Annotated in this window: 55 protein-coding genes, 1 tRNA gene, 1 pseudogene and 1 riboswitch (1 of these 58 only partly in view); of the genes and pseudogenes, 27 read left to right on the top strand and 30 right to left on the bottom strand. The window is 60.5% G+C overall.

Translation table 11 applies throughout. The annotated features are described in order from the left end of the window. Positions 1-1,084, top strand: the 3' portion of a protein-coding gene (locus K9B32_RS11540; protein ID WP_224562029.1) for a glycoside hydrolase family 2 protein. It extends 1,391 nt beyond the left edge of the window; 1,084 of the gene's 2,475 nt are visible here — the last part of the coding sequence; its start codon lies off the left edge, out of view; its stop codon occupies positions 1,082-1,084. Positions 1,085-1,127: 43 nt separating this feature from the next. Here K9B32_RS11540 and K9B32_RS11535 read toward each other — a convergent pair whose 3' ends face one another. Together K9B32_RS11535 and K9B32_RS11530 are read right to left on the bottom strand one after the other, a co-directional pair. Further along, on the bottom strand, positions 1,128-1,364 hold the full coding sequence (locus K9B32_RS11535; protein WP_007794587.1) for an Lrp/AsnC ligand binding domain-containing protein: 237 nt from the start codon (positions 1,362-1,364) through the stop codon (positions 1,128-1,130). Between the two features lie 72 nt (positions 1,365-1,436). Then, entirely contained in the window at positions 1,437-2,327 is an 891-nt protein-coding gene (locus K9B32_RS11530) for a LysR family transcriptional regulator (protein WP_224562027.1), read from the bottom strand. Between the two features lie 218 nt (positions 2,328-2,545). Here K9B32_RS11530 and K9B32_RS11525 point away from each other — a divergent pair, with 218 nt between their 5' ends. The 6 genes from K9B32_RS11525 (at position 2,546) to K9B32_RS11500 (ending at position 10,384) form a co-directional block, all read left to right on the top strand. After that, the gene (locus tag K9B32_RS11525; protein ID WP_224562025.1) at positions 2,546-3,829 is read left to right on the top strand and encodes an NAD(P)/FAD-dependent oxidoreductase; all 1,284 of its coding nucleotides are present in this window, start codon (positions 2,546-2,548) and stop codon (positions 3,827-3,829) included. A 17-nt stretch (positions 3,830-3,846) separates the two neighbouring features. Then, positions 3,847-5,385 (top strand): aldehyde dehydrogenase family protein, encoded by a 1,539-nt coding sequence (locus K9B32_RS11520; protein ID WP_224562024.1) that lies wholly within the window; start codon positions 3,847-3,849, stop codon positions 5,383-5,385. Positions 5,386-5,456: 71 nt separating this feature from the next. Next, positions 5,457-6,446 carry an Ldh family oxidoreductase gene (locus K9B32_RS11515; protein WP_224562022.1) on the top strand — a complete coding sequence of 330 codons (990 nt, stop codon included), beginning with the start codon at positions 5,457-5,459 and terminating at the stop codon, positions 6,444-6,446. 142 nt (positions 6,447-6,588) lie between these two features. Then, entirely contained in the window at positions 6,589-7,617 is a 1,029-nt protein-coding gene (locus K9B32_RS11510) for an iron ABC transporter substrate-binding protein (protein WP_224562019.1), read from the top strand. Positions 7,618-7,730: 113 nt separating this feature from the next. Further along, positions 7,731-9,347, top strand: coding sequence for an ABC transporter permease (locus tag K9B32_RS11505; RefSeq protein ID WP_224562017.1), 1,617 nt, complete (start codon positions 7,731-7,733; stop codon positions 9,345-9,347). Then, complete coding sequence (locus tag K9B32_RS11500) at positions 9,344-10,384, top strand: ABC transporter ATP-binding protein (RefSeq protein ID WP_224562015.1); 1,041 nt, start codon at positions 9,344-9,346, stop codon at positions 10,382-10,384. The genes K9B32_RS11505 and K9B32_RS11500 overlap by 4 nt, the downstream gene beginning before the upstream one ends. Here the strand turns inward: K9B32_RS11500 and K9B32_RS11495 are convergent, their stop codons facing one another. The 13 genes from K9B32_RS11495 to K9B32_RS11435 all read right to left on the bottom strand — a co-directional run bounded on the left by K9B32_RS11495 (position 10,385) and on the right by K9B32_RS11435 (position 24,025). Then, positions 10,385-11,710 carry a glucoamylase family protein gene (locus K9B32_RS11495; RefSeq protein WP_224562013.1) on the bottom strand — a complete coding sequence of 442 codons (1,326 nt, stop codon included), beginning with the start codon at positions 11,708-11,710 and terminating at the stop codon, positions 10,385-10,387. A 120-nt stretch (positions 11,711-11,830) separates the two neighbouring features. Then, the gene (locus K9B32_RS11490; RefSeq protein WP_224562007.1) at positions 11,831-12,454 is read right to left on the bottom strand and encodes a thiamine phosphate synthase; all 624 of its coding nucleotides are present in this window, start codon (positions 12,452-12,454) and stop codon (positions 11,831-11,833) included. Further along, positions 12,451-13,224 carry a thiazole synthase gene (locus tag K9B32_RS11485; protein WP_224562005.1) on the bottom strand — a complete coding sequence of 258 codons (774 nt, stop codon included), beginning with the start codon at positions 13,222-13,224 and terminating at the stop codon, positions 12,451-12,453. The genes K9B32_RS11490 and K9B32_RS11485 overlap by 4 nt, the downstream gene beginning before the upstream one ends. A 2-nt stretch (positions 13,225-13,226) precedes the next feature. Beyond that, on the bottom strand, positions 13,227-13,424 hold the full coding sequence (thiS, locus tag K9B32_RS11480; RefSeq protein ID WP_224562003.1) for a sulfur carrier protein ThiS: 198 nt from the start codon (positions 13,422-13,424) through the stop codon (positions 13,227-13,229). Beyond that, positions 13,421-14,389 carry a glycine oxidase ThiO gene (gene thiO / locus K9B32_RS11475; RefSeq protein WP_224562266.1) on the bottom strand — a complete coding sequence of 323 codons (969 nt, stop codon included), beginning with the start codon at positions 14,387-14,389 and terminating at the stop codon, positions 13,421-13,423. The genes thiS and thiO overlap by 4 nt, the downstream gene beginning before the upstream one ends. A gap of 1 nt (position 14,390) precedes the next feature. Further along, a complete protein-coding gene (gene thiC / locus K9B32_RS11470; protein ID WP_224562001.1) occupies positions 14,391-16,217 on the bottom strand; it encodes a phosphomethylpyrimidine synthase ThiC in 1,827 nt (608 codons plus the stop codon). A gap of 92 nt (positions 16,218-16,309) precedes the next feature. After that, positions 16,310-16,421: riboswitch (TPP riboswitch) on the bottom strand. Positions 16,422-16,469: 48 nt separating this feature from the next. Next, positions 16,470-17,234, bottom strand: coding sequence for a FadR/GntR family transcriptional regulator (locus K9B32_RS11465; RefSeq protein WP_224562000.1), 765 nt, complete (start codon positions 17,232-17,234; stop codon positions 16,470-16,472). 25 nt (positions 17,235-17,259) lie between these two features. Next, the gene (locus K9B32_RS11460; protein ID WP_224561997.1) at positions 17,260-18,321 is read right to left on the bottom strand and encodes a four-carbon acid sugar kinase family protein; all 1,062 of its coding nucleotides are present in this window, start codon (positions 18,319-18,321) and stop codon (positions 17,260-17,262) included. Beyond that, positions 18,318-19,310, bottom strand: a complete 993-nt coding sequence (locus tag K9B32_RS11455) for an ABC transporter ATP-binding protein (RefSeq protein ID WP_224561995.1) — start codon at positions 19,308-19,310, stop codon at positions 18,318-18,320. The genes K9B32_RS11460 and K9B32_RS11455 overlap by 4 nt, the downstream gene beginning before the upstream one ends. Further along, positions 19,310-20,317 carry an ABC transporter ATP-binding protein gene (locus K9B32_RS11450; RefSeq protein ID WP_224561993.1) on the bottom strand — a complete coding sequence of 336 codons (1,008 nt, stop codon included), beginning with the start codon at positions 20,315-20,317 and terminating at the stop codon, positions 19,310-19,312. The genes K9B32_RS11455 and K9B32_RS11450 overlap by 1 nt, the downstream gene beginning before the upstream one ends. Beyond that, on the bottom strand, positions 20,317-21,276 hold the full coding sequence (locus K9B32_RS11445) for an ABC transporter permease (RefSeq protein WP_224561992.1): 960 nt from the start codon (positions 21,274-21,276) through the stop codon (positions 20,317-20,319). The genes K9B32_RS11450 and K9B32_RS11445 overlap by 1 nt, the downstream gene beginning before the upstream one ends. 2 nt (positions 21,277-21,278) lie before the next feature. Continuing rightward, positions 21,279-22,235 (bottom strand): ABC transporter permease, encoded by a 957-nt coding sequence (locus tag K9B32_RS11440; RefSeq protein WP_224561991.1) that lies wholly within the window; start codon positions 22,233-22,235, stop codon positions 21,279-21,281. Positions 22,236-22,375: 140 nt separating this feature from the next. Then, the gene (locus K9B32_RS11435) at positions 22,376-24,025 is read right to left on the bottom strand and encodes an ABC transporter substrate-binding protein (protein ID WP_224561990.1); all 1,650 of its coding nucleotides are present in this window, start codon (positions 24,023-24,025) and stop codon (positions 22,376-22,378) included. Positions 24,026-24,331: 306 nt separating this feature from the next. Between K9B32_RS11435 and K9B32_RS11430 the strand changes: the two genes are divergently transcribed. From K9B32_RS11430 to K9B32_RS11395, 8 genes and pseudogenes are all read left to right on the top strand, one after another. After that, positions 24,332-25,237, top strand: a complete 906-nt coding sequence (locus K9B32_RS11430) for a dihydrodipicolinate synthase family protein (RefSeq protein WP_224561989.1) — start codon at positions 24,332-24,334, stop codon at positions 25,235-25,237. Positions 25,238-25,248: 11 nt separating this feature from the next. Beyond that, positions 25,249-26,436, top strand: a complete 1,188-nt coding sequence (locus K9B32_RS11425; protein ID WP_224561988.1) for a sialidase family protein — start codon at positions 25,249-25,251, stop codon at positions 26,434-26,436. Between the two features lie 348 nt (positions 26,437-26,784). Further along, entirely contained in the window at positions 26,785-27,918 is a 1,134-nt protein-coding gene (locus K9B32_RS11420; protein ID WP_224561987.1) for an iron-containing alcohol dehydrogenase, read from the top strand. Positions 27,919-27,951: 33 nt separating this feature from the next. Beyond that, a complete protein-coding gene (gene pdxA / locus K9B32_RS11415) occupies positions 27,952-28,941 on the top strand; it encodes a 4-hydroxythreonine-4-phosphate dehydrogenase PdxA (protein ID WP_224562264.1) in 990 nt (329 codons plus the stop codon). Between the two features lie 77 nt (positions 28,942-29,018). Then, entirely contained in the window at positions 29,019-29,984 is a 966-nt protein-coding gene (locus tag K9B32_RS11410) for a hydroxyacid dehydrogenase (protein ID WP_224561986.1), read from the top strand. A gap of 33 nt (positions 29,985-30,017) precedes the next feature. Then, positions 30,018-31,067 (top strand): Ldh family oxidoreductase, encoded by a 1,050-nt coding sequence (locus tag K9B32_RS11405; protein ID WP_224561984.1) that lies wholly within the window; start codon positions 30,018-30,020, stop codon positions 31,065-31,067. A gap of 118 nt (positions 31,068-31,185) precedes the next feature. Then, positions 31,186-31,368: a hypothetical protein gene (locus K9B32_RS11400; protein WP_224561983.1), complete on the top strand. Its 183-nt coding sequence runs from the start codon at positions 31,186-31,188 to the stop codon at positions 31,366-31,368. A 69-nt stretch (positions 31,369-31,437) separates the two neighbouring features. Continuing rightward, positions 31,438-31,973: pseudogene (locus K9B32_RS11395) on the top strand (integrase core domain-containing protein); the annotation flags it as partial. Positions 31,974-32,017: 44 nt separating this feature from the next. Here K9B32_RS11395 and K9B32_RS11390 read toward each other — a convergent pair. Continuing rightward, positions 32,018-32,092 (bottom strand) — tRNA-Gly (locus K9B32_RS11390). 254 nt (positions 32,093-32,346) lie between these two features. Here K9B32_RS11390 and K9B32_RS11385 point away from each other — a divergent pair. The 4 genes from K9B32_RS11385 to K9B32_RS11370 all read left to right on the top strand — a co-directional run bounded on the left by K9B32_RS11385 (position 32,347) and on the right by K9B32_RS11370 (position 34,851). Next, complete coding sequence (locus K9B32_RS11385) at positions 32,347-32,856, top strand: prolyl-tRNA synthetase associated domain-containing protein (RefSeq protein WP_224561981.1); 510 nt, start codon at positions 32,347-32,349, stop codon at positions 32,854-32,856. Positions 32,857-32,909: 53 nt separating this feature from the next. Then, positions 32,910-33,875, top strand: coding sequence for a thioredoxin (gene trxA, locus K9B32_RS11380; protein ID WP_224561979.1), 966 nt, complete (start codon positions 32,910-32,912; stop codon positions 33,873-33,875). A 112-nt stretch (positions 33,876-33,987) separates the two neighbouring features. After that, entirely contained in the window at positions 33,988-34,653 is a 666-nt protein-coding gene (locus K9B32_RS11375) for an LON peptidase substrate-binding domain-containing protein (protein WP_224561977.1), read from the top strand. Positions 34,654-34,662: 9 nt separating this feature from the next. Beyond that, positions 34,663-34,851 carry a Trm112 family protein gene (locus K9B32_RS11370; protein WP_007794429.1) on the top strand — a complete coding sequence of 63 codons (189 nt, stop codon included), beginning with the start codon at positions 34,663-34,665 and terminating at the stop codon, positions 34,849-34,851. Here K9B32_RS11370 and K9B32_RS11365 read toward each other — a convergent pair whose 3' ends face one another. Further along, positions 34,852-36,183, bottom strand: a complete 1,332-nt coding sequence (locus K9B32_RS11365; RefSeq protein ID WP_411969702.1) for a ubiquinone biosynthesis hydroxylase — start codon at positions 36,181-36,183, stop codon at positions 34,852-34,854. Here K9B32_RS11365 and tesB point away from each other — a divergent pair. From tesB to K9B32_RS11335, 6 genes are all read left to right on the top strand, one after another. Next, a complete protein-coding gene (gene tesB / locus K9B32_RS11360) occupies positions 36,152-37,036 on the top strand; it encodes an acyl-CoA thioesterase II (protein ID WP_224561973.1) in 885 nt (294 codons plus the stop codon). The genes K9B32_RS11365 and tesB overlap by 32 nt on opposite strands. Positions 37,037-37,247: 211 nt before the next feature. After that, positions 37,248-37,598, top strand: coding sequence for a P-II family nitrogen regulator (locus tag K9B32_RS11355; protein WP_007794422.1), 351 nt, complete (start codon positions 37,248-37,250; stop codon positions 37,596-37,598). Positions 37,599-37,626: 28 nt separating this feature from the next. Then, positions 37,627-39,066, top strand: coding sequence for an ammonium transporter (locus K9B32_RS11350; protein ID WP_224561972.1), 1,440 nt, complete (start codon positions 37,627-37,629; stop codon positions 39,064-39,066). 241 nt (positions 39,067-39,307) lie between these two features. Then, a complete protein-coding gene (locus K9B32_RS11345) occupies positions 39,308-41,971 on the top strand; it encodes an FtsK/SpoIIIE family DNA translocase (RefSeq protein WP_224561971.1) in 2,664 nt (887 codons plus the stop codon). Positions 41,972-42,106: 135 nt separating this feature from the next. Further along, positions 42,107-42,778, top strand: coding sequence for an outer membrane lipoprotein carrier protein LolA (locus tag K9B32_RS11340; RefSeq protein ID WP_007794412.1), 672 nt, complete (start codon positions 42,107-42,109; stop codon positions 42,776-42,778). Between the two features lie 119 nt (positions 42,779-42,897). Further along, the gene (locus K9B32_RS11335) at positions 42,898-43,701 is read left to right on the top strand and encodes an exodeoxyribonuclease III (RefSeq protein WP_224562263.1); all 804 of its coding nucleotides are present in this window, start codon (positions 42,898-42,900) and stop codon (positions 43,699-43,701) included. Positions 43,702-43,705: 4 nt separating this feature from the next. On the opposite strand, the gene K9B32_RS11330 is transcribed toward K9B32_RS11335, so the two are convergent. Together K9B32_RS11330 and K9B32_RS11325 are read right to left on the bottom strand one after the other, a co-directional pair. Next, entirely contained in the window at positions 43,706-44,158 is a 453-nt protein-coding gene (locus K9B32_RS11330; protein ID WP_224561970.1) for a cyclic nucleotide-binding domain-containing protein, read from the bottom strand. A 1-nt stretch (position 44,159) separates the two neighbouring features. Beyond that, on the bottom strand, positions 44,160-44,843 hold the full coding sequence (locus K9B32_RS11325; RefSeq protein ID WP_224561969.1) for a response regulator transcription factor: 684 nt from the start codon (positions 44,841-44,843) through the stop codon (positions 44,160-44,162). 144 nt (positions 44,844-44,987) lie between these two features. Between K9B32_RS11325 and K9B32_RS11320 the strand changes: the two genes are divergently transcribed. Together K9B32_RS11320 and K9B32_RS11315 are read left to right on the top strand one after the other, a co-directional pair. Beyond that, positions 44,988-45,536 carry a L,D-transpeptidase family protein gene (locus K9B32_RS11320; RefSeq protein WP_411969700.1) on the top strand — a complete coding sequence of 183 codons (549 nt, stop codon included), beginning with the start codon at positions 44,988-44,990 and terminating at the stop codon, positions 45,534-45,536. 141 nt (positions 45,537-45,677) lie between these two features. Next, on the top strand, positions 45,678-46,508 hold the full coding sequence (locus tag K9B32_RS11315) for an aldo/keto reductase (protein WP_224561967.1): 831 nt from the start codon (positions 45,678-45,680) through the stop codon (positions 46,506-46,508). Positions 46,509-46,563: 55 nt separating this feature from the next. Here K9B32_RS11315 and K9B32_RS11310 read toward each other — a convergent pair whose 3' ends face one another. The 11 genes from K9B32_RS11310 to ffh all read right to left on the bottom strand — a co-directional run bounded on the left by K9B32_RS11310 (position 46,564) and on the right by ffh (position 56,246). Further along, the gene (locus K9B32_RS11310) at positions 46,564-47,100 is read right to left on the bottom strand and encodes a SixA phosphatase family protein (protein ID WP_224561966.1); all 537 of its coding nucleotides are present in this window, start codon (positions 47,098-47,100) and stop codon (positions 46,564-46,566) included. A 111-nt stretch (positions 47,101-47,211) separates the two neighbouring features. Next, a complete protein-coding gene (gene leuC, locus K9B32_RS11305) occupies positions 47,212-48,621 on the bottom strand; it encodes a 3-isopropylmalate dehydratase large subunit (RefSeq protein WP_007794390.1) in 1,410 nt (469 codons plus the stop codon). A 245-nt stretch (positions 48,622-48,866) separates the two neighbouring features. After that, complete coding sequence (locus K9B32_RS11300) at positions 48,867-49,688, bottom strand: amino acid ABC transporter permease (RefSeq protein ID WP_007794386.1); 822 nt, start codon at positions 49,686-49,688, stop codon at positions 48,867-48,869. A gap of 22 nt (positions 49,689-49,710) precedes the next feature. Further along, the gene (locus tag K9B32_RS11295) at positions 49,711-50,508 is read right to left on the bottom strand and encodes a transporter substrate-binding domain-containing protein (protein ID WP_224561964.1); all 798 of its coding nucleotides are present in this window, start codon (positions 50,506-50,508) and stop codon (positions 49,711-49,713) included. A gap of 200 nt (positions 50,509-50,708) precedes the next feature. Next, a complete protein-coding gene (locus K9B32_RS11290) occupies positions 50,709-51,581 on the bottom strand; it encodes an aldo/keto reductase family oxidoreductase (protein ID WP_224561962.1) in 873 nt (290 codons plus the stop codon). Positions 51,582-51,773: 192 nt separating this feature from the next. Beyond that, complete coding sequence (gene rplS, locus K9B32_RS11285) at positions 51,774-52,310, bottom strand: 50S ribosomal protein L19 (protein ID WP_007794379.1); 537 nt, start codon at positions 52,308-52,310, stop codon at positions 51,774-51,776. A 240-nt stretch (positions 52,311-52,550) separates the two neighbouring features. Continuing rightward, positions 52,551-53,231 (bottom strand): tRNA (guanosine(37)-N1)-methyltransferase TrmD, encoded by a 681-nt coding sequence (gene trmD, locus K9B32_RS11280; protein ID WP_224561960.1) that lies wholly within the window; start codon positions 53,229-53,231, stop codon positions 52,551-52,553. 8 nt (positions 53,232-53,239) lie between these two features. Then, entirely contained in the window at positions 53,240-53,809 is a 570-nt protein-coding gene (rimM, locus tag K9B32_RS11275) for a ribosome maturation factor RimM (RefSeq protein ID WP_224561958.1), read from the bottom strand. A gap of 117 nt (positions 53,810-53,926) precedes the next feature. Then, complete coding sequence (gene rpsP, locus K9B32_RS11270; protein ID WP_007794371.1) at positions 53,927-54,295, bottom strand: 30S ribosomal protein S16; 369 nt, start codon at positions 54,293-54,295, stop codon at positions 53,927-53,929. Between the two features lie 49 nt (positions 54,296-54,344). Further along, positions 54,345-54,665, bottom strand: a complete 321-nt coding sequence (locus K9B32_RS11265) for a chorismate mutase (protein ID WP_007794368.1) — start codon at positions 54,663-54,665, stop codon at positions 54,345-54,347. A 15-nt stretch (positions 54,666-54,680) separates the two neighbouring features. Continuing rightward, positions 54,681-56,246 (bottom strand): signal recognition particle protein, encoded by a 1,566-nt coding sequence (gene ffh, locus K9B32_RS11260; RefSeq protein WP_224561956.1) that lies wholly within the window; start codon positions 56,244-56,246, stop codon positions 54,681-54,683. Between the last annotated feature and the right edge of the window lie 143 nt (positions 56,247-56,389).

Here is a 56,389-nt window from a genome sequence, read left to right as displayed (position 1 = left end):
GCCGTTTTCTGCGAACACGGGCGTTACCCATTACTACGGCGTCGGCGCCTATATGCGACCGCTTGACGACGCGCGCCGAGCCAATGTTCGCTTCGCGGCCGAGAGCCTGGCTTTCGCTCATGTGCCACAGCAGCGAACGCTGCAACGCCATCTGGATGTTCCGCCGGTCCACAGTCCGCTATGGAAATCGCGTGTTCCCCGCGACCGCGGCGCGTCATGGGATTTCGAGGACGTAAGGGATTTCTATCTGGCAGAACTCTATCGCGAGGATCCGGCGCGGCTTCGTCGTGAAGATCGCGAGCGGTACCTCGATCTTTCCCGCGTCGTTACGGGCGAAGTTGTGGAAGCAACCTTCGCAGAATGGCGCCGCAATGGGTCGACATGCAACGGCGCATTGGTCTGGACCCTGCAGGATCTGATGCCTGGTGCCGGTTGGGGTGTGGTCGATTCAACCGGCGAGCCGAAGCCCGTCTGGTACGCGCTACGCCGCGCGTTCCGGCCAGTACAGGTTGTCGTCACCGACGAAGGGACGAACGGCCTCGATATTCACGTGTTGAACGAGACCGAGAACGCTCTCCAGCTTGATCTCGAGCTTGTTTGCCTGCGGCACGGCAGGCAGCATGCCGTCAGCGGTGGTCGCATTCTGACTTTGGCGCCGAGAAGTCGCGAGACCTTTGCCGCCACCGACCTCTTTGGCGCATTTTTCGACACGACCTACGCCTTCCGCTTCGGCCCACCCTCTCACGACGTCACCGTTGCTCGCTTGCGTCTGCCGGATGGTGGTCCTGTGGTCGCCGACGCCTTCCATTTTCCGTTGGGGCGCTCGAAGGCTTTCCACGATGCCGAAATCCAGGTGGCGGTGACGCGACAGGACAATGCGTGGGGCCTCGATATCGCAGTCGACAGGTTCGCGCAGTCCGTCCACGTCAGTGTCGATGGCTATCGACCGGACGACGACTGGTTTCATCTTGCCCCCGGCGGCGCCAAACGCGTCCGGTTGCTTCCGCTATCGGGGTCGGCGGATGGGGATGCTCCTTCCGGCGAGGTAACAAGCCTTGGCAACTCGCGAGCCGTCTCATTTTAGAGCCCCAACCCATTGCGGCATCGGCAGGCGTCTGAAATATCGCTCAGAAGGCCTTGAAGGTTAGCGTTGTCAGCGAACGCACGATGCCAGGTATGTTGGCGATGTTATCATTGATGAACTTGCCAATATCCTGCCCTTCTTCGATGTAGACCTTGAGCAGAAGATCATAGTCGCCGCTGGTCGAATAGAGTTCCGACGCGCGCTCTGTCTGGTAAATGGCGTCGGCGACCTCGTAGGTCTTGCCGGGTGCGCATTGGAGCTGAACGAAAATTGGCTTCATCGAAGTTTCCTGCATCATATTCTGGTTCGGCGCATAATGATCGAAAGCGCCATGTCGGCGCAAGCTGTTCCGTTAGATGGCGGCTTCTCGAACGATCCAGCGGCGAAATGCTTCCAAAGGCGCGTAGTCGGCCCGTTCTGTCGGATAGGCAAGATAGTAGCGCTCGCTGCTTTCCATTTCGCGATCGACGGCTGCAATCAGGTCGCCGCGCTTCAGCTCGTCGTAGATGAGAAAGGTCGGCAGCAGCGCAACGCCGAGACCCGCCATCGCCGCTTGGGCGGCGGTCGCGAACTGGTCGAAGAGCATGCCGTGTACGGTCTGAAAATTCACGCCATTGTCGGCGAACCAGCGCTCCCAGGCATCCGGCCGCGTCGTCAGATGCAGCAGTGGAACGTCGAGCAAATCTTGGGCCGTGCTGATCGCGTGCCGGCTGCGGAACTCGGGACTGCAGGCCGGGACGGTCTTCTCCGACATCAGAAATGTCAGCTCTGCGCCAGGCCAATGCGGATGACCGAAGTGAATGGCCGCGTCGATCGAATCGAGCCGGAAGTCAAAGGGCGACAGCCGGGTGACGAGATTGATCGTCACCCCCGGATTGGCGGCGAGGAAGCTTCCCAGCCGGGGTGCCAGCCATCGCGTCCCGAACGTCGGAAGAATGGCCAGATTGAGCGTACCGCCATGCGGATTGGCGCGGAGGTTCAGCGACGCGCTCGAAATGCGTCGCAGTGCCTCGCGGATCTCGCGCGCATAGGCGTCACCGGCGAGGGTTAACCGCACGGTCTGGCGCTCCCGCACGAACAGCTCGACGCCGAGTTGCTCTTCCAGCGCCTTGATTTGGCGGCTGACGGCGCTCTGGGTGAGGTCGAGCTCACGAGCGGCTGCCGTCACACTGCCGGTGCGGGAGACGGATTCGAATGCGACAAGCAGGGATGTCGACGGCAGAAAGCGTCGCGATGGCAGCATCCATCATTCCATTTCAGAATAAGCTATTTCCTAAATGTCGATATTTACGGTCTATCTGGCTTTGTAAAGTAATCCATCTGACAGAATCGGAATGAACTGGAAACGCAATCGATCTGCTGGGCTCGCCGTCCCGGGCTGCGATCGTTAGCCTGATCAGCGGTTTTACTAGCAATCGCGCGGCGCTAGAATGCCGCATTAGTCTAATGGATGGATTTTCGATGCTCAACGATCCCCGTTCCCACGGTCTTTGGGAAAAAACCGCTCCTCAGCCGCCCGTGACGTCCTCGCTCGTGGGCACGGTGAGCGCCGATGTTGTGGTCGTGGGCGGAGGCTATACGGGGCTTTCCTCAAGTCTCCATCTGGCCGAGGCGGGCTCAAAGGTCGTGCTTTTGGAAGCTGCGGAGATCGGCTTCGGCGGCGCGGGCCGCAACGTAGGCTTGATCAACGCCGGCATGTGGGTGATGCCTGACGACCTTCCCGGTGTTCTCGGCTCTGTTTACGGCGAGCGTTTGCTCGACCTGTTGGGCAACGCACCAGGGCTGGTGATGGAGCTGATCGACAAGCACGGTATTGCCTGCGAGCTCGAGCGGAACGGTACGCTTCATGTCGCCGTTGGCGCGAGTGGCCTGAAGGAGATCGAGGACCGCGCGCGGCAATGGGCGGCGCGCGGAGCGCCGGTGACGTTGCTCGACGCGGCGGAGACGGCTAAGCGCGTCGGCAGCAGTGCCTATACAGGATCGTTGCTCGACATGCGCGCAGGCACGCTGCAGCCGCTCGCTTACGCGCGCGGCCTTGCGCATGCGGCGGTCAAGGCTGGCGTTTCAATCCACACGTCGAGTCCCGTCACCGCCACCGAGCGGAAAGGCAATCGCTGGACCGTAAGGACCACCAAAGGCGAGGTGACGGCCGACTGGATCATCGTGGCGACCGACGCCTATAGTACAGGCCCCTGGGAAGCGGTGCGCAACGAGCAGGTGCACCTACCCTATTTCAATCTGGCCACCCGGCCCCTCAGCGACAACCTGCGCGGTTCGATTCTTGCCGGGCGCGAAGGCGTTTGGGATACGAAGGAAATCCTGTCGTCCTACCGCATGGATCAGGCCGGACGTCTTGTCTTCGGCAGCGTTGGTGCTCTGCGCAATACCGGGTTTGGGATCCATACGGCCTGGGCCAAACGGTCTTTGAAGAAGCTGTTTCCGCAGCTTGGCGATGTCGAGTTCGAATGCGAGTGGTATGGCAAGATCGGGATGACCGACAATGCGCTGCCCCGATTCCACAGGTTCGCGCCGAATGTTGTGGGCTTCTCCGGCTATAATGGTCGCGGTATCGCCCCCGGCACCGTCTTCGGCCGCACGCTTGCCCAGCTGATCCTGGAACAGACGACGGAAGCAGACTTGCCATTGCCGTTGACGGCGCCGTCCGAGCCGAGATTCCGCGCCGTGAAGGAAATGTGGTACGAAGCCGGCGCGCAAGTGGCCCATTTCGCCGACGCCCGCTTTTGAGAAACGAGGTTGAACCCATGACCATTTCTGCACTTGATCTCGCCACCGAGACGAAAAGACTGCTCACAGAATTGGGCGTCGGTGCCCACCGCTATACGGGCGGCACGCTCCGTGTGACCTCTCCGGTCACTGGCAAGGAGATCGGGGCGCTGAAGGAGCATTCGGCTTCCGAGGCAAAGGCTCAGATTGAGGCCGCCCACAAGGCGTTCCTCGATTGGCGGGCCGTTCCAGCTCCGAAGCGCGGCGAACTCGTGCGCCTGCTCGGCGAAGAGCTTCGCGTTGCGAAGAACGCTCTCGGGCGGCTTGTCTCGATAGAGGTTGGCAAGATCACGTCCGAAGGGCTCGGCGAAGTCCAGGAAATGATCGACATTTGCGACTTTGCCGTCGGCCTGTCACGCCAGCTTTATGGTCTAACCATTGCCACCGAGCGCTCCGAACACCGAATGATGGAAAGCTGGCATCCGCTTGGTGTTGTCGGCATCATCTCGGCCTTCAATTTCCCGGTCGCCGTCTGGTCCTGGAACGCGGCGCTGGCGCTTGTCTGCGGTAACTCGACGGTCTGGAAGCCATCGGAGAAGACACCGCTGACGGCGCTTGCCGTTCAAGCGCTTTTTGAAAGGGCGCTGAAGCGGTTCATTGCCGAAGGCGGTGTCGCGCCTGCCAACCTCTCGACCTTGCTCATCGGCGGTCGCGATGTCGGGGAAGTCCTCGTCGACCATCCCAAGGTGCCACTCGTCTCCGCGACCGGCTCGACGACCATGGGCCGCGCTGTCGGTCCACGCCTGTCGCAGCGTTTCGCGCGGTCGATCCTAGAGCTCGGCGGCAACAATGCCGCGATCATCTGCCCAACGGCCGACCTTGATCTGACGCTGCGTGGCATTGCCTTTTCTGCCATGGGCACGGCCGGCCAGCGCTGCACGACATTGCGCCGCCTGTTCGTTCACGAGAGCGTCTATGACAAGCTCGTTCCGCGTCTGCAGAAGGCCTATGGCTCGGTGTCGATTGGCAACCCGCTGGAGGCCGGTACGCTCGTCGGGCCGCTGATCGACAAGCAGGCATTCAGCAAGATGCAGTCCGCATTGGAACAGGCGAAGGCGGCTGGCGGCAAGGTCACCGGGGGTGAGCGCGTCGAAAACGGTGAGGGAGACGCCTTCTATGTCCGCCCGGCGCTCGTTGAAATGCCCTCACAGACTGGCCCTGTCGAGCATGAGACGTTTGCGCCGATCCTCTACGTCATGAAGTACACGGATTTCGATCAGGTATTGGAACTGCACAACGCCGTGCCGCAGGGGCTTTCTTCTTCGATCTTCACGAATGACATGCGCGAAGCCGAGACCTTCGTTTCGGCTCGGGGTTCGGATTGCGGAATTGCCAATATCAACCTCGGTCCGTCCGGAGCCGAAATCGGTGGTGCGTTCGGCGGCGAGAAGGAAACCGGCGGTGGCCGCGAATCCGGCTCGGACGCCTGGAAAGCCTACATGCGCAGGGCGACGAACACGGTCAATTACGGCAAGACATTGCCGCTCGCACAGGGCGTGAAGTTTGACGTTGAATGATTGCTGCTGGATTGCAGCTGGAAGGGCGATGACATAACACGTCATCACCCCTTTCTTTTTTGCAGGTCGCCATGCATTTGACTTTGGCTGCGGCGGAAACGCTGGTTATCGATGCCCTGACGCGCAATCGCGTGGACGAGGCAAATGCGCGCTCGGTCGCCAGGGCGCTTGTTGCTGCCGAAGCGGCTGGACAGGGAGGTCATGGCCTGCGCCGCGTCGAGGCTTACGCAAAGCAGGCGAGGGCAGGCAAGGTCGATGGATTTGCCAAGCCGCAGCTCGAACGACTGTTTCCTGCGGTTGTGCGGATCGATGCCTGCCACGGCTATGCCTATCCTGCGTTTGATCTCGCCGCCTCGGTTCTTCCGGAGATTATCAGGGAGCAGGGCATTGCCTTGGCGGCAGTTCACCGTTCGCACCACGCCGGCGTTCTTGCGCTGACCGTCGAGCGGTTTGCGGAAATGGGGTTTGTCGCTCTGATGGTTGCCAACGCCACCGCCTCCATGGCGGCCTGGGGCGGGCGGAAACCCGTCTTTGGAACGAATCCCATCGCATTCGCCGCGCCGATCCCGAAGACTGACCCTCTCGTCATTGATCTCGCGCTCTCGCGCGTCGCCCGTGGCAAAGTGATGGCCGCACGCCAGAAAGGCGTTGATATCCCTGCAGATTGGGCTTTTGACCGGAACGGTCAGCCGACGACGGATGCCCTTGCCGCACTCGAGGGGACGATGGCCCCATCTGGAGAGGCCAAAGGTGCGGCCTTAGCAATGATGGTCGAATTCCTTGCCGGCGCACTGACCGGGGCCAATTTCTCCTTCGAGTCCTCCTCGCTTTTTGACGACAAGGGTTCAGCGCCCGGTCTTGGGCAGATGCTTGTTGTCATCAACCCGGCCGCTAGCGGTGGAAGTGGCGTGGCGGAAAGGTTGGCCAGGTTGGTGGACGAGATTTCGTCCGACCCCGGCGTGCGGCTCCCCGGGCGTCGCGGCCAAACGGTTCGTAGACAGGCACTGGAAAGCGGCCTCGAGGTCGAGGATGAAGTTGTTGCCACCATCTATTCGCTCTAGCTAGAACGATTCTAAAGTTGACGAACAATTTCAAGTATTTGTGATCCCTGAATCATCTCTAAAACTTGAAATGCCAAATCAACAAAAATATACGGGCTCCCATCACCTCGGGGATCTCGGGTGCAACACCATGGAGGGCTTCATGAAAACTTCCCTTAATCGCGTTTCCGGCGCGCTGGCGCTTGCTGCGTCGCTTGTTGCCGCAACTTCGCTCGCCACCGGCGCCGCTGTGGCGCAGGAATCCGAAGGCATTGTCGTCTACAACGCTCAGCATGAGAGCCTCGGGCGCGAGTGGATCGATGCATTCACCAAGGCAACCGGCATCAAGGTAACGATGCGCCAGGGCGGCGACATGCAGCTCGCCAACCAGATCATCCAGGAAGGCGATGCGTCGCCGGCCGACGTTTTCCTGACAGAGAACTCTCCGGCCATGACGCTGGTCGATGCCGCCGGCCTCTTTGCGCCGGTCGACAAGGAAACGCTAGACCAGGTTCCCGAGCAGTATCGTCCGTCTGACGGCACGTGGACCGGCATTGCCGCCCGTTCGACCGTTTTTGTCTATGACAAGACGAAGTTGACTGAAGACAAGCTGCCGAAGTCGCTGCTCGACCTTGCGGATCCGGCCTGGAAGGGTCGTTGGGGCGCTTCGCCGGCCGGCGCTGACTTCCAGGCGATCGTCAGCGCTTTGCTCGAACTCAAGGGCGAGGAAGCAACGGCGGCGTGGCTCAAGGCGCTCAAGGAAAATTCCACTCCGTACAAGGGCAACAGCGTCGCCATGAAGGCGGTCAATGCCGGCGAAGTCGAGGGTGCGGTGATCTATCACTATTACTGGTTCGGCGATCAGGCGAAGACCGGTGAAAACAGCAAGAACGTTGCGCTGCACTACTTCAAGAACCAGGATCCGGGTGCATTCGTCAGCGTTTCCGGCGGCGGCGTTCTGAAGTCGAGCCAGCATGCCAAGGAAGCTCAGGCCTTCCTGAGGTTCGTGACCGGCAAGCCCGGCCAAGACATCTTGAAGAGCGGTACGTCCTACGAATATGCCATCGGTAAGGATGCCGCTTCGAACGACAAGCTCGTCCCACTGGCTGATCTCGATGCACCGAAGGTTGATGCGGCCAAGCTGAACAGCAAGAAGGTGACGGAACTGATGACGGCCGCGGGCATCATCTAATTCTTTCGCAGGCCCCTGCGGGTCAAAACTGTTGCTTTTGGCTCAAGAAAAACGTAGGGCATGACGAAATCGGCAACCGCCTTTCATAGGCGGTTGCCTTCCTTTTTCAGCGTATGAAGGCGGCGGCCTTGCTGCAGGACAACAGATTGCTTGTTCCCGGCCATGAAAGGCCGATGGCGCGGCCGGTGGCGGGAATAGATCGGCTGCGGGCGCATCTGCCCCACGCTGCCGTCATCCTCTTTGCCTCCGTCGTGGCGCTGTTCAGCCTGGTGCCGCTTGGCTTCATCGGCTGGATAACCTTTGATGTCGGCTGGCAGACCGTCAAGGAATTGGTGTTCCGCGCGCGCGTCGGCGAATTGCTCGTCAACACGGTGCTGTTGGAAGCCTTTACCATTCCGCTGTCGATCGCTCTTGCCGTGACGCTTGCCTGGCTGGTCGAACGGACGGACATACCCTTCGCCCGGCTGTGGTCGTGGCTGGCGGTTGCGCCGCTCGCGGTGCCGGCCTTCGTCCATAGTTACGCCTGGATCAGCCTCTTTCCCGGCATGCGCGGCCTGCAGAGCGGCGTCTTTGTTTCCGTGCTCGCCTATTTTCCGTTTCTCTACCTCCCGGTCGCCGCCGCCTTGCGTCGGCTTGATCCCGCCATCGAGGATGCTGCCGCCTCCCTCGGCCTTGGGCCTTGGCGTCTGTTCTTCCGTACGATCCTGCCACAGCTGCGCTTCGCCATCTGCGGCGGCTCGCTGCTGATCGCGCTGCACCTGCTGTCGGAATACGGTCTCTACGTGATGATCCGTTTCGACACCTTCGCAACCGCCATCGTCGACCAGTTCCAATCCGCCTATAACAGCCCCGCGGCCAACATGCTGGGCGGTGTCCTTGTCTGCTGCTGCCTGTTTCTGCTGGGTCTCGAAATCCTGTTGCGCGGCAATGAGCGATATGCCCGGGTCGGATCCGGCTCGGCGCGGCCTGCGGATCGCCGGCGGCTCGGCTGGTTCGTGGTGCCGGCGATCGTGCTTCAGGTGGGGCTGGCGGCTCTGGCGCTCGGCGTTCCTCTCGTAACGCTGGTGCGGTGGCTCTATCTCGGCGGGCTCGAGGTCTGGCCTGTCGACACGGTCGGCAATGCTTTCGCGCAAACTATCGTTCTTGCTATCGCCGGCGGCGCGCTTGCGACGATTGCTGCCGCACCGATGGCCTGGCTCTCCGTGCGCGCACCGGGGCGTCTCCAGCGCCTGCTCGAGGCCTGCCACTACTATGTCGGCTCGTTGCCGGGTGTGGTCGTGGCGCTCGCGCTCGTGACGATTACGGTCCGTCTCGTTCTGCCTCTCTATCAGACCTTCGTGACCCTTATTGTTGCTTACATACTGCTGTTTCTGCCGCGTGCCATGGTGGGCCTCCGGGCCAGTATCGCCCAGGCACCCGTGGAGCTGGAGCGTGCCGCAATGGGCCTTGGCCGCACGCCCGCCCAGGCAGTGAGGCAGGTCACCATGCGGTTGGCCGCGCCAGGTGCGGCGGCCAGCGTCGCGCTTGTTGGTCTCGGGATTACCAATGAGCTCACCGCGACATTGATGCTGGCGCCGAATGGGGTGGAGACGCTTGCGACGAGGTTCTGGTCGCTGACTAGCGAGATCGATTACGTGGCGGCGGCGCCATACGCATTCATGATGGTCGTGTTATCGCTGCCGCTCACGCTTCTTCTTTATGCCCAATCGAAACGGACTGCCGGACAATGACGCTGCTTACGATCGATCGCATCAGCAAGCGTTACGGGCATGTCCAGGCATTGCAGAATATTTCACTCGATGTTGCCGCCGGAAGCCGCACTGCCGTCGTCGGGCCTTCAGGGTCGGGCAAGACGACGCTGCTGCGCATCATCGCCGGTTTCGAGCAACCCGACGGCGGTCGCGTGACGCTCGACCGTGAGCTTCTGGCTGACGGTCCTGTAGCGGTGCCCGCACACAAACGAGGCATCGGTATCGTGTCACAGGACGGCGCGCTGTTTCCGCATCTGAGTGTCGCCGACAATATCGGCTTCGGCTTCGAGCGCGGTGCGCCCGATCGCGAACGACGCATTATCGACCTGCTTGATATGGTCGAGCTTGACCGCAACATGCTCAGCCGTCGGCCGCACCAGCTTTCCGGTGGCCAGCAGCAGCGTGTGGCCCTTGCCCGCGCACTTGGCCGCAAGCCGCGCTTGATGTTGCTCGACGAACCGTTTTCGGCACTCGACACAGGACTGCGCGAGAATATGCGGAAGGCCGTGGCGCGCGTTCTTCAGTCCGCAGGTATCACGACGATCCTCGTTACTCATGATCAGGCGGAAGCACTCTCCTTTGCAGATCAGGTTGCCGTCCTGCGGGAAGGCAGATTGATCCAGGCCGGGTCGCCGCAATCGGTTTACCTGCAGCCCCTCGATCGGGAGACAGCCCTGTTCCTCGGCGACGCCGTGATGCTTCCGGCGATCGTTCGCAACGGTTTTGCTGACTGCGCGCTCGGTCGCGTGGCGGTCGACGGGGATCGCCAGGGCAAGGTCGAGATCATGCTACGGCCCGAACAGATCAGGGTCGTTGCTGATGAAAGCGAGCAGACTTATCGCGGACGTGTCGTCGAAGTGGAATTCGGTGGAGCGACCTGCACTGTCGCCGTGTCGCTTGAGGGAGTGGCCCTGCCGCCGATCATGATCAAGACATCGAGCGTGGCGCTTCCGGAGCGCGGAGATCGTGTTCGTCTCGATATCGCCGGCAAAGCGCACGTTCTCGGAAGCCGCTGATCAGGCGATCTTCAGTTCAGAGCCTTCGTCTTCCGACAGCCAGCCACCGCTAAAGCCCGCCAGCTCGAGACCGCGCCGGATAACGGGTGACCGTCGCATCAGGCCCCAGATGAAGTCGGACCGATCGTTTTCGATCGTCATCACAAGGAGTCCCTGATCGATGCCGACGCAGCGATCGTCCACCCAGCCTTCCGGTCGCTTGGTCTTCACGGTCGGATTGAACCCGCCGGGGAAACGATCCTCGTAGAGCAGGTTCGGATACGTGGACATCAGGGCGCGGAGGCCATCGAGCGACGCCTGGCGGTCATACGGCAGCGACGCGAGTGCGGCCCAGGGTGCGATCGTGCCGTCATCTGGTCCGAGCGGTGCGCCGCGCGCGGCATAGCCGAGCACGCGCGGATGGCGACCACCACGCATGTTGCGCGTCGGAGGCGGGCCATCTGAGGCGGATAGACCCCAGATGTCCTTGTTGTAGCCGACGAAGTGGCCGGGATTGCGCTCCGCGTAGTCCCGCTGCACGGCAATCGATACCTGGGTGTTGCGGAAATAATCCCAATTGCGATCGGCCATCGCCTTGTCCTGGATTCCGCGGAAATCAATCCAGGCATGCGAGAAAAAGTGAATGAAGAGTGGGCCGGCATAGACATAAGGTTGGTCGCCGAACAGCATCCAGGAGTAGCTTGCGGTAAAGGCATCGTAGCTCGACGTCGGGATCGGATGCGTCGGGGAAGCCAGCGCCAGCGTATAAAGCAGGATCGCTTCGTCGTAGCCCTGCCAGCGCCAGCGCAGGAAGCCACTGCCCGGCTTCCAGCCCATGCAAATGGTCTGGCCTTTGTTCAGCGCCCAGTGCCAGTCGATTCTCTCGTAAACCAAATTTGCGAGCCTGCGGATCTCCGTCTCGGCTTCGGTATTGCGATCAAAATAGGCCGCGGCCGTCAACATGCCTGAAACCAGAAGCGTGGTGTCGATGGTTGACAGCTCGCTGTTCCAGGCCCGATGGCCGGTGTCCATATGCAGGAAGTGATAGAAGAAGCCACGATAGCCGATCGCATGCCGCTCACGACCTTGGTGACCGTTGGCAAAGAAGCAAAGCGTCTTCAGCGTGTACTCGATCGCGTCGGAGCGCTGCATCCAGCCACGCTCGACAGCGACGGGATAGGACGACAGGGAAAAGCCGACCGCGGCGATGCTGCAGGGAACACCCGCGACGGACGTGTCCGCGACCAGCCCGTTGTCGGGATTGTAGTGCTTCGGAAAATAATTGAATGCGCCTTGCTGAAGCCTGTCGATCAGCGCTACATCCGTTTCCTCGGTCCGTTGTAACATACGTGCCAAGCCCAACTTGTTATTCAGCCCCGCACCAACATGGCGAAGCGTCGTGTGCAATTCAATGATTCTTGGAGGGACAAAAGCGCGCGGGGCCGCCATCTCGGCCGCTGCGTGTGGTTATGCGCCGGTAAACACTGTCCGCCAGGCTGCCGTGGCGTGAAGCCACTGCCTCGTTCGCGCCTCCGGATCAGCGCTCAGCGTGATGTCAGTAACGACGGCGGCACAATCGGCGCCATGGGCGAAGACGGTCTCGATGCGATCGACGTTCAGTCCGCCGATGGCGACGAGGGCCAAGCTGCCGATGCGCTCCTTCCATATGCGCAGACGCTCAGGCCCCTGCTGCGACCACTTCATCTGCTTGAGAATGGTCGGATAGATCGGACCGAGTGCGATATAGTCCGGCTTTGCCGCCATCGCTGTATCGAGTTCGGCATCGTCGTGGGTTGACAGCCCGAGCTTCAAGCCGGCGGCACGAATGGCGCCGAGATTGGCCGCTTCCAGATCCTCCTGACCGAGGTGGACGAAATCGCATCCTTCCTCGACGGCAAGCTGCCAGTAGTCGTTGATGATCAGCTGACAGCCATGCACGGCGCAAATTGTCTTTGCTGTTCGGATTTCGGCGCGCAGCTCGGCCGCTGTTTTATTTTTGATCCGTAGTTGCACAAGCTTGACGCCGAGCGGCACCAGCCGCGCAATCCACTCGGCACTATCGACGATGAGATAAAAGGGATCGAGCTTCATGCGAATACGGCCTTTCCGATGATCGGTGTCGACGGAACCGCGATATCGCGCGGTTCTAGCATGCCGGCACCGAAAGCCTCGTGGCCCGCTTCGATCGCCTTGGCGAATGCACTGGCCATGGCAACCGGATCGCCCGCGCTGGCGACGGCGGTGTTCAAGAGGACGGCGTCGAAGCCGAGCTCCATGACGGTTGCCGCGTGCGATGGCCGACCGATGCCGGCGTCAACGATGAGCGGAACGTCCGGGAAATGTGCGCGCATGGAGCGCAGCGCCGTGAGGTTCAGCGGCCCCGCGGCACTGCCGATTGGGGCACACCAAGGCATCAATACGCGGCAACCCGCTTCGAGCAGCTTCTCCGCCACCACGAGGTCGTCGGTCGTGTAAGGAAAGACCTGAAAGCCCTCGGCTGAAAGAATGCGTGCGGCCTCTACCAGACCGAAAACATCAGGCTGAAGCGTGTCGTGATTGCCGATCACCTCCAGCTTGATCCACTTGGTGCCGAAGAGCTCGCGCGCCATCTTGGCTGTCAGCACGGCTTCGGAGACCCCATGGCAGCCAGCCGTATTTGGCAGAACCCGGACACCAAGCGCCCGTATCATCTCGAAGAAGGCGCCGCCGCTTCGTCCACCAGCGGTCTCACGGCGGAGCGAGACGGTGACGATCCCCGTTCCCGACCGTTTGACGGCCTCCGCAAGGATCGCGGGCGAGGGATATCGTGCGGTACCGAGAAGCAGGCGAGAGGAGACTTCGGTGTCGTAAAGCCTAAGCATGGTCAGCCCCCCTGCATCGGCGACAGGATTTCGATCCGATCGTTGTCGTTGAGTGCGTGGTCGGCACGATCCTCGCGGTGGACGATTTCGCCGTTGACGGCAGTCGCCAGCCAGTCGCCTTCGTATTCCAGCAGCGTCAGCAGCTCGGACAGTGTTGGCGCAATGAGGTCGTGATGCTCGCCGTTGACGATCAGTTTCATCGGCAATTTCCTCCTGGTTCGGTTCTGGAGAAGACAAGGTCCGCAGCGTCCTGCGCCATTGCGGGCGCCAGCAGGAAGCCATGGCGATAGAGGCCGTTGAGCACGACCGCATCATGCTCGAGGACCACGCGGGGAAAATTGTCGGCAAATGCCGGCCGGATGCCGACGCCGGTTTCGACGACGGCAGCGTCCGCGAAGGCGGGATGCACTGCATAGGCGGCGTTCAGCAGCTCCATCATCGAACGCGCCGAGATCGGACTGCCGAACTCCGTCTCGATCATGGTGGCGCCCACCATGAAGAGGCCATCTCCACGCGGAACGATATAAACGGGGAAGCGGGGATGCAGCAGGCGAACGGGTCTGGCAAGGGTAACTTCGCGGGTTTCCAGATAGAGCATTTCACCGCGAACGCCGCGAAGTCCGCTCGTTTGCCCGATTCGTGCTGCGCCCGTGCAGTCCACGATGTCGTCGTAGTCGGTATGTTCGGTGACGTGCTCGATGAATGCGACACGCCGGGCGAGGAGTTTTTCTCGCAGCAGGCCCAACACGCGCCTTGGATCGAGATGTCCTTCCAGCGCGAAGAACAGGGCCCGCCTGAATCGCCCAGCAAAAGCCGGCTCCAACGCGGCGATTTGCTCTTCGCCCAACCATTCATGGCCGCTGGTGCGACCGGCAAAGCGATCGAGTTCGTTTTGGTCGCGCGCGGGAGCAACGACCAGCGTTCCGTTTCTGTGTACCTCGCCCGGCAGCATCGTGTCCCACCGGTCTATGGCATCGCGGCCGCGCAGCAAGACGGCTTCGTCCCCGCTTTCACGCTCACACCAGGGCGCGAGCATGCCGCCCGCGAGCCAGGAGGCTGCTTGGCTAGAGCTCGGATCCGCAACGGTGACGTCGACACCACGAAGGCTGAGTTCGTGCGCGACCGCAAGGCCGGCAACGCCGGCCCCTTTGACTAGGACATGCATCTCAGTCACGCGACCCTTGGGTGGCGTCGATCGGCATATAGAGATCGCCGCCCTCGCGGTATTTCGCCGCCATGGCGTCGAGCCCTTCTTTCTGCGCCTCGGCGCGGATGTCGTGCGAGATCCGCATCGAGCAGAACTTCGGGCCGCACATGGAGCAGAAGTGCGCCACCTTGTGCGCTTCCTTCGGCAGTGTCTCGTCGTGGAAGCTGCGGGCTGTCTCGGGATCCAGCGACAGGTTGAACTGATCCTCCCAGCGGAATTCGAAGCGGGCGCGCGACAGCGCGTCGTCGCGCAATTGAGCAGCCGGGTGTCCCTTGGCGAGATCGGCGGCATGAGCGGCGATCTTGTAGGTGATGACACCGGTTTTGACATCATTGCGGTCGGGTAGACCCAGGTGCTCCTTCGGGGTGACGTAGCACAGCATCGCCGTCCCGAACCAGCCGATCATAGCAGCACCGATGCCGGAGGTGATGTGATCGTAGCCCGGTGCGATGTCGGTGGTCAGCGGCCCCAGCGTATAGAACGGCGCCTCGCCGCAAACGGCGAGCTGCTTATCCATGTTTTCCTTGATCTTGTGCATCGGCACATGGCCGGGACCTTCGATCATCACCTGGCAGTCCTTCGCCCAGGCGATCTTCGTCAGTTCGCCAAGGGTTTCCAGTTCGGCGAATTGCGCGGCGTCGTTGGCATCGGCAATCGAACCCGGACGCAGGCCGTCGCCGAGCGAGAACGAGACGTCATAGGCCCGGCAGATGTCGCAAATCTCTTCAAAATGCTCATAGAGGAAGCTCTCGCGGTGGTGATGAAGACACCACTTGGCCATGATCGAGCCGCCACGCGAGACGATGCCGGTGACGCGGTTGACGGTCAGCGGGATGTAGTGAAGCCGCACCCCGGCATGGATCGTGAAATAGTCGACGCCCTGTTCCGCCTGCTCGATGAGGGTGTCTCGATAGACCTCCCAGGTCAGGTTCTCGGCAATGCCCTCGACCTTCTCCAGTGCCTGATAGAGGGGAACGGTGCCGATCGGCAGTGGAGAGTTGCGAATGATCCATTCGCGAATGTTGTGGATGTTGCGGCCGGTGGAAAGATCCATGACGGTATCGGCGCCCCAGCGTGCCGCCCAGACCATCTTCTCGACCTCTTCGGCCATGGAAGAGGTGACGGCGGAGTTGCCGATATTGGCGTTGATCTTCACCAGAAAGTTCCGGCCGATGATCATCGGTTCGGATTCGGGGTGATTGATGTTGGCGGGAATGATCGCACGACCGGCAGCCACTTCCTGCCGGACGAATTCCGGGGTGACGTAATCCGGAATCCGAGCGCCGAAGCTCTCGCCATCGCGCGTGATGGCTTCCGCCTGTGCCTTGCGGCCGAGATTTTCGCGGATCGCGATGAACTCCATCTCGGGCGTGATGATGCCGGCGCGGGCATAGGCGAGCTGGGTGACGGCCTTGCCGTCCTTTGCGCGGAGCGGCTGGCGCCTGGCAGGAAATTCCGGCGTCAGCCGTTCGCCACTGGCAAAGCCGTTATCCTCAGGGCGCACCTGGCGGCCCTGATAGGCCTCGACATCGCCGCGAGCGAGGACCCAATTGCGGCGCGGTTCCGGAAGCCCTTGCTCGATGCTGATGTCAGCACCTTCGACCGTATAGATCCCTGAGGAATCATAGACCGTGACCGGCGGTTCCCCTGATGTCGGGTGGACGCTGATCTCGCGCATCGGCACGCGGATGTCGGCGTGAATTTCCCCCGGGATGTAGATTTTCCGAGAGGCCGGCAATGGGCCCGTCGTAACGGTCGGGGTGATGTTCTTTGCGGCAATATTCATGGTTGAGGCTCCAAGTTTTAGGTTTGGAGACCCAGTCCTCAGCCGGAATGATGAAAAGACGCCGACACCGATTCCACGCGAGAATCCAATGCCTTCGAGCGCTTGCACCGTCCCTACGCCAGTATGAACTGGATCAGGTTCAACGGGTCACTGCGCACGATAGCAGTATCTCAGCCCCTTGCCGGGACCCCCCTGGTGAATGTGAAAAGGTTAGAGCCAGAGCAGCAGAGCTGTCAAGCCGACTTCCGCAGCCTACATCGAAAGGTCCAGCGCACGGCCTTCGAAGAGGCGGCTCTGCGACCCCTCGAGATGCGCCTTCATCAGCGCCCGCGCATCTTCCGCGCGGCCTTCGACGATAGCGAGGTAAATCTTGTTGTGCTCCTCATAGACTTGCTCAAGGCCTTGACGCGGACCGAGGAGCGATAGGCCGTGAAGGTGCATGCCGACCGCGATATGCGCCTTCAGGGCATCGATCGAGGCCGTGTAGTAGTGGTTGTTGGCAGCTTCCGTGACCGCACGATGGAACGTGAAGTCGGCGTCGGTGCGATGAAGCTGGTGGCTGGTCGCCTCACGCAGATCGGCTAGCGCTGCGGCAATCTTCTGAATCGCAGCCTCGTCACGGCGCTTGGCGGCAAAGTAGGCGGCCGCGGGCTCGATCGTCAGGCGAAACTCATAGCAGCGCTGGATATCGGCGATCGTCTTGACCGGCGAATAGGAAAGCTGCGCCGTTGGTGAGCCGTGGGCGCTGACAAAGGTACCGGCTCCTTGCCTGGCATAGACGATCCCCTGATCGCGCAACCGTGCCAACGCGTCGCGCACGATGGGGCGCGAGACGCCAAGCATCGATGCAAGCTCGTGCTCACCAGGCAGGCGTGAATCCGGCGGATAGTTTCCCGAGCGAATACGCTCCTGCAATTGGTCGAAGACCCGATCGACCAGCTTGACGGCCTTGCCGCGCTCCGGCTTAGCCGCAGGCGCCGTTTGCGCATTCGCCGATACACCGTTTGCTTCGTTCACTTTCATTCTCCCCGCCGGCATTGTCTTATGCCGCCTGATTCTGTGCAATCAGTCTTACCAAACTATCAGAACTACCGAAGCCCCCGGACTTCACCGCGCATCGGAAACGCAGGCCATCTGCCGTTACGACGTCAAACCAGGGAATACCCGCCTCGATTTCGCCCTGTGGCCTGAGGACTCGAATTCCGAGTGCGTGAAACACTGCCAACGCCGTATCGCCGCCGCCGACTACCAGCATTTCCGGGCGCATCATCTCTATGACGGATTTTACGCCTTTCGCGAAGCGGTCGGCAACTGCTGTAGCCTCGCCAGTGATTTCGCCGGTGCACCGCAAAAGTATTGGTAGGTCAAATCGTTCTTCGTACGTCAGCGCTCCCATGGGCGCATCGATGGTCGACGTCAAAGCGCCGGAAACTTGCAACTTGGTCATCTGCGCGGTCGTGATCGGATCACGGGAGCCGAAAGCGAAGACAGTCCGGCTCGATGCGGCGAAAGGTTTGCTTGCCCTGTTCGGTTGGCCGATCTTGCGGGCAAGTGCAGCTCCGATACCGCGGGCGCCGACGGCAAGGGTCTTCTTCCAGTCGTAAGCGCCAACCACCCGGTCGAGATCGCTGTCCGTTTCAGCATCGCGGACGAGCACTTGGCCGTTATTTGCCTCGAAAAGTTCGACAATCGGCAGCGGCTTGTCGACACCACGACCGACGACGTGACCGTTGCGGGTCAAACGCTCTTGATCGGGAATGGCTGGTGCCACCACGATTGCCTCGTGACCGAAGACGGCAGTCAAAGCTTCGCTTTCGGCCGCAACATTCCCCTTAAGCCGGGAGTCGATCTTTTTCAGAACGATTTGAGGTGAGGCGGCAAGAAGGGCCTTCGCCGCAGAGCTGACCTTCCTTGCCGCTTCCTCCTCCGGGAGAGCTCTTGAAGCCGTGTTGACCACCACGACCTCGCAATCGGTCGCAAGCGTTTCCGATATGGCTCCGACGTCGATCGCGACAGCGACGGAAAGTCCGGCGTCGAAGAAGGGGGTTCCCGTGTCGAGCGCGCCGGTCAAATCGTCAGCGATGATCGCAACCTTTAGCGTCATGCGGTCTGTCCTGGGTTGACAGCGTGGCAGGCGACAAGATGGCCAGGCTTGGCCTCCTTCCATTCCGGCACGACCTTGCTGCACACGTCCATGGCGATTGGGCACCGCGAATGGAAGCGACAGCCGCTCGGCGGGTTGAGCGGGCTCGGCACGTCGCCCTGCAGGATCTGGCGCTTGCGCGTGCGTTCCAGTTCCGGATCGGTTTCGGGAACGGCGGAGAGCAGAGCCTTGGTGTAGGGGTGCAGCGGGTTATCGAACAGCTCCTCGCGCGTCGCGAGCTCCGCCAGGCGGCCGAGATACATGACGCCGACACGGGTACTGATATGGCGCACGACGGCCAGATCATGGGCGATGAACAGGTAGGTCAGGCCATACTTCTCCTGCAGATCGAGCAGCAGGTTGATGATCTGCGCTTGGATCGAGACGTCGAGCGCCGAGATTGCCTCGTCGCAGACGATGAACTTCGGCTGGCAGGCGAGCGCGCGGGCAATGACGACACGCTGGCGCTGGCCGCCGGAAAGCTCGTGCGGATAGCGCTGGGCGAAACGCGTGGGCAGGCCGACGTCGGTCAGGAGTGAGGCGACCCTGTCCTTCAGCTCCGCCTTGGTGCAGAGCTTGTGGAAGAGGATCGGTTCACCGATCGCCTCACCGATCGTCATACGCGGGTTGAGCGTGGAATAGGGATCCTGAAAGACAATCTGCAGGTCGCGGCGGAACGGCCGCATCTGCTTCTCGTCCAGCGTCGCCAGATCCTGCCCCTTGTAGACGACCTTGCCGCTGGTCGCCTTGTAAAGGTTGAGGATGGTAAAGCCGGTCGTCGACTTGCCGCAGCCGGATTCGCCGACGAGACTCAGCGTCTCGCCTTCCATGATGTCGAGATTGACGTTGTCGAGCGCATAGACGGTCGCAGCACGCTCGCCGAAGGCGCCGAGCTTGACGTGGAAATGCTTGACGAGGTTTTCGACCTTGAGCAGCGGTTGGGCACCCATCACGCGGCCTCCTGCATTTTCTGGACGACGAAGCAGGCGGCCCGGTGATTGCCGGCGCCCGCCAGCGGCTCGAGCTTCGGTACGCGCTCGTGGCAAATCGCTTCCGCCAGCGGACAGCGCGGCGCAAACGGACAGCCCTTCGGGCGACGACCCGGCTCCGGCGGCGTGCCGCCGATCGAGGAGAGCCGGCTTGCCGGCGCATCCGACAGCTTCGGAATCGAGGCTAGCAGACCACGCGTGTAGGGATGGCTCGGTCGGGCGTAGAGTTCATCGACCGGCGCGTCTTCCACCACTGTTCCGGCATAAAGCACGGCAACGCGATCGACGAGGCCGGCAATCAAAGCCAGATCGTGGGTGATCCAGACGACCGACATGCCGAGCTTGGCGCGCAGGTCCTTTACCAGATCGACGATCTGCGCCTGGATGGTGACGTCGAGCGCGGTCGTCGGTTCGTCGGCAATCAGCAGTTTCGGATTGCAGGCAAGGCCGATGGCGATCATCACGCGCTGCCGCATGCCGCCAGACAGTTCGTGCGGATAGGCCTGCAGCCGCTCCTGCGGGCCGGGAATGCCAACGAGACGCAGCAGTTCGACGGCACGTGCGCGGGCCTCCGCCTTCTTCATCTTGCGATGGTAGATCAGTGGCTCGCAGATCTGGTCGCCGATCCGCATGACCGGGTTTAGCGAGGTCATCGGATCCTGGAAGACGAAGCCGATATCGCCGCCGCGCACCTTGCGCAGTTCCTTGTTCGACATCTTCTGCAAGTCATTGCCGTCGAAGCTCGCAGAACCCTTGGTCACCTTGATCTTGTTCGGCAGCAGCCGCATCAGGCTCAGCATGGTCAGGCTCTTGCCGCAGCCGGATTCGCCGACGACGCCGAGGGTTTCGCCTCTATTGACGTGGAGGTCGATGCCATCGACCACCACCGCCGGACCATTTCTTCCATCGATCTCGACCGTCAGGCCGCGGACATCCAGCAGCTTTTCATTGGATCGGGTGGTGCTCATCACTTGGCTCCCCGCGGATTGAGTGCGTCGTTGAGGCCATCGCCGAGGAAGCTGAAGGCGACAGAGGCAAGGCCGAGAACGGCTGCCGGTGCGGCCAGCAGATGCGGATAATGCTGCCAGACACGCAAGCCGTCGGAGATCATGTTGCCCCAGCTTGGGGTCGGTGGATTGACGCCTACGCCGAGGAAGCTGAAGGCACTTTCCAGGACCATAGCGGTGCCGAGACCGGCGCTGACGGAAACGATCAACGGACCGAGCGCATTCGGAACGACATAGCGCTTCATGATGATCCAGTTCGAAAGGCCGAGCGCCTGGGCTGCGGTGACATAAGGCCGGCTGCGGATCGACAGTACCTGGGCGCGAACGAGGCGCGCATAGGGCGGCCAGGAGATCAGCGCCATCGAGCCGAAGACCAGCATGAAATCGACCCAGATGGTCTGGCGATAGAAGGGATTGAGCGTCGCCAGATACTGCGCCTCCATCCACTTTGTGATCGGCGATTTCAATGATGCATTGATGACGACGACGAGGAGCAGGTTCGGCACGGACATGGTCATGTCGGTGAGCCACATGATGACGCGGTCGAACGGATTACCGAAGAAGCCAGCGATGGCGCCGAGGATCGTGCCGATGAGAACCGCGATGACGGTGACGATGACCGCGACCAGGAAGGCCGTACGGGTGCCGAAGACGACGCGGCTGAACACATCGCGGCCGAGATCGTCGGTGCCGAAGAGATGCTGCAGCGACGGAACGGCATTTCGGGCCTGGAGATCCTGGCTCAGATAGTCGTAGGGCGTGAGGTAGGGGCCGAAGATCGCGGTAAAGGCGAGGATCGCGACGACGGCCAGGCCGAAGACGGCGAGCTTATTGCGCTTCAGGCGATACCAGGCGTCACGCCAAAGGCTGACGGGTGCTTCTTCCTGGGTTGCGGCGGGAGAGAGAGGGATGGCGGACATGGTCAGCGGCTCCTCCTTGCATCGTTGGCACGCGGATCAAGCAGTGGATAGAGAACGTCGACGAGAAGGTTCGATATCATCACCAGGAAAGATCCGATGAGCGTGATGGCCAGAATGACGGGGTAGTCCGAATTGGTCAGCGCCTGCACGGTCAGGCGACCGAGGCCGGGAAGACCGAAGACGAGTTCTACGAAGATTGCGCCGTTGACGATCGTGATCATGATCAGGCCGAGTTGTGTCACGACGGGCGTCAGCACCGGACGCAGGATATGGCGCAGCGCCACGACCATTTCGGGCACGCCCTTAGCGCGGGCGGTGCGGACGAAATCCTCAGACAGAACCTCGATGACGGCGGCGCGCGTCTGGCGCACGATCAGCGCGATCGGCTGGAAGGAGAGCACGACGAGCGGCAGCAGGATGCGCACGTCGAAGATGCCGCCCCATCCATAGGGCACGCTGGCGCCCGGCAGGAGAACAATGAGACCGACCATGAGCAGTGGACCGGCAACGTAGGCCGGGATCGCCCACAAGAACAGAGCCGAGCCGAGGATTGCATAGTCGAGCCGGCTGTTCTGGTTCATCGCAGCGATCATGCCAAGCGGAATGGCAATGATCGTCGTCAGGATGATGGAACAGAGTGCCAACTTGAAGGAGACGGGGGCCGCAGCCGAAACCATGGCCCAGACTGAGCGGCCCGAGGTCAATGAATTGCCGAACTGGCCATGCAACAGGTTCCAGACGTAGAGGCCGAACTGCTCGATGAAGGGCCTGTTCAGACCAGCACTTTCGCGGATGGCTTCGATGCGCTGCGGATTATAGGCGACATCGCCGGGCGCGCGCAGAAAGATCAACTTAATCGGATCGCCGGCGCCGTAGAAGGCCAGCGCGTAGACGGCCAGCATCACGATCAGAACGGACGGAATCCAGATGGCAAACCGGGCCAGCACGTAGCGTAACAAGGTTACCTCCCACCGGTTGGCAGACACGTTCCGCATCAACGCGGACACGCGATGTCTTCTTGAAACTTGCGCGAAGGCCTTGCGGTCTTCGCGCGGTTGCTAAATGCCCGAGGGCTGTCTATTTCAGAATTCGTGCCGGCTCAGCTGATCGAAATATCCCAGGGCGCCACGACCTGCCAGTCGAGGTTCTTGTCCATGCCCTTGACCTCCTTGGTGGCCCAGCGCGACATCGCCTGAGAGTACCACGGAATGAAGGCCCAATCCTCGCGGAATGCCTTCTGGGCATCCTGTGCGAGCTTGATGCGCTGTGGATCGTCAACGGCCTTCGTCGCAGCTTCGGCGAGTGCCGCATCAACCTTGTCGTTCTTGTATCCGCCAAGCTTGTTTTGTGCGTTCGACGAGGTCGAGGCGATGCAGCCGGCAAGATAGGAAACGGCATCGGGAACGCGGGTGCCGACGTCATCACGGAAGATCTGGACCGCATTCTGGTCCGGACCGGCATAGGAGTCCTGCTGCGGCTTCATGTCGACGGCCGTTATGCCGAGGTTCTGGCGCCACTGCTCGGCAATGAACTGAGCTGCTGCCTGGATTGCCGGTGCGGAAATGCCGACGAAGAGAATCTTCGGCAGGCGCTCGGGACCACCGTAGGTCGATTCCGCAAGCAGCTTCTTGGCGGCTGCGGGATCGTAAGGATAGGGCTCGAAGCCGGAATTGTCGGCGCCGGGCACGGAATTCAGGATCTGATCGGCCTTCCTGTGTGGACCATCCGGATAGGAAGCCTTGAAGAGACCGTCGCGATCGATCGCCATGATCAGAGCCTGACGAACCTTCGGATCATCCATCGGCGCGCGACTGATGTTGAACCAGAAGTGCTGGCTGGTTGGGATCAGCGGACCGGCGGAAAACTCAGGGCCGAGGTCCTGGATGATCGTCGAGGTTACCAATTCGGTGTGGGCATTGAATTCGCCCGACTTGATCAGCGACGTCGCGGTGACGTTGTCTTCGATCGAGGTGATTTCAATGCGCGAGAGCTTCGGCTTCGGGCCAAAGAAATTCTCGTTCGGCTCGAACACCAGCTTGCCGGCGTCGATGTCGATGCTGGTGAGCTTGAACGGGCCGGAATAAACGGCGCTATTGTCGGGCTTATACCAGTCGGCCACTTCCTCGCCGTCGCTGCCGCGCGACTGAGCGGCCTTGGCGATCGGAACAATGTGGTTGGCCAGGCGCATGTAAAAGATCGGGTCGGCTTCCGTCAGCGTGACGATAACCGTGCCTTCATCAGGGGTGGCGACGCCCGTCAATTCGTTGCCGGAACCGGCGCCGATTTCCTTATAGCCCTGAACCCTGCTCAGCACCTGGTCTGCACGCTGGCTCTTGGTATTGGGCATGGAGGCGACTTCCCAGGATCCCTTGACGTCGGCCGAGGTGATCTTGCTGCCGTCGGAGAAGACAGCCTTGGGGTCGATCTTGAAGGTCCAGACCTTGTTATCGGGGGATTCCCAGCTGGTGAAGACGTAAGGCTTGATCTTGCCTTCGCTGTCGAAATACATCGGCGAGGCCCACCAGATCGAGTTCCAGCGGAACGGAACGCCGCCGCCGCGCAGTGGCGACCAATCCTGGTTGAAGGCCGGATTAGCAACCTTCAGAACCTGGCCATCATCGGCAAGTACGATGCGTGCATTCATGCCGAAGACTGTGAGGCCGATGCCGGCGGCGAGGCCAAGCTTCAGCGCTTCGCGACGCGACATCTGCGCTTTCTGCGCAATATTCCCTTCATTCCGATCAGTCATCGTGTCCTCCCATGACAAAATCAGTGACGGCACCACTTTCACTCTGTTTCCCGAAAGTGCGTCACGACATGGCGCAAACACTTGCGCGATAATGTAAATATGTCAACTAAAATTAATCATGATGGTCCGTATTCAAAATATCTAAACATTTTTCGTGAATGTTTTCAGCATATTAAAAATTCAACTGTGAAGCTTTCGGTATTGTCATATTGACAACAAAGCTTCGAGGGATGAAGAAAGTGCCATCTTGCGGGTCGGGTTTCCCGCCGCCGCCCTCTTTCGCGGCGTTCATCCGAGGAGGACGATATGAGCAATCACAAGATTACAGGCGTGTTCAGCGCTGCCGCGACGCCGCTCAATGCGGATGGCAGCCCGGACCTTGGTCTCTTTACCGAGCACTGCCAGCGACTGCTGCAGGAAGGGTGCCACGGCGTCGCCCTGCTTGGCACGACTGGTGAGGCGAATTCCTTCTCATCCAGCGAGCGCCGGGGAATCCTGGAGGCGGCGCTCAAGGCGGGTGTCCCGGCCCACAAGCTACTCCCCGGGACCGGTGTCGTCGCCATTCCGGAAACCGTCGAACTGACCAAGCACGCCCTTTCACTCGGTGTGACGAAGATCGTGATGCTGCCACCCTTCTACTACAAGGGCGTATCCGACGATGGACTGTTTGCTGCCTACTCGCAGGTTCTGGAAAAGATCGCCGACGCCAGGCTGCAGGTCATTCTCTATCACATCCCGCAGGTCTCGGGCGTTCCGCTTTCTATTCCGTTGATCGGTAGGTTGATAGAAGCCTTCCCCGACACGGTGGTCGGAATTAAGGAATCTGCCGGAGATTTCAACAACATGCAGGCAATCATCGCGGCCTATCCGGGCTTCTCCGTCCTGGCGGGCGCCGATCCGCTGCTGTTGCCGCTATTGAAGGCCGGAGGTGCGGGCTGCATCACGGCAACCTCCAATCTCGTCGCGGATTCGCTGCGCACCGTCTACGACAAGGTGCATGATGAGGCGCAAGCAGGCGAGGTCGAAGTAGCCCAAGCCCGCATCAATGCCTACAGAACACTCTCCAACTCCTATGTGCAGATCCCGACGATCAAGGCCATGGTCAGCCTCAAGACCGGCAATGCTGCGTGGCGGCGCACGCGCGCGCCACTGATGCCGATCAGCGACGCCGATTACGCCGCGCTTTCCGAAGCCTACGCCAAGCTGCCGTAAGGAGCGCGATCATGAACGTTACAGGTTTGCCACCCGAGGTCGTGCCGACACTGATGACCGGAGAGATCGTTGCGAATTCGAGCGAGAAGGGACGCGCCGATGCATATCTTCCCTCTCCCTGCATTCAGAACCACGCCGCCAATCTCGCCTTTTTACCTGATGGGACGCTGACCTGCGTCTGGTTCGGCGGCACGATGGAGGGCATGGGCGACATCTCGATTTACATGTCGCGCCTCGCATCGGGAGCAACGCACTGGTCGCAACCGGAAAAGATGTCGGACGATTCGGCGAAATCCGAGCAAAACCCGTTGATTTTCAATGCACCAGATGGAAACGTCTGGCTGCTTTATACCTCGCAGACATCGGGCAACCAGGATGGCTCTGTTGTCAAATGTCGGATCTCTGAGGATGGCGGCAAAACCTTCGGAGTGGTGCGCGTTCTCTGCGACATCCCGGGCACCTTCGTCCGCCAACCGATCATCGTCAACAAAACCGGCTCCTGGCTTCTGCCGGTCTTTCGCTGCATCGGATTGCCGGGCGAACGCTGGACGGGCGACGTGGATACGGCAGGCGTGCTGATCTCGCGCGACCAGGGCAAGAGGTGGGCCATGACCGAGGTCCCGGACAGCATTGGGGCGGTCCATATGAACATCGTGCCGATAGACGATGACAACCTTGTGGCCTTCTATCGCAATCGCTTCGCCGAATCGGTTTTGTACAGCCGCTCGAGTGATGGTGGTGAGCATTGGAGCGCGCCTCGGCCGATCGGTCTGCCGAACAACAACTCGTCGATTCAGGCGACAAAGCTAGAAAACGGCATGATCGCAATGGTTTACAACCATTCCAATGCCTTGACGTCGGATGCCCGGCGTCAATCGCTGTACGACGAGATCGAAGGCGATGAGGAGACCAAGGTCGCGCCAAAACCGACGGTCGAGCGCCGCAAGGCTGTCTGGGGCGTGCCTCGTGCACCACTCAGCCTCGCTTTCTCCCGCGACGGCGGCGCCAGCTTCCCCCGCCGCATCGACCTCGACACCGGAGATGGATATTGCCTCAGCAACAACTCGAAGGACTCCGTCAACCGCGAGTTTTCCTACCCTTCGATCGTCGAGGGGGCCGATGGGGCCGTGCACGTTGCCTATACCTATTACCGCCGAGCCATAAAATATGTCCGGCTTTCGGCTGACGCGATTGCGTGACGCCTTCACAGGTTGTCAGTTGTGAGCATTCATCGATCCGACGCGGCTTCACAGAAAAGCCAGCCGCGTCGGATTGCGCATCTGTTTTGACAACTTCATATCACTTGCCTAGCGATTCAGAGCCAGTCCGAACTCAACGCCGCTAGAAAGGGGTGTTTGCCATTTTATCATTTGTATCAGTGTAATAACCGGAATTTTGATTTTGCGTTGCGCACGCAACGACAAGGCGAATCGCAATTTCTTCCCGCTCCTGTGATGTCCTCGCTTGCCAAATGCGATGGCATTGTATAACAAATTTACATCTTTGTGGCGCGGGGCGTCGCGGCATTTGCAGGGAGGAGTGATCCAGTGGTCAGCTTGGACTCGCCGATAACAATCGTCCGGCCGCATTTGATCGAGTTCGGCGTCGGCACGGCGGAGCGGCTCGGCAAGTGGGCGAGCGAGAAAGGCTATATCAGGGTTCTTGTCATTTCCGACGCCTTCAATGCGACGCGTGTCGATGCGCTGGCGCTCAAGGGTGAAGTCACGGTGTTTGCTGATGTGACACCCGAGCCGGATATCACCAATCTCGACAAAGTGCTGGCGGTGGCGAATGCGGCAGATGCGCAGCTCGTCGTCGGTTTCGGCGGCGGCAGCGCCATGGATCTTGCCAAGCTTGCCGCCGTGCTCGCCAGCTCGCCGCAGACGCTGCACGAGGTTGTCGGGCCGAACAAGGTCAGAGGGCCGCGACGCGTTGCGCTGGCGCAGGTGCCGACGACGTCGGGCACCGGCAGCGAGGCGGGCATCCGAGCCCTCGTCACCGATCCGAAGACGATGGCCAAGCTTGCTGTCGAGAGCATGCATATGTTGGCCGATATCGCTGTTGTCGACCCGGCGTTGACTTTCAGCGTGCCCGCACGCACGACCGCGGCGACGGGTGTCGATGCCATGGCGCATTGCGTTGAAGCCTTCACCAATCGCAAGGCGCATCCGATGATCGACCTCTACGCGATCGAGGGTACACGGTTGGTCGGAAAATATTTGGCCCGCGCCGTCAAGGACGGATCCGACGCAGAGGCGCGTGCAGGCCTGTCGCTAGCCTCGCTCTATGGCGGCTTCTGTCTTGGCCCGGTCAATACGGCCGGCGGTCACGCGCTTGCATACCCGCTCGGTACGCGCTGGCATGTGGCGCATGGTGCGGCAAACGCCCTGATCTTTCCGCATGTTCTAGCGTTCAACACCCCGGCGGTTTCCGAGAAAACGCGTGCCATTATGGAGGCGCTTGGCCAAAAGACCTCCGACAGTGTCGAGTCCGTCTTTGACGCCGCTTATTCCTTCTGCGCCGAACTCGGGATTGAAATGAAGCTCTCCGGCCTCGGCGTACCGGCAAACGATCTGGATGCGATGGCCGACGATGCCTTTGCCATCCGTCGCCTGCTCGACAACAATCCGCGTGATCTTTCGCGCGCAGATATCCGCTCGATCTACGAAGCCGCCTTTTGAGGCAGGCTTTCCATTCAAAGAGGACCGTGAGTGATGGACAGGAATGCGAAAGTCGCCGTAACGCTCGGCGATCCGGCCGGCGTCGGCCCCGAGGTGATCGTCAAGGCGCTTGCCACGATGGCGGAGCAGGAGAGGCGGGATTTCGTCATCGTCGGCAATACGGAAGCACTCGAGCGCGCCAACCGTAGCGCAGCGGCAGGTCTTTCCTTTGCGCCGGCGGATGCATCTGGTGCGGGAAAGATTGCCGTCGACGAGGTGGAGCTTGGCGCGCCGCTGCCTGAGATCGGCAAGATCAGCCCGGTCGCGGGCGATGCTTCCGTGCGATACATCAGCCGCGCCGTCGATCTTGCGATGTCAGGCAATGCCGATGTCATCGTCACCGCGCCGATCAACAAGGAAGCGATGAACCTTGCCGGTCATCACTATGACGGTCACACCGGCCTTCTGGCGCACCTTACCGGTTCGAAAAGCTCATTCATGCTGCTCGCTTCGGAGCGGCTGAACACCATCCACGTCTCTACACACATTTCGCTCAAGGGGGCGATCGAGCGCGCCAAGACCGAGCGCGTGCTGGCAACGATCGAGGCGGGTCACAATCATTTCATGCGTCTTGGCAAGAAGGCGCGTATCGCGGTTGCCGGTCTCAATCCGCACTGCGGCGAGAACGGTCTGTTCGGCACCGAGGATATCGAATTCCTGGTGCCCGCCGTCGAGCTGGCGCAGGCAAAGGGCATCGATGTCGTGGGGCCAATCTCGGCCGACACCGTGTTTGCCCGAGCCTACAATGGGGCTTTCGATCTGGTGATCGCGCAGTATCACGACCAGGGCCACATCCCGATCAAGCTCATCGCCTTCGATACGGCCGTCAACGTCTCGCTCGGCTTGCCGATCGACCGTGTGTCTGTCGACCACGGCACGGCTTTCGACATCGCCGGCACGGGCAAGGCCAACCATGTGAACATGCTCTCGGCCATTGCTTATGCGCGGCTGATGGCGCGCTCCCCACGCCGACAGGCGGCGTAACGCCCGGAAAGCGCTCTGGATTGTCGACGGCGCAGTGTTGCGTCGCCTGCCGCTTTGCTCTTTGGAGGAGATGAGCGATGGAAAAGACTATTGTCGTTCTCGGCGGCGAACTGGCGCCGGAAGGTCGTGCGCTTCTGGAAGATGCCGGGGCAAATGTCATTGCCACGCCACCCTATATCGACCGGCAAGCCGTCATCGCAATAATGAGGGCCCACAAGCCGGATGCAGTCATCGTGCGTCTGCTCGCCGATCTTCTCGGGCCGGAGGAAATGCAGGTGGGCGGCAGGCTCCGGCATATCGCCAAGCACGGTGTCGGAACAAACGACATCGACGTGAACGCGGCCACAGCGCTCGGCATTCCGGTGTCTGTGACGACAGGCAGCAATGGGCACTCGGTCGCCGAGCACGCGCTCGCGCTGATCATGGCGCTGGTCAAGGATCTGCCGCGTCAGGACGCGCTGATCCGCGACGGCATCTGGGACAAGAACCAGTACAAAGGGCGCGAGTTGCGCGGCCAGCGGCTCGGTCTTGTCGGTTTCGGCTTTATCGGCCAGACGGTTGCCAGGATAGCTGGCGCCATCGGCATGATCGTCTCGGCCTTCGATCCGCATACGCCCGACAGCGCCTTTCAAGATGGCGTCAGCCGCGAAACCGATCTGGATACGCTTCTTGCAAACTCTGACATAGTCAGCCTGCACTGCCCGTTGACGTCGGAGACGCAGAACCTGATCAATGCCCGCCGCATCGGGCTGATGAAGCAGGGCGCGTTCCTGATCAACACGGCGCGTGGCGAAGTCGTCGACGAGAAGGCATTGATCGCGGCTCTTGAACATGGGCATCTCGGCGGTGCCGGTTTGGACAGTTTCGCCCTCGAGCCGCCCGGCATCGACAATCCGTTATTTCAGCTGTCGAACACGCTGGTGACCCCGCATGTTGCTGGCGTCACGCTCGACGCGAAATGCGCCGTTTCGATCATGTCGGCCGAGAACGTACTTGCGGCGCTCGATGGCAGGACGCTTGACCCCCGCTTTCTGGCGCGCTGACCGGTTTGGTGGCGGGACATTATGGAGATGAATATGGGCGAGACACCCGATACCCGCTACGCACCGGATACGTTGCGCCAATTCGCGCAGGCGCTGTTTGCCGCTGCCGGGCTTGAGGAGGAAAAGGCGGCCGCCGTTGCCCACTATCTCGTCGAAGCCGATCTGATGGGGCACACGACGCATGGCCTGGCATTGGCCGGCTGGTACCTGCAAAGCATTGCCGATGGCGTGATGAAGCGCGAGGGCGCGCCGGATATCCTGTCCGATCGCGGCCCAGCCGTCGCCTGGTGTGGGCGCCGCCTTCCCGGTGCATGGCTGACATCCGAGGCGGTCAAGCTCGCCTGCGAGCGCGCCGTCACCTATGGCACAGCGACGATCGCAATTGCCGACAGCCATCATATCGGTTGCCTTGCCGCCTATCTCACCATTGCAACCGATCGCGGCTATATGGTCAGCATTGCAAGCTCCAGCCCATCCGGTGCACAGGTCGCGCCCTTCGGGGGAAGAAAAGGCGTCTATACGCCCAACCCGGTCGCCCATGGCATTCCGACGCCCGCCGATCCGATCCTGATCGACATCAGCGCTTCGATCACGACGGTCAACATGGCGCAGCGGTTGGTCCGCGAAGGCCGACAGTATGAGCACGAGTGGCTGATGGATGAAAACGGCGAGGCGAGTCGCGATCCGCGGGTGATCGAACGCGGCGGCACACTACTGCCGGTCGGAGGGCTTGATCATGGACAGAAGGGCTATGGCATGGCACTTCATGTCGAAGCCTTCACGCAGGGTCTTGCTGGTCTTGGCCGTGTGGATGACCTCAAGGGTACGAACGCGGCCGTCACGGTTCAGGTTTTCGATCCGGACGCCTTTGGTGGCCGAGATGCCTTTCTGCGGCAGACCGGCTGGCTCGCCGATGCCTGCCGCAGCAATCCGCCGCGGCCCGGAGTTACGCGAGTTCGGCTGCCGGGAGAGAACGGCCTGGCGCGCAAGCGTGGCGCCCTTGTAGATGGAGTGGTGCTGCACCCTAACATCTTGGCGTCTCTGGCGCCCCATGCCGAGCGACTCGGGGTTGCTATGCCCTAGCTCCGGCATGGTTCCTCCTTGTCCTGAACAAAAGCACGTGGAGAGTTCGATCGAACCGTTTCGATGGGCGCCGCGAGGCGGTAAGTGTTTACAAAGTTTAAACACTTAGAGGGATGATATGAGAAGCTTTGCAGTAAGCCTGACCGCAGCTCATTTGGAGCAAATGCTGACGCCCTACATCGCCGAGCGGCAAGCGGAAGCTGAACGCGACAATGGGGAGCGTGGGGATAGCCGCGGCCATGTTCCCATCAAGGAAGCCGCGGAGAAGGCCTGGACGTCGTCTCGCAATTATTCCCGCTGACCATATTCCGAAAACCGACATTTGGCGCCGCCGATCGTCGGTTTCTTGTTGCCCGGCGATCTCATCGAGCCGCAGTGTCTCTACAATCTGTCGAAGCTGTCGGTCTGGTGGCTGCGGCTCGGCATCGCGCTGGAGCGCATCCGGCCGGGCCATCCGCAAGAAAATGGCCGGCATGAGCGCCTGCACCTGACGCTCAAGAAAGAGGCGACCAGGCCACCTGGCAGAAATATCCTCCAGCAGCAGGCCCGCTTCGACGCGTTCGTCAGGGAATTCAATACCGAGCGGCCGCACGAGGCGCTCAACATGAAGGTGCCGGCAGAGCTCTACGTCGCTTCGTCGCGCCCCTATCAGGGCCTGCCGGAGATCGACTACCCCTTCCACGACCGTGACGCACTGGTGACCCATTGCGGCCGCATCTGCATCTACCGCAAGAAGATCAATATCTCGACCGTGCTGGCCGGACAGAAACTGGGAATCAAGGAGGTCGACGACGGTATTTGGCTCGTCAGCTTCATGCACTATGATCTGGGATATATCGACCTGGAGCAGAGACCTTGCAAACCATCGACAACCCGTTCGGCACGAGGTTGTCACCCATGTGTTAGGTACGTTTTGTTACCTAGGTCTCCGGGCTGGACATTTGAAAAACTGGAGCGGGCGAAGGGATTTGAACCCTCGACCCCAACCTTGGCAAGGTTGTGCTCTACCCCTGAGCTACACCCGCTCAATCCGCATCGGTCCGGGGTAGTTGTGAGGACCGTGGGCGCCACCTTGCGGCGACGGGCGCTATATCGCCCAAACGATTTTTAAATGCAACAGGGAAATGACGGAAATTCGAAGAAAAATTCTCGAACCTCGTTTGAAGTCATCGGAAGCGCCGCAAATGCAGGGTAAAGCGTCACCTCCGGGCGTTGCAAAAGACGGTGGCGGGACGTAATCAGGCACCCTATCGCTCCTCCCGACCGCATGGATTTTACGATGACCGACACGACGCCGAAGACCAGAGATGACCTTTTTGCCTTTCTCGATGGTCTGGATATCAAGCACAGCACCAAAAACCATGCACCCGTCTTCACGGTTGCCGAATCGGTCGCGCTGCGTGACGAGATTCCTGGCGGCCACACGAAAAATCTCTTCGTCAAAGACAAGAAGGATCAGTTCTTCCTGCTGACGGTGGAGGAGAACGCGGCGGTTGATCTGAAAACAGTGCATACGCTGATCGGCGCCGCCAGCAAGGTCTCGTTCGGAAAGCCGGAAAAGCTGATGGAGTATCTTGGTGTCGTCCCCGGGGCTGTCACGGCTTTTGGGGCGATCAATGATACGGGCGGAAACGTAACGTTCGTTCTTGATGCAGATCTGATGGAAGACGCGATCATCAATTGCCATCCGCTGTCCAATGATGCCACGACATCGATCGCAAGCAGCGATCTTATTCGCTTTATGGAAGCGACGGGGCATAAGCCGCTTGTCTTGAAAGTGACGTCCTGACATACGATTTTAGCGCTAGAAAAGCCGGCTGACCGGCACGGCGGGAGATATCCATGAGCGGCAACGACAATCCTTACAGCAATTCCATTGGTCAGATGACGGCAACTGCAAATTATGCAGCGGCCCCAGCCCCCGGTGCGGGCGGTTACGTCAAGGATACGACGACCGCGAATTTTACAAAGGATGTCATCGAGGAATCACGCAACCAGCCGGTTCTCGTCGATTTCTGGGCACCTTGGTGTGGGCCCTGCAAGCAGCTGACCCCAGTGCTCGAAAAGGTCGTCAATGAAGCGCAAGGCCGCGTCAAGCTGGTCAAGATGAACATCGACGACCACCCCTCGATCGCCGGGCAGCTCGGCATCCAGTCGATTCCGGCCGTGATCGCCTTCGTCGGCGGTCGCCCTGCCGATGGCTTCATGGGTGCTGTGCCGGAGAGCCAGATCAATCAGTTCATCGATCGTATCGCCGGTCCGGCCGGCGCCGACCAGGCGGCCGAAATCGAAGGTGTCCTCAAGGAGGCTGACGAGCTGTTGGCATCCGGCGACATCAACGGCGCCGCCCAGCTCTACGGCGCCGTCATGCAGGCCGATCCGGAGAATGCCAAGGCGTTGGCGGGAATGGCGGAATGCATGATTGCCGCAAACCAGCATGAGCGTGCGCGCGAGGCGCTGACAGAATTGCCGGAGGAAATGGCGAAGGACCCGGCAATCCAGGCCGTGTCGAAGAAGCTCGATCAGATTGAGGAAGCGCGCAAGCTCGGTGATCCAGTTGCTTTGGAGCAGGATTTGGCGCGAAATCCGGACGATCACGAAGCCCGGCTGAAACTTGCCAAGATCCGCAACGTCGAGGGGCGGCGCGAAGAATCGGCAGAGCATCTGCTTTACATCATGCGCAAGGACCGGGCTTTCGACGACGATGGCGCACGCCGTCAGCTGCTGCAGTTCTTTGATGTCTGGGGCTTCAAGGATCCTGTTACGGTCTCGGCGCGGCGCAAGCTCTCCGCCATGCTGTTTTCATAATTCGGACTTCAAGTTTCGATCCGCCGCCCTTGTGTTTTTGGAGGCGGGCCCCACATTTCCGTTTGTGCGGGCGCACCGTGTCGCGCCCGCTGGCAATGCAGGACCAGTCTCTATGCAAGTGGGGAATGCACGATATTTGAAGCCCGGTGATCTGCCTGATACGATCGCGGTCTTTCCGCTTGGCGGCGCTCTGCTGCTGCCGACAGGGCAGTTGCCCCTCAATATTTTCGAGCCGCGCTATCTTGCCATGTTCGATGCTGCTTTGTCAGGCAATCGACTGATCGGGATGGTCCAGCCCGCACTGGGCGACCAGGAAGGGGGGGAGGGTCATCTGGCCCCGGTTGGCTGCCTTGGGCGCATTACCTCGTTCGCCGAAACGGGTGATGGTCGCTACATCGTTTCCCTCACCGGCATTTGCCGTTTCCGCCTGCTTGAGGAAAAGGAAACGCATCATCCTTTCCGAACCTTCCGCATCGCGCCCTTTATCGCCGATCTTTCCGCACGCGACGAGGAGGATGCGGTTGATCGGGCCGCGCTTCTCGCCGCCTTCAAAGCTTATCTTGACGCAAACAAGCTCGAGGCGGATTGGGAAAGCGTCGAGCGCGCCAGTAATCTGACGCTCGTCAATTCGCTGGCGATGATGTCGCCGTTCGGACCGGCTGAAAAACAGGCACTCCTGGAGGCTCCCGATCTGAAAACGCGGGCGGAAACGCTGATCGCGATCACAGAGATCGTGCTGGCGCGTGTCTTCGGTGACTCGGACACGGTTCTGCAGTAGAATCATCTTATGGATGAAAAGCTAAGCCGTGTTGACCCCAAGCTTCTAGAATTGCTGGTATGCCCCCTGACCAAAGGGCGGCTCACCTATGACAGGGAGCATAATGAACTCGTGTCGGAGAAGGCGCGCCTCGCCTATCCGATCCGTGATGGCATTCCGATCATGCTCGTCTCAGAGGCGCGCGGGCTGGACGACTGACTAAATTGTCTGCCCTGCCAGCAGGCGGGGATTGTCCCTGGCGGTGGTGCCGGCAGCCTGTCCGATGAAGAACGATTTGAGGCCGGGGAGGCGATCCACGATACCCAGACCGAAATCGCGGGCGATGCGCAGCGGTGCTATGTCGTTCGAAAAGAGCCGGTTCAACACGTCCGTGGTGACGCCCATGCGGAACGTGTCGAAGCGGCGCCATGCCTGATAGCGCTCGAGAATGTTGATCGAGCCGATATCAAGGCCAAGCCGGTCGGCTTCGACGACGGTTTCGGCGAGGGCGGCGACATCCTTGAAGCCGAGGTTCAGGCCCTGACCGGAAATCGGGTGAATGCCGTGCGCAGCGTCGCCGGCGAGCGCCACGCGCGGCGCCACGAACGCCCGCGCAAGCGTCAGCCCAAGCGGGAAGGCACGCTTCTCGCCGACAACCCTCAAGGTACCTAGCTTGTGACCGAAGCGGCGCTCCAACTCTTCCTCAAAGATGAGATCGTCGGATGTGACGAGACGGTTGGCTTCAGGTGTCGGCTCCGTCCAGACGAGCGAGGAGCGGTTCCCTTTCAGCGGCAGAATGGCAAAAGGTCCAGACGGAAGGAAATGCTCTTCCGCACATCCATGATGCGGACGCTCATGCTCGATCGTCGTGACGATCCCAGACTGGCCGTAGTCCCAAGAGACTGTCTTGATGCCTGCCAGATCCCGCAGGTGTGAGCGGATGCCGTCGCAGGCGACGACGAGCCGGGCTTCCAGCACGCTGCCATCCGAGGCCGTAACCGTTGCATGCGTATCGGCAATGGAAAGCCCGGTCGCGCTAAAGCCATGATGAATTTCGATGCCAAGCCGTTCGCATGCTCCTCGGAGTGCTCGAACAAGTGCGACATTCGAAATCATGTGCGCGAAAGGCCGTCCATCCTCCACTTCGCCATCAAAGGTCAGGAAGACCGGGCGCACGGGATCGGCTGTCTTCGAATCGGTAACGATCATCCTGGTGATCGGCTGCGCGTCGGGCTCTATCTCGTCCCAGATGCCGAAAACCTCAAGCATTCTGGTGGCGGCGGCGATAATGGCCGAGGCGCGCATGTCCTTCTGCCAGACGCCCGCAGGCGCTGCTTCAACGACGGCGACGTCGAGATGAGGCGCCGCCTGCTTGACCGCCACAGCGGCGGAAAGCCCGACATAACCCGCGCCTACAACCAGCATGTCCCGCATGGAGTTCCGCTCCGTTTCTTGTGAATATCGTATTGATCTATATAGATCATCGCTGCCGCACTTCCTACCGTCCGGAGCTATACAAATGACGCGTGACACCGAAAAACCGACTGCGATGGAGATCCTGCTTTCCACGCTGGATCTTGAATCGATCGAAGTCGACATCTTTCGCGGGCGCAGCCCGCAGGTAGGCTGGCAGCGTGTTTTCGGCGGTCAGGTCATCGCCCAAGCATTGATGGCGGCACAGCGTACGGTGGAGCGCGACCGAACCGTGCATTCGCTGCACGCCTATTTCATGCGCCCCGGCGATCCTTCGGTGCCGATCGTCTATCAGGTGGAGCGGATTCGCGATGGGTCGAGTTTCAATACACGCCGGGCCGTGGCCATCCAGCATGGAAAGGCGATTTTCGCCCTATCTTGTTCGTTCCAGATCGAGGAACCCGGCTTCGATCATCAGATCGCCATGCCTGAGGTGCCTGTTCCCGAGAAGCTGCTCGATGAACAGCAGATCGCGGCGCAGTTCCTCGCAAACGCGCCGGCCCCGATTCGCAAATACTGGGAGCGCGAACGGCCGATCGAAATCCGGCCGATATCGCTCACGCACTATTTCTCGGACAAGAAGCTTGATCCGGTACAGCATGTCTGGGTTCGGGCAACAGGGCCGGTTCCCGACGATCGGTACTATCAGGCTTCCATTCTTGCCTATCTGTCCGATATGACCCTGCTCGATACCTCGCTCCATCCGCATGGAACGTCGATCTTCAACCAGACGATCCAGGTCGCCAGCCTCGATCACTCCATGTGGTTCCATCGGCCCACAAAACTCGACGATTGGCTTCTTTATACGCAGGACAGCCCCTCGGCCTCGGGCGCGAGGGGCTTGACCCGCGGTAGTCTGTTTACGAGAGACGGTGTCTTGATTGCGTCTGTGGCGCAGGAGGGACTGATTCGCAAAAGGGCAAATGAATAAATTATAGGCATATTTATTCATTTGGATATTTTCTGAGCGATTATTGGGCAATCATTTGCCTGTTTATTGGCGTCAATTTATATAACTTTTATTTTTCAATGAGTTAGTTTCACATCTCGAATCTGGCACGCCCTTTGAATGTATATCCCCAGTCGCTGTTCGGGAACGTCAGTGGCAAGGAGAGTCGGCTCCGCGCCGAGGGTAACGAAGGATGGAAAACCAGATGAAAATTGTGATGGCCATTATCAAGCCGTTCAAGCTGGATGAGGTGCGCGAAGCCCTCACGGCGATCGGCATTCAGGGCCTGACCGTGACCGAAGTGAAGGGCTACGGGCGCCAGAAGGGGCATACTGAGATTTACCGCGGCACCGAATACGCGGTCAGCTTCCTGCCGAAGCTCAAGATCGAGATCGCGGTTGCCTCCGAACTCGTCGACAAGGCCGTTGAGGCTATCGCGTCATCCGCCAAGACCGGCCAGATCGGCGATGGCAAGATCTTCGTCTATTCGATCGACCATGCCGTGCGCATCCGTACCGGCGAAACCGACACAGAAGCGCTGTAAGAGCGGCAGAGCAAGGGAGCCTCTTTCAATGTCAATTTCGAAGTTTTCTTCCACATATGCGCGGCTTGCTGCTGCGTCGGCTGCGCTGCTCGCGCCGATCGCTGCCTTCGCGCAGGATGCCGCCACGACGGCTGCGCCTGCCGCCGCCGCTGCCGCTGCCGCTCCTGCGATGACGGTCGACAAGGGTGACAATACCTGGATGCTGATCTCCACGGTTCTCGTCCTCTTGATGACGATCCCGGGTCTTGCCCTCTTCTACGGCGGTCTCGTTCGCGCCAAGAACATGCTCTCGGTTCTCATGCAGGTCTTCATGATCACGGCCGTGGTCATGATCATCTGGGTTACCTACGGCTATTCGCTGGCCTTCACCGACGGCGGTTCGCTCAACAGCTTCGTCGGCGGCTTCTCGAAGGCCTTCCTCGCGGGTGTCGATACGACCACCGTGTCCGAGACCTTCACGAAGGGTGTTGCCATTCCGGAGTTGACGTTCGTCTGCTTCCAGATGACTTTCGCCTGCATCACGCCGGCCCTGATCGTTGGCGCCTTTGCCGAGCGCATCAAGTTCTCCGCTGTCATGCTCTTCGTCATCCTCTGGGTCACGTTCGTCTACTTCCCGATGGCACACATGGTCTGGTTCTGGGGCGGTCCGAGCTCCTACACCTCTCCGTCGGGTCTGATCTTCTCCTACGGCGCGCTTGACTTCGCCGGCGGCACGGTCGTCCACATCAATGCCGGTATGGCCGGTCTGATCGGCGCCATCATGCTCGGCAAGCGGACGGGCTATAAGAAGGAAATCATGGCTCCGCACTCCATGACCCTCACCATGGTCGGTGCTTCGCTTCTGTGGGTTGGCTGGTTCGGCTTCAACGCCGGCTCTAACCTCGAAGCCAACGCCTATGCTTCGCTCGCGATGATCAACACTTTCGTCGCAACGGCCGCCGCTGCTGTATCCTGGTGCCTCGTTGAAAACTTCGCACGCGGCAAGGCTTCGATGCTCGGTGCAGCTTCGGGTGCCGTTGCCGGTCTCGTTGCCGTCACCCCGGCATGTGGCTTCGCCGGCCCGATGGGTTCGATCGTTCTCGGTCTCATCGTCTCGCCGGTCTGCTACTTCTTCGTGGATGTCGTCAAGAACAAGTTCAACTACGACGACTCGCTCGACGTCTTCGGCGTTCATTGCATCGGCGGTATTCTCGGCGCTATCGGCACCGGTATCCTGGTCAACCCCGCGCTCGGCGGTGCGGGCATCGTGGACTATTCGACGGCTGATTTCGCGGCGGGCTATCCGGGTACTGCAACCCAGGTTCTGGCTCAGCTGAAGGGCGTTTTGACGACGATCGTATGGTCGGGCGTCGGCTCCGCGATCCTCTACAAGATCGTCGATGTCGTCATCGGTCTGCGCGTCTCCGTCGAAGCCGAGCGCGAAGGTCTCGACCTCGCAACCCACGGCGAAGCAGCCTACCATTCGTAATCAAGGCATTGCAGCGCCTGCGCAAGCAGGCGCCGCTGAACAGCCCGTCGCGGCCTATTCATCCGAATAGACCGCTCTTGGCCCGGACCTCCACAGGTTCGGGCTTTTTTATTTTCCGGTGCAAGATGTGGGGACGGCATGGTTAATACCGCTTTAACCGTCCTCTGATTAGGTGGGGCGAAGGTACTGAGCGCAGACGCTTTGCGATTCGCACGCTCTCACGCATTGGACGGGTACACACATGGCAAGAAGCACATCGCCAGCAATGGATGGCCGGCCGGACCGTTTTTCCCTTTCGGGTTTCATGTTCCGGCAGGCGCAGACCCTTTTTGGCTTCGCGATCTTCCTGCTGCTCGCATTGGCAGTCGCAGCGCTCGCGACCTGGAACGTCGCGGACCCAAGCTATTCCTACGCGACCGGGAACGAACCGAGCAATATTCTGGGCTACGGCGGCGCCGCTTTCGCCGACATCGCCATGCAGTTCTTCGGTCTTGCCAGTGTCGTCGCGCTGCTGCCGGTCGTCGCTTGGGCTCTCGCACTGATCTCCGGCCGGCGTTTCAGTCGTATTCCGGCGCGAGCCGCGGCATGGGGCCTCGGCTCCGTGCTCTCCTCCGCCGTCATCGGTTGCTTCCCGCCGCCTCTCACCTGGCCGATCCCAAACGGCATCGGCGGCGTCATCGGCGATATGATCCTGCGGTTTCCGGCGCTGTTTGTTGGCGCCTATCCGACCGGGGCATTTGCGACCGCGGTCGGCTGCGTGTTTGCTGTCCCGACGGTGTGGATGATGCTGTTTGCCGCCGGTCTCGTCGGTCGCAGCGAGGATGAAGAGGACGAGGCCGAGGCCGAATACGCAAACACGCGCTCCAAGCTGCGCTCGGTGGGCGACGAGGACGAAGACGACGATGACGGCGGCTGGCTTGCCTTCGGTGCGCTGACGCACGCCTGGTATATGAGCCAGGCGCGTATGCGTCGCCTGCTCGGCATGGGTCCGCGCAAGCGGCGGCAGGAGGATTTCGAGTCGCCCTACGACTTCAACGATGACGAGTTCGGCAAGCTGAACGAGCCGGTTCGCGCCAAGACGCCGACCGGGCGCGGAGAACGCATGGAGCCATCGATGGACCCACGCGCTGCTTCGCAGCGTCGTATCGTTTCTGCGCCCTCCATTTCGCTCAATGATGACGACGAGGACGACGATCTGCCGTTCGACGACATGCCGCCGCGGCCGGCCGATATCTTGCCTGATGACGACGACTGGATGATGCGCGCGCCGGCCAAGTCTACTGGCGGGCGTCCGGAGCCGCGCGTCGTGCAGCCTGCGGCGCGGCCGAAGCCTGGTGCCCGCGTCGAACGCGAGCAGCAGGGGTCGTTCATTCGTCCCGAAGGCTTCCAGCTTCCGTCGATGCACCTGCTTGCCGAACCGAAGAATGTCGTGCGGGATTCGACGCTGTCCGCTGATGCGCTGGAACAGAATGCGCGTATGCTCGAAGGCGTGCTCGAGGATTTCGGCGTCAAGGGCGAGATCATCCATGTTCGTCCGGGTCCCGTCGTGACGCTTTACGAACTGGAGCCTGCTCCCGGCATCAAGTCGTCCCGTGTCATCGGCCTTGCCGACGACATTGCCCGTTCGATGAGCGCGATCGCCGCTCGCGTCGCCGTCGTGCCGGGCCGCAACGCCATCGGTATCGAGCTGCCGAATTCGACGCGCGAAACGGTCTATCTGCGCGAACTGATCGCATCGCGGGACTTCGAAGGCTCGAAGGCGAAGCTCGCCATGGCGCTCGGAAAGACCATTGGCGGTGAGGCTGTCATCGCGGATCTGGCGAAGATGCCGCACCTGCTGGTGGCTGGTACGACCGGCTCCGGTAAGTCGGTTGCCATCAACACCATGATCCTGTCTCTGCTCTACCGTATGACGCCCGAGCAGTGCCGTTTGATCATGATCGATCCGAAGATGCTCGAATTGTCCGTCTATGACGGCATTCCGCATCTTCTCTCGCCTGTGGTGACGGATCCCAAGAAGGCCGTCGTTGCTCTCAAGTGGACCGTCCGCGAGATGGAAGAGCGCTACAAGAAAATGTCGAAGATCGGCGTCCGCAACATCGACGGCTTCAACAGCCGCGTCGAACAGGCGCTTGCCAAGGGTGAAGTGATCTCGCGCACCGTGCAGACGGGCTTCGACCGCCATACCGGCGAGGCGATGTACGAGACGGAGGAATTCGACCTGCAGCCGATGCCTTACATCGTCGTCATCATCGACGAGATGGCAGACCTGATGATGGTCGCCGGCAAGGACATCGAAGGCGCGGTGCAGCGCCTGGCGCAGATGGCGCGCGCGGCCGGCATCCATGTCATCATGGCCACGCAGCGTCCCTCCGTCGACGTCATCACCGGCACCATCAAGGCGAACTTCCCGACGCGCATCTCCTTCCAGGTAACATCGAAGATCGACAGCCGCACCATTCTCGGTGAACAGGGCGCGGAGCAGCTGCTCGGAATGGGTGATATGCTCTATATGGCCGGTGGCGGACGCATCCAACGTGTCCATGGCCCGTTTGTTGCCGATATGGAAGTGGAAGAGATCGTCTCCTATCTGAAGACGCAAGGTGCGCCGCAGTACCTCGACGCCATCACGGCTGATGACGACGAAGATGGCGACTACGGCGGTGGTCCGGCCGGAGCGTCCAATCTCTCCGATTCCGACGATCCCTACGATCAGGCGGTCGCGATTGTTCTGCGTGACGGAAAGGCGTCAACGTCGTATATTCAGCGCAGACTTGGCATTGGGTACAACCGCGCCGCATCACTGATCGAGCGGATGGAGCAGGAAGGCATCATCGGTCCCGCCAATCATGCTGGAAAACGCGAGATTCTGGTTCCGACCGAAGGCGATATTCTCGACCGCTGAAGCCGGCAGCAATTGAATGACGCCGGCTTCACGGAAACCTGATTGCCTCGAAACCGTTAGTTTATGCAGGTCTGCGAACTACGCCATGAAGGCGCCGCGTTTCCGCAGCATTCAAATTGCATAAAGGAGACATAGATGAACAACTCCGATTCCATCATGGACCGCATCTCGCTGACCCGGCGCCATCTTTTGGGTACGCTGGCGGTCGCTGCGGCATCTGCCATTCCAATTGCTGCCTATGCCCAGGCGGCATCCGCTGCTTCCAACAACGCTACAGCACAGGCGATCGCGGACCACTTCTCGAGTGTCGGCACGATGCAGGGCGAATTCGTTCAGTTCGGCCCGCGCGGCGAGCAGACGGGTGGGAAGTTCTACATCCAGCGTCCCGGCAAGCTGCGCTTCAACTATGACAACCCGTCACCGATCCGTGTCATCGCGGACGGGAAGAACGTCGCTGTCGGAAACATGAAGCTCAAGACCTGGGATCTCTATCCGCTTTCCAAGACGCCGCTCAGCCTGTTGCTGGCGCAGCGTATCGATTTGTCGGCCGGTTCGGTGAAGAGCGTCAAGCAGGAGTCCGACCTGACGACGATCGCCCTCGGCAACAACACGGTTTTCGGTAACTCGACGATTACGATGATGTTCGATCCGAAGACCTATGATCTTCGCCAGTGGACGATCACCGACAACCAGGGCAAGGACACGTCGGTAATGGTCTTCAACGTCAAGACCGGCGTCCAGTTCGACGACAAGGTGTTCAGGGTACCCTACGAAGTGATCCCGGGAACGGCCGCTTACCGCGACTAATCTTGCTGTTTACAGACGAAACGCCCTGCTATTCCGCGGGGCGTTTTTCTTTGCGCATCCGTTCCGTCGACGCAGCCTATGCTCTAAAGCCAGTTCATCTGGTTTTGAAAGGCAATCGAATGGGCTTCTCCGTCACTACTTGGAATATCAATTCTCTGCGGCTGCGCATGCCGATCGTCGAGCAATTCGTCCTCAAGCACAAGCCTGACATCCTCTGTCTCCAGGAAACCAAGGTTCCGAACGACCTGTTTCCTGCCTCGCCGCTGCGCGCGATGGGCTACGAACACATCATCATCCATGGCCAGAAGGGCTATCATGGTGTTGCCATCGCCTCGCGCTTTCCACTGGTCGAGGACCACCGCCAGGACTACTGCAACGTCGGCGACGCGCGACACATCTCGGCCGTCTTCGCGCGCGGTGGCCGGCGCATTCGCCTGCATAATTTCTACGTACCAGCCGGCGGCGACGAACCGGATCGGACGATCAATCCGAAGTTCGGGCACAAGCTTGATTTCGTCGAGGAAATGAAACGACTCAAGGCAAATGGCGAGGCGAACACTTCGGCAATCCTTGTCGGCGACCTTAACATCGCCCCCCTCGAGCACGACGTCTGGTCACACAAGCAGCTGCTCAAGATTGTCAGCCACACGCCTGTGGAGACCGAAGGTCTTCTCGAGGTGATGCAACGTGGCGCCTGGCTCGACTTGATGCGGCAGCACATCCCGGAAAACGAAAAGCTCTATACATGGTGGAGCTATCGCGCCAAGGACTGGGAAGCGGCCGATCGTGGCCGCCGCCTTGACCATATCTGGAGCTCAAAGGACCTTGGACCGCACCTGCAGCGCATCGATATCCTGAAGGAAGCACGCGGCTGGGAACGGCCGTCCGACCATGTGCCGGTCACGGCGCATTTCGATCTCTGATCTGTCAGGCGAAGCGGTGGAGTTGGGCCGCGGCTTTTGCCGCGAGCTCGGCGATGTTGTCGCGGATGCGGCTCTCGATCAGCCGGGCGGCATCCGGATATTCCTCGATCAGCCGATGGAAGAGCGAGCGGGTGATACGGATGATGCTGGTGTCTTCCGTCGCAACAGCGCTAAACTTGCGCTCGACCAGGGTGATCAGCGCAAGTTCGGATAGAAGCGTGCCGGGTCCGACCGTGCTCTGGATTTCCGGCTGGCCGCGGCCGGTCCGGCTGAGCTCCACGCCCCCACTAAGGATGACATAGGCGCTTTCCGCCGGCGAGCCTTCCCGAAAGAGCATCTGGCCGGCTGAAATGACGCGTCGATCCGCACCGAAGGCGATCAGCCGCAGCTGATCCTCGGACATGCCGTGGAACAGCGGCAGCTGCGACAACAGTCGGATGTCATCGTTCAGTGCCATCTTACGGTATGATCTTGTAACCGCCGTTTTCTGTTACCAGAATTTCGGCGTTGGAGGGATCGCGTTCGATCTTCTGGCGCAGACGATAGACATGGGTTTCCAGCGTATGCGTCGTCACGCCGGAATTGTAACCCCATACCTCTTCCAGCAGCACGTCGCGGGTGACGACCTTCTGCTCGGCGCGGTAGAGATAGCGAATGATCGCCGCTTCCTTCTCGGTCAGGCGGATTTTTTGGCCGCTGTCCATGGTAAGGAGCTTCTGGCTCGGCTTGAAGACGTAGGGGCCGACATTGAAGGTGGCGTCCTCACTCTGCTCGTGCTGGCGCAGCTGCACGCGGATGCGTGCAAGCAGAACTGCAAAGCGGAAGGGCTTGGTCACGTAGTCGTTGGCACCTGCTTCCAGGCCAAGGATCGTGTCCGAGTCCGTGTCATGGCCGGTCAGCATGATGATCGGGGCTTTTAGTCCCCCCTTGCGCAGCAGCTTCACAGCCTCGCGGCCGTCCATATCGGGCAGGCCCACGTCCATGATCAGCAGATCGATCGGCGTGGATCGCGCGCGCTCGACCCCCTTGGCCGCCGTCATTTCCTGAAGGACCGTGAACTCGTCGTAGAGAGAAAGCTGCTCCGTGAGCGTCTCCCGGAGGTCGTCATCATCATCCACCAAGAGAATGGTGCGTGCAGTCATGCGGCTCTATCCCTCGCCTTCGGTCCCGTTAGTCCTACGCCAATTTTCCACCATTGGCAAAGATCGGGCGACCAAGCTGTTGTCGTATACGATGCTATGTGATTTCAATCGTGATCCTAGCAATGGCCAACACATGTGAGAAAAATGGAGAAAACAAGGCGCTCGAGGCGGATAAAGTCGATGATCCTTGTCGTTCGTCCTGCACCGGGCAAAAAAAGTCGGGCTCTGGTCCAGCTCGGCACGATTAGGGTGCCCGCCGCAATCGGTCGTTCAGGCCGAACGGTTCTCAAGCGCGAGGGAGATGGTGCCACCCCCATAGCCTCGATGAAGCTGCTTTCCGGCTTCCGCCGCGGTGAGCGGCCCGTGCGCCTTGAGACGCCGCTCGCGATTCGTCGCATCAGCGAGGAAATGCTCTGGTGTGACCAGCCCGAGAATGCGAATTACAATAGGCTCGTCAAAACGCCGTTTCGACCGAGCCACGAGGAAATGAAGCGCAAGGACGGGCTGTACGATGTCTGTCTCGTCATGGACTGGAACATCACTTCGCGCGCGCGGAATCGCGGTTCGGCAATCTTCTTCCATTTGATCAAACCGGGCTACGAGCCGACCGCCGGATGCGTGGCCGTTCATCCGCGCGATATGCGGCGTCTTCTTCCGTTCATGCGCAAGGGCACCACCGTACGCGTTCTTTGATGTGCGGGGGTGATAAACCAGCCGAGCTGACCTATATGCCTCTTCGACCGGCGCAAGGGCTGAAATGCGCGCAGGGAAGTCCGCAAAGGCTGCGGGTTCAACTACGCCCCGTCCAATTCTTCAAACTTCCGGAGATATGTTGTGGCACAACAACCCATCATCACTTTCCATGACGGACATTCCATTCCCCAGGTCGGTCTCGGCGTGTGGCAGACACCCCAGGAGATTGCAGCACCGACGGTCCGCACGGCCATTGCCGCCGGCTATCGTCACATCGATACGGCTTCCGGCTACGACAACGAGGAAGGCGTCGGCGAGGGCATCCGCTCGTCCGGACTAAGTCGCAAGGACATTTTCGTAACCACCAAGCTCCGCAACACAGACCAGGGCTACGACGCGACCATGCGCGCGTTCGAGGGCAGCCTGAAGAAGCTCGGTACCGATTATGTCGATCTCTACCTCATCCACTGGCCATCGCCGCACCGCGGGCTGTATCGCGAAACCTGGAAGGCCTTCGTGAAGATCAGGGAAGAAGGCCGCGCCCGTTCCATCGGTGTTTCGAACTTCTATCCCGATCATCTGGAGCAGATCATCGGCGACACAGGCGTCGTTCCCGTTATCAACCAGATCGAGCTGCATCCGGATTTCCAGCAGAAGGCGTCGCAAGAAGCACACAAGAAGCTGAACATCGTCACCGAATCCTGGAGCCCGCTCGGTCAGGGCAAGTTGGTCGCCGATGCAACGATTGGCGAGATCGCCAAGAAGCACGGAAAGACGCCGGCGCAGGTCATCATCCGCTGGCATATCGATGGCGGCCTCGTCGTCATTCCGAAGTCGGTGACGCCATCGCGGATCGAGGAGAATTTCAAGGTATTCGATTTCAAGCTTGATGCGGCCGACATGGCGGCGATTGCCACGCTCGACGACAAGAGCGCCCGCATGGGGCCTGATCCCTACACCGCCAACTTTTGATCTAAACTTTGCTCTCCCTTCTCTCCATGTCAGGGGAGGGAGACGCAGCTTTCGCTTAGGCAAGCGAGCGCGGCGTGACGAACCGTTCCAGCGTGCCGCCTTTTGGCTTCAGCTGTTTCCAGCGATCGACATCGAAGTCGATCACCGCAAGGGCGGCCGTCGGGAATTTCTGCCTGATGCCAGAACATGCCTCCGGATCGCCAGCGCCGATCAGGCCATCAGCAAGATCCTGAAAGCCAGGATTGTGCCCTATCAGCATAAGCGTCCGAACCGATGGATCGATCGACTTTATGACCGTAGCGATTTTGGCCGCGGAGGCTTCGTACAGGTCTTCGGTATCCTGCTTTGCAATTGAGGATGGAAGCTTTTTGGCGATGAGCTCCCAAGTCTGTTGGGTGCGGCGAGCTGACGACACCAGTACAAGATCAGGAGTAAGCCTTTCACGGGCAAGATAGCGGCCCATCAGCGGGGCTGCCTTCTCTCCGCGACCTGCAAGCGGACGGTCGTGGTCGGCAACGTCTGCCGGCCATGCGGATTTGGCGTGACGAAGAAGGAGGAGGCGCCGTTTGGCGGTCGACTTTGCGGCGTTCATGTTGCCCATCCGAAAGGTGTTCAGGGTTCGAACGCCGCTATTGTCTCACCGAATGCGTCCGGTGTCTGCTGAGATAGCCTCCCCTCGTTTGCGAAAGGGAGGCTTCCTATCTTAGTTCCACTCGCGAATATCGACGAAATGGCCGGCGATCGCGGCAGCGGCAGCCATCGCTGGAGAGACCAGGTGCGTACGGCCCTTGAAGCCCTGGCGGCCTTCGAAGTTGCGGTTCGAGGTCGAGGCGCAACGTTCGCCGGGCTTCAGACGGTCGTCGTTCATGGCAAGGCACATAGAGCAGCCAGGCTCGCGCCAGTCGAAGCCGGCGGCCTTGAAGATCTTGTCGAGGCCTTCCTGCTCTGCCTGCTCCTTCACCAGGCCGGAGCCCGGAACGATCATGGCATTGACGGTCGAGGCAACGGTCTTGCCTTCGACGACCTTGGCTACGGCGCGCAGGTCCTCGATACGACCGTTGGTGCAGGAACCGATGAAGACGCGGTCGATGTTGATCTCGGTGATCGGGGTGCCGGGCTTCAGGCCCATGTAGTCAAGCGCCCGCCACTTGGAAGCGCGCTTCGTCTCTTCCGGGATTTCGTCCGGGTTCGGAACGACGCCCTGAACGGAGATGACGTCCTCCGGCGAGGAGCCCCAGGACACGATCGGGGGCAGTTCGGCGGCGTTGAGCTTCACAACGCGGTCGAAATGCGCGCCCTCATCCGACTTCAGGGTCTTCCAGTAAGCGATTGCCTGTTCCAGCGCATCGCCTTTCGGCGCACGCGGCTTGCCCTTGATGTATTCGAAGGTGGTATCATCAGGCGCGATCAGGCCGGCACGGGCGCCGCCTTCGATCGACATGTTGCAGATCGTCATCCGGCCTTCCATCGACAGCGCGCGAATGGCTTCGCCGGCATATTCGATAACGTAGCCGGTGCCGCCGGCGGTGCCGATTTCGCCGATGATGGCGAGCACGATATCCTTGGCGGTGACGCCAGCCGGCAGCACGCCGTCGACCTGCACCAGCATGTTCTTGGCCTTTTTCTGGATCAGCGTCTGGGTCGCGAGCACGTGCTCGACCTCAGACGTGCCGATGCCATGGGCGAGTGAGCCGAAGGCACCGTGCGTCGAGGTGTGGCTGTCGCCGCAGACGATCGTCATGCCAGGCAGCGTGAATCCCTGCTCCGGTCCGATGATGTGGACGATGCCCTGACGCTTGTCGTTCTCCGAGTAGTACTCGACATTGAACTCGGCAGCGTTGATGGCGAGCTGCTCGACCTGGATACGGCTCTCCTCGTTCTTGATGCCGAGATGGCGATCGGGCGAGGTCGGGACGTTGTGGTCGACGACAGCCAACGTCTTCTCAGGCGCGCGGACCTTGCGACCGGTCATGCGCAGGCCTTCGAAAGCCTGCGGCGAAGTGACTTCATGGACCAGGTGGCGGTCGATGTAGAGAAGACAGGTGCCGTCGTCCTGCTGATCGACCAGGTGGTCGTCCCAGATCTTATCGTAAAGGGTACGCGGTGCGCTCATGGCGATAGGTCCGTTCTTGGATGCGTATGGAGAAATGGAGCTGGTGGCGGTGAGGTCCGCCGGGCCGTCTTTCGATCAACGAAGTCGGCTGTTGAGTGCACCGGAAACGGCCGCAAAGAAGCGTGCCGGCAGGCGGTAATGATCCTGCAGCACGAAAATATGCGCCCCAATGCAACTGAACTTGGATTCCATGCGCTGTCACATACCAATTTTTCGCGACGGCGGCAATTCGAATCATTCGGACGCTAGCGCCGGTCTTTCCCGCGCATCCGCTTCTCCACTTGCCTCAACGCAAGCGACAAACCGATTGTCAGGATGAGGTAGATATAGGTGACGATCGAATAGGTTTCAAAGAAGCGAAACGAGCCGGAGGCGTAGATCTTTCCCATCTGCGTGATGTCCGAGACGCCGAGCACCGAGACCAGCGAACTGTCCTTGACCATGGCAACGAAATCGTTCGACAGCGGCGGAAAGATCACCTTGATCGCCTGCGGGAAGACGACGAAGCGGAAGCGATGATAGCGCGACAGACCGAGCGCCTTGGCGGCCTCGATCTGGCCGTGGTCGACCGACTGGATACCGGCGCGGAAGACTTCGGCGATGAAGGAGGAGTAGCCGATCATCAGCGCGATGATCGCTCGCCACATCAGCGAGAAGTCGCGCACCATCACCGGTTCGCTCAAACCGGCCTGGACCAGCGGGCGGGTCAGGAAGTTGTAGGCGGCGACGATGCCGGGGGCGCCGACAAAGGCAACATAAAACAGCAGCACCAGCATCGGCACGCCGCGGATGACCTCGATGTAGAAGCGCGAGATCTGGCGGAGCGCAATGCTGTCGGATAGCCCGAGCAGCGCGATGCCGAGGCCGAGAATGGTCGCCAGCGCAAATCCCACCAGCGTTACGAAAATGGTGACGCCGACGCCGTTGAAGACAGTGCGGAAGACCTGCGCATAGATGTCGTTGGTGATGATGACGACGGCAAGGACGATGCCGATCGCGACAAGGGCGACCAGCCACCAGGGGTAGTCGCCCTTACTATGCCCGCTTGGGGCTGGCTGAGGAGCCATTACGCGTTAACCGAAGACACGATCATTCGCCCATCTTGTAGTCGAGGAACCACTTCTTGTTCAGCGCATCGAAGGTGCCGTCGGCCTTCAGGCCTGCGATCGCGGCATTCACCGGGCCGACGAGATCGGAGCCCTTCGGGAAGATGAAGCCAAAGTCTTCGGTGCCGAGCGGGCCGCCGATGACCTTCAGGCCGCCGTTAGAGGCATCGACATAGCCCTTGGCCGCGACGCTGTCGGTCAGCACGACGTCGACATCGCCGGCCTTGAGGGCCTGAACGGTGGCGCCGAAGGTTTCGAAGAGCTTGACGCGCGGGTTCTGTTCGTTGCCATCGAGGATTTCATAGACAGCCGTATAAAAGGGCGACGTGCCCGGCTGGGCGCCGACGAGGCCGTCATTGAAGGCACCGAAGGTCTTGGCGTCGGTGAAGCGGCTTTCGTCGCCGCGCACCAGCATGAACTGCTGCGAGCGCATGTAGGGATCGGAGAAATCCACCTTGGCCTTGCGATCATCCTTGATGGTGATGCCGGTCATGCCAATGTTGTACTGGTTGTCCGAGACGGCCTGGATCATCGCGTCCCAGCTGGTGTTCTGGTACTCGACCTTGAAATTCAGCCGCTTGGCGATCTCGTTCATCGCATCATATTCCCAGCCGATGGCCTTGCCCGACTTCGGGTCGACGAACTGCAGCGGCGGATAGGCATTTTCAGTAACGACGACGACCGACTTGCCCTTCAGGTCCGGAAGGTCGGCGGCCAACGTCGCCAGCGGCGACAGGATTAAAGCGGTCAGTCCTGCAAGGACGGTGCGGCGGAACGGCATTAAGTATCTCCCCGAAATATAGCCCGCGAAACCTGTCATAGTTGCGAAGCGAATGGCAAGAGCATTGCCGCATGCGCTCACCCAAAAACAGAAAAGGCGGCCCAAAGACCGCTTTTCCATGCAAAGATTTTTGCGGGGATAGGTCGCAAATATCACTGCCAGTACCCGCAGAACATTCCGTTTGGTCCAGGTCCAAGAGGTTAGCCAGTCTTTGCAATGCCGTCGAGTTTCTCGATGGCGTCGTCCGGCAAGGCGATATCGGCAACCGCGAGGTTCTCTCTGAGGTGGGTACGTGATGAGGTGCCGGGGATCAGCAGGATGTTTGGCGCGTGCTGCAGGAGCCAAGCAAGAGCTACCTGCATCGGTGTTGCGTCGAGCTCCGCCGCAACATCAGATAGCGTGGACGACTGCAATGGCGTGAAGCCGCCAAGCGGAAAGAACGGCACGTAGGCAGTCCCTTCCACCGCAAGCTGTTTAATCAGCGCGTCATCCCCGCGATGCGCAAGGTTATATTGGTTTTGAACGCAGACGATCTCGGTAATCCTTCGCCCGTCCGCGATTTGCTTGGCGGTGACATTGGAGAGGCCAATGTGTTTGATGAGACCCTGGCGCTGAAGATCGGCGAGGACGGTCAGCGGTTCTTCTAGAGATCCTTCGGCAGGGCCATGGACATCGAACATGGCTCGCAGATTGACCACATCGATCACGTCAAGGCCGAGATTCTCAAGGTTGTCATGGATCGCCTGCGTCAGTGCTTCCTTTGTGAAGGCCGGATTCCACGACGCGTCTAGGCCACGCGTTGCTCCAATCTTCGTGACGATCACAAGATCACTCTTATAAGGGTGCAGCGCCTCCCTAATGATCTGGTTGGTGATGTGCGGGCCGTAGAAATCGCTGGTGTCGATATGGTTGACGCCGCTTTCGACCGCTTCGCGCAGCACAGCTATCGATTCGGCGCGGTCCTTCGGTGGCCCGAAGACGCCCTTGCCAGCAAGCTGCATGGCACCGTAACCGAGCCGCGTCACCGTGCGGTCGCCGAGTGTGAATGTGCCCGATTTTTCAAGGTTGGACATGGTCTACTCCGTTTAAAGACGGGGTAGAAATAGGGCAGGTTCGCTCCGGCGATAACGGCATACATTCCGCACGGGCTGTTGGGAATTTCGGACAATGGCTCGTAAAGGACCGGAGATTGCCCGGGACGCTGTCGCGCAACAAAAAAGGCGGCCCAGAAGCCGCCTTTTCCAACAATCGCTAAGGATTGAAACTTATTCTGCTGCCGGCTCAGCCGCTGCTGCAGCTTCTGCTGCTGCCTTGGCTTCGGCGGCTTCCTGAGCTGCCTTTTCGGCTGCGAGCGCCTGAGCTGCTGCAACCTTTTCGGCTTCCAGACGTGCCTTTTCCTCGGCAACGGCCTGACGCTCGGCGTCGTTCAGCTTGCGGGCGCGGGTGCCGGTGTTCTCGACGATACGAGCCGACTTGCCGCGACGGTCGCGCAGGTAGTAGAGCTTCGCGCGACGGACCTTACCGCGGCGAACGACTTCTACGCTTTCGATAGCCGGGGAGTAGACCGGGAATACGCGCTCGACGCCTTCGCCGTAGGAGATCTTGCGAACTGTGAAGTTCTCCTGCAGGCCGCCGCCGGAGCGAGCGATGCAAACGCCTTCGTAGGCCTGTACGCGGGTACGATTACCTTCCTTGACGCGAACGTTCACGCGAAGGGTATCGCCCGGGGAGAATTCCGGAAGCGTGCGCTGGGCTTCGATCTTGGCGACCTGTTCGGCCTCAAGCTGCTGAATGATGTTCATGACTCAACCTCTTTGTTGGTTCAACAGCCAGAGCGCTCTGAACGATCTATCCTTGGTCGAGCCGCAGATATTTGCCGGTGAGGGCAGGAGCGAATTCGTCTGTTTTTCTTTACGTGGTTGATGGGAGTTTTCCCATTCCGGGCGTGCGCATACCGTATTGCGCAGGCTTTGTCACCCCTTCGGCCCAGAAATTTTGTCAACCCGACCGTTAAATGTGGATGCCTGGCGGCCGGCCATCTCTTATTCTTCCAGCAGGTCCGGGCGTCGTTCCCGGGTCAGTTGCAGTGCCTGCTCGCGGCGCCATTTGTCGATCGCGCCGTGATTGCCAGATGTGAGAATCGCTGGAATTTCCCGACCTTCCCATTCCTGCGGCCGGGTGTAGTGCGGATGCTCAAGCAGGCCGCCTTCGAAGCTTTCATGCAGCCCGGAAAGATCGTTGCCCATGACGCCAGGCAGAATACGGACGATCGCATCGAGTACGGTCAGCGCCGCCGGTTCGCCGCCTGAGAGCACGTAGTCACCGATCGAGACTTCCTCCAATTTACGCGCATCGATAACGCGCTGATCGACGCCCTCGAAGCGGCCGCAGACGATGATGACGCCATCGCCAGATGCGAGTTCGCGCACGCGCTCCTGTGTCAGCGGCTTGCCGCGCGGGCTCATCAGCAGGCGTGGCCGGCTGTCGTTCTCGGAAGCACTGTCGATGGCGCGGGCGAGAACATCGGGTTTCAGCACCATGCCAGCGCCGCCACCAGCGGGTGTATCATCGACGGTGCGATGCTTGTCAGTGGCAAAATCGCGGATCTGCACGGTATCGAGCGACCATTGGCCACGCTCCATCGCCTTGCCGGCGAGGGAGTAGCCGAGATGACCCGGAAACATCTCCGGGTAAAGGGTCAGCACGGTCGCGCGGAACGCCATCGGCGGCCTCACTTCTTCTTTTTCGGCGTGTCGGGCGTGAATTTCGCGCTGTCATCCTCGGTATCGACGAGGCCGGCAGCCAGCGGATCGATGGTGATCCTGCCGCCTTCGAGGTCGATGTCGAGGACTGAGGCCTCAGAGAAGGGGATCAGTACCGGGCGTTTGCCCGGTCCCTTCAATTCCAGGAGATCGCCGGCGCCGAAGTCGAACACGCCGGTCACGGTGCCGTAGCTGACGCCTTGGTCGTCGAGCGCTTCCAGCCCCTCGAGATCGGCGTAGAAGAATTCATCTTCCTCAAGTTCCTCATCCGGCAGGTTATCGCGCTCGATGTAGAGCTCCAGTCCGTTCAGCGCCTCAGCAGCATTGCGGTCGTTGATGCCGCGGAAGCGAACGACGACGACGTTCTTCATCTCGCGGATATCGAGAATCTCGAAGGTGCGGCCATCGAGGCTGTGCAGGTTGCCGTAATCGCCGAGCGCGGTCGGGTCGGCGGTGTAGGCCTTGGCGCGCACTTCGCCGCGAAGGCCTTGGGCGCCACCGATCGTTGCCATCAGAACCGGATTTTCAAGCTTTGCCATGACGTCCTTCACATGAAGCCGCAAATCTGGGCTTCTCTTAAACGAAGTGCGGTGGAATGGAAACGAAAACGGGCGGCATGTCGCCATGCCGCCCGTTCGATAAGGGAAAGTCCCCGATTATTCTGCGGAAGCAGCAGCTTCGGCGGCGTCGGCGGCCTTCTGAGCCTTTTCAGCAGCGCGCTCCTGGGCCTTCTTGCCCGGCTTTGCCTTGACCGGGTTGTTCTTGGCGTCTCGCTTTGCGAGGCCGGCTTCGTTGAGGAAGCGCAGAACGCGGTCGGTCGGCTGTGCGCCCTGCTCAAGCCAGTGCTTGATGCGGTCGTTGTTCAGCGTGATGCGAGCGTCGTTGTCCTTGGCAAGCATCGGGTTCCAGGAACCGAGGTTTTCCAGGAAGCGGCCGTCGCGCGGCGAACGGGCGTCGGCGAGAACGATGTGGTAGTACGGGCGCTTCTTGGAACCACCGCGGGCGAGACGAATTTTCAGTGCCATTTTCTTTACTCCTTGGACTTTTCTGGACCGCCTGATCCGGCGGTATGGTTCATTTTGCTGCGGCGCCGTTTTCGGCGTGGTCTGCAGCGATCTGCTCATGATGCCGGATGACTTCCTTGATGACGAAGTTCAAGAACTTCTCGGCGAAATCCGGATCCAGATTGGCATCCTTCGCCAGGCGGCGGAGGCGTTCGATCTGGTATTCTTCGCGCGCCGGATCGGCCGGCGGCAACTTGTACTTGGCCTTGAGAACGCCGACCTCTTTGGTGCAGCGGAACCGTTCGGCCAGGATGTGGACCAGCGCCGCGTCGATGTTGTCGATCGACTGGCGATAGTTCGAAAGCTGGGCTTTGATTTCAGGATCAATCATCTTCTAAGCGACCCTTCACTTCTTCTTGGGCAAGCCGGGCAGACCCGGGAAACCGCCGCCAAGGCCAGGGAGCTTGGCGCCACCCAGGCCCGGCAAACCACCGCCGAGGCCAGGCAAGCCGCCGCCCGGCTTTCCAAGACCGGCAGCTTCTGCCTGCTTCTGGAGCGCTTCGAGCTGCTTGGGGTCGATGTTCGATAGATCGGGCATGCCGCCGCCGAGGCCACCGAGACCCATCTTGCCGGCGAGACCGCCCATCATCTGCTTCATCAGGCCGCCTTTACCCTTGCCGCCCATCATCTTCATCATGTCCGCCATCTGGCGGTGCATCTTCAAAAGCTTGTTGATGTCGGCGGCATCGGTGCCGGAACCGGCGGCGATGCGCTTCTTGCGCGAATGCTTGAGAATATCGGGGTTGGCTCGTTCGGCCTTGGTCATCGAGCCGATGATGGCGAGCTGGCGGCCGAACAGGCCGTCGTTGAGGCCGGCCGAGGCCATCTTGTCCTTCATCCCTGCCATGCCGGGCATCATGCTCATGATGCCGCCCATGCCCCCCATCTTCTGCATCTGGCGCAGCTGGTCGGCGAGATCGTTGAGGTCGAACTTGCCCTTGGCCATCTTGGCGGCCATGGCTGCCGCCTTCTCGGCGTCGATGTTTTCGGCAGCGCGCTCGACCAGCGAAACGATGTCGCCCATGCCGAGGATGCGATCAGCGATACGGCGGGGGTGGAATTCTTCCAGCTCGCCCATGCGCTCGCCGACGCCGATCAGCTTGATCGGCTTGCCGGTCACAGCGCGCATCGAAAGCGCCGCACCGCCGCGGCCGTCGCCGTCCATGCGGGTCAGCACGAGGCCGGTGATGCCGACGCGTTCGTCGAAATTGCGGGCGAGGTTGACGGCGTCCTGACCGGTCAGCGAGTCCGCGACCAGTAGAATTTCATGCGGGTTCGACTTCTTCTTGATGTCGGCCATTTCGACCATCAAGGGTTCGTCGATATGCGTGCGGCCGGCGGTGTCGAGGATGACGACGTCATGACCGCCGAGCTTGGCTGCCTGCACGGCGCGGGCGGCGATGTCGGTCGGCGACTGGCCTGATATCACGGGAAGCGTGTCGACGCTCGTCTGGACACCGAGCTGGCGAAGCTGCTCTTGCGCGGCCGGACGGCGCGTATCGAGCGATGCCATCAGCACCTTTTTCTTTTCGCGGTCGGTGAGCCGCTTGGCGATTTTCGCGGTCGTCGTCGTCTTACCGGAACCCTGCAGGCCGACCATCATGATGACGACGGGGGCCGCTGCATGCAGATCGACGCCGACGCCCTCGCCGCCGAGCATCTCGATCAGCTCGTCGTGGACGATTTTGACGACCATCTGGCCAGGCTTGATCGACTTCAGGATCTCGGCGCCGACGGCCTTTTCGCGGACGCGGTCGGTAAAGGAGCGCACGACATCGAGCGCCACGTCTGCTTCCAGCAACGCACGGCGAACCTCGCGCAGCGCTGCGGAAACATCGCCTTCCGAAAGCGCGCCACGGCCTGTCAGTCCATTCAGAATGGATCCAAGACGGTCCTGGAGGTTTTCAAACATCGGCTCTTCCTTGTGATTTCCGGGATGACGGAAACCTCGTGCTTTTCCTTGACGAAAACAAGACGCAAAGCCAAAAAGCACCCGAGGGCGCATCGCGCTGTCGGGTGTGGACCTCCGGGATCAGTTTATACCTTTGCGGGTCC

This window comes from Rhizobium sp. 3T7 (genome assembly GCF_020166565.1).
Lineage (GTDB): Bacteria > Pseudomonadota > Alphaproteobacteria > Rhizobiales > Rhizobiaceae > Rhizobium.
The sequence above is the reverse complement of the archived record's forward strand: the minus strand, read 5'-3'. Positions and strand labels throughout refer to the sequence as shown.

Excerpts from the sequence above, each read along its gene's own strand:
- K9B32_RS11535 (WP_007794587.1), bottom strand. The coding sequence starts at position 1,364 with ATGAAGCCAATTTTCGTTCAGCTCCAATGCGCACCCGGCAAGACCTAC.
- K9B32_RS11530 (WP_224562027.1), bottom strand. The coding sequence starts at position 2,327 with ATGCTGCCATCGCGACGCTTTCTGCCGTCGACATCCCTGCTTGTCGCA.
- K9B32_RS11525 (WP_224562025.1), top strand. The coding sequence starts at position 2,546 with ATGCTCAACGATCCCCGTTCCCACGGTCTTTGGGAAAAAACCGCTCCT.
- K9B32_RS11520 (WP_224562024.1), top strand. The coding sequence starts at position 3,847 with ATGACCATTTCTGCACTTGATCTCGCCACCGAGACGAAAAGACTGCTC.
- K9B32_RS11515 (WP_224562022.1), top strand. The coding sequence starts at position 5,457 with ATGCATTTGACTTTGGCTGCGGCGGAAACGCTGGTTATCGATGCCCTG.
- K9B32_RS11510 (WP_224562019.1), top strand. The coding sequence starts at position 6,589 with ATGAAAACTTCCCTTAATCGCGTTTCCGGCGCGCTGGCGCTTGCTGCG.
- K9B32_RS11505 (WP_224562017.1), top strand. The coding sequence starts at position 7,731 with ATGAAGGCGGCGGCCTTGCTGCAGGACAACAGATTGCTTGTTCCCGGC.
- K9B32_RS11500 (WP_224562015.1), top strand. The coding sequence starts at position 9,344 with ATGACGCTGCTTACGATCGATCGCATCAGCAAGCGTTACGGGCATGTC.
- K9B32_RS11495 (WP_224562013.1), bottom strand. The coding sequence starts at position 11,710 with ATGTTACAACGGACCGAGGAAACGGATGTAGCGCTGATCGACAGGCTT.
- K9B32_RS11490 (WP_224562007.1), bottom strand. The coding sequence starts at position 12,454 with ATGAAGCTCGATCCCTTTTATCTCATCGTCGATAGTGCCGAGTGGATT.
- K9B32_RS11485 (WP_224562005.1), bottom strand. The coding sequence starts at position 13,224 with ATGCTTAGGCTTTACGACACCGAAGTCTCCTCTCGCCTGCTTCTCGGT.
- thiS (WP_224562003.1), bottom strand. The coding sequence starts at position 13,424 with ATGAAACTGATCGTCAACGGCGAGCATCACGACCTCATTGCGCCAACA.
- thiO (WP_224562266.1), bottom strand. The coding sequence starts at position 14,389 with ATGCATGTCCTAGTCAAAGGGGCCGGCGTTGCCGGCCTTGCGGTCGCG.
- thiC (WP_224562001.1), bottom strand. The coding sequence starts at position 16,217 with ATGAATATTGCCGCAAAGAACATCACCCCGACCGTTACGACGGGCCCA.
- K9B32_RS11460 (WP_224561997.1), bottom strand. The coding sequence starts at position 18,321 with ATGACGCTAAAGGTTGCGATCATCGCTGACGATTTGACCGGCGCGCTC.
- K9B32_RS11455 (WP_224561995.1), bottom strand. The coding sequence starts at position 19,310 with ATGGGTGCCCAACCGCTGCTCAAGGTCGAAAACCTCGTCAAGCATTTC.
- K9B32_RS11450 (WP_224561993.1), bottom strand. The coding sequence starts at position 20,317 with ATGAGCACCACCCGATCCAATGAAAAGCTGCTGGATGTCCGCGGCCTG.
- K9B32_RS11445 (WP_224561992.1), bottom strand. The coding sequence starts at position 21,276 with ATGTCCGCCATCCCTCTCTCTCCCGCCGCAACCCAGGAAGAAGCACCC.
- K9B32_RS11435 (WP_224561990.1), bottom strand. The coding sequence starts at position 24,025 with ATGACTGATCGGAATGAAGGGAATATTGCGCAGAAAGCGCAGATGTCG.
- K9B32_RS11430 (WP_224561989.1), top strand. The coding sequence starts at position 24,332 with ATGAGCAATCACAAGATTACAGGCGTGTTCAGCGCTGCCGCGACGCCG.
- K9B32_RS11425 (WP_224561988.1), top strand. The coding sequence starts at position 25,249 with ATGAACGTTACAGGTTTGCCACCCGAGGTCGTGCCGACACTGATGACC.
- pdxA (WP_224562264.1), top strand. The coding sequence starts at position 27,952 with ATGGACAGGAATGCGAAAGTCGCCGTAACGCTCGGCGATCCGGCCGGC.
- K9B32_RS11410 (WP_224561986.1), top strand. The coding sequence starts at position 29,019 with ATGGAAAAGACTATTGTCGTTCTCGGCGGCGAACTGGCGCCGGAAGGT.
- K9B32_RS11405 (WP_224561984.1), top strand. The coding sequence starts at position 30,018 with ATGGGCGAGACACCCGATACCCGCTACGCACCGGATACGTTGCGCCAA.
- K9B32_RS11400 (WP_224561983.1), top strand. The coding sequence starts at position 31,186 with ATGAGAAGCTTTGCAGTAAGCCTGACCGCAGCTCATTTGGAGCAAATG.
- K9B32_RS11385 (WP_224561981.1), top strand. The coding sequence starts at position 32,347 with ATGACCGACACGACGCCGAAGACCAGAGATGACCTTTTTGCCTTTCTC.
- trxA (WP_224561979.1), top strand. The coding sequence starts at position 32,910 with ATGAGCGGCAACGACAATCCTTACAGCAATTCCATTGGTCAGATGACG.
- K9B32_RS11375 (WP_224561977.1), top strand. The coding sequence starts at position 33,988 with ATGCAAGTGGGGAATGCACGATATTTGAAGCCCGGTGATCTGCCTGAT.
- K9B32_RS11370 (WP_007794429.1), top strand. The coding sequence starts at position 34,663 with ATGGATGAAAAGCTAAGCCGTGTTGACCCCAAGCTTCTAGAATTGCTG.
- tesB (WP_224561973.1), top strand. The coding sequence starts at position 36,152 with ATGACGCGTGACACCGAAAAACCGACTGCGATGGAGATCCTGCTTTCC.
- K9B32_RS11355 (WP_007794422.1), top strand. The coding sequence starts at position 37,248 with ATGGAAAACCAGATGAAAATTGTGATGGCCATTATCAAGCCGTTCAAG.
- K9B32_RS11350 (WP_224561972.1), top strand. The coding sequence starts at position 37,627 with ATGTCAATTTCGAAGTTTTCTTCCACATATGCGCGGCTTGCTGCTGCG.
- K9B32_RS11345 (WP_224561971.1), top strand. The coding sequence starts at position 39,308 with ATGGCAAGAAGCACATCGCCAGCAATGGATGGCCGGCCGGACCGTTTT.
- K9B32_RS11340 (WP_007794412.1), top strand. The coding sequence starts at position 42,107 with ATGAACAACTCCGATTCCATCATGGACCGCATCTCGCTGACCCGGCGC.
- K9B32_RS11335 (WP_224562263.1), top strand. The coding sequence starts at position 42,898 with ATGGGCTTCTCCGTCACTACTTGGAATATCAATTCTCTGCGGCTGCGC.
- K9B32_RS11330 (WP_224561970.1), bottom strand. The coding sequence starts at position 44,158 with ATGGCACTGAACGATGACATCCGACTGTTGTCGCAGCTGCCGCTGTTC.
- K9B32_RS11325 (WP_224561969.1), bottom strand. The coding sequence starts at position 44,843 with ATGACTGCACGCACCATTCTCTTGGTGGATGATGATGACGACCTCCGG.
- K9B32_RS11320 (WP_411969700.1), top strand. The coding sequence starts at position 44,988 with ATGGAGAAAACAAGGCGCTCGAGGCGGATAAAGTCGATGATCCTTGTC.
- K9B32_RS11310 (WP_224561966.1), bottom strand. The coding sequence starts at position 47,100 with ATGAACGCCGCAAAGTCGACCGCCAAACGGCGCCTCCTCCTTCTTCGT.
- leuC (WP_007794390.1), bottom strand. The coding sequence starts at position 48,621 with ATGAGCGCACCGCGTACCCTTTACGATAAGATCTGGGACGACCACCTG.
- K9B32_RS11300 (WP_007794386.1), bottom strand. The coding sequence starts at position 49,688 with ATGGCTCCTCAGCCAGCCCCAAGCGGGCATAGTAAGGGCGACTACCCC.
- K9B32_RS11295 (WP_224561964.1), bottom strand. The coding sequence starts at position 50,508 with ATGCCGTTCCGCCGCACCGTCCTTGCAGGACTGACCGCTTTAATCCTG.
- K9B32_RS11290 (WP_224561962.1), bottom strand. The coding sequence starts at position 51,581 with ATGTCCAACCTTGAAAAATCGGGCACATTCACACTCGGCGACCGCACG.
- rplS (WP_007794379.1), bottom strand. The coding sequence starts at position 52,310 with ATGAACATCATTCAGCAGCTTGAGGCCGAACAGGTCGCCAAGATCGAA.
- trmD (WP_224561960.1), bottom strand. The coding sequence starts at position 53,231 with ATGGCGTTCCGCGCGACCGTGCTGACCCTTTACCCGGAGATGTTTCCG.
- rimM (WP_224561958.1), bottom strand. The coding sequence starts at position 53,809 with ATGGCAAAGCTTGAAAATCCGGTTCTGATGGCAACGATCGGTGGCGCC.
- rpsP (WP_007794371.1), bottom strand. The coding sequence starts at position 54,295 with ATGGCACTGAAAATTCGTCTCGCCCGCGGTGGTTCCAAGAAGCGCCCG.
- K9B32_RS11265 (WP_007794368.1), bottom strand. The coding sequence starts at position 54,665 with ATGATTGATCCTGAAATCAAAGCCCAGCTTTCGAACTATCGCCAGTCG.
- ffh (WP_224561956.1), bottom strand. The coding sequence starts at position 56,246 with ATGTTTGAAAACCTCCAGGACCGTCTTGGATCCATTCTGAATGGACTG.